The following is a 44,104-nucleotide window of genomic DNA, read 5'->3' on the forward strand; positions in this document are numbered from 1 at the left end:
TTGAGACGTCAGACATCTCGATCAACTGCCCGGGGGCCTCGCTCGTTGCGCTTCACGGACCGTCACCCGATCGGTGGCCCGCTCGAAGAAGCTCATTGTCATGGTGCTCGCGAGGTGTCGCCGGGCATGTGGGTGCCGCCGACCTTGGCGTAGCGCATCCGCATGGCCATGCGCCGGCCGAAGGAGGTGATGCCGGTCAGCAGTCTGCGGTGCCCCGCCGCGCCTGCGATGCCGCGAAGGCGAGTTCCTGCTGACCTGCCCCCGGCAGAACACCGGCCGCATCAAGGCGGCCAGCGCTGCCGGGTGCACGCGCACCGATGCCTGCCAAACGTGCATGGCCGGGTGTGTCTGATCTTTCAGGATGACATCGCTATGACTCAATGTCGGTGGAGGTCAGACATGCCAGAAGAATCACCGTCTGAGAGGTCGGGTAGGCGGACCAGTTCCAGGTGGAAGAAGAAGTCGATTGCCCTGGCCTCGGCCGGATTGGGCGTCATCGCCACAGCGGTGTTGACATACCTCGGGACCACAGGGGTGGAGAAAGTCTCGCGGGTAGTCGGAAACGCCTTTGAGATAGACGTAAAGACGGCTGGCCCCACACTCAATATCCAAGTGGCGCAGGGCAGCAAGGAATACTGCGGAGGGAGCGGATGGGTGTTCCCCTGGGACCCTTCAAGCAAGCTCGCGAACACACCACCTGGAAGGGGGGAGCGGCGAGATGGGAAGACCTGGGATCAGGACCCGGCAGCGTTTGGTGGCGTTCCGGCGGGACCGGTAGACCTCATCATCACTGTCAGCGCGGAATCCGAGAAAGCGATTGTGTTGCATGACCTGACGTTCCACGTTGAGGAAAAGCAGCCAGCGGTAACCGGTTTGTACATCCCTGAAGGCACATGTTATGCAGCCGTTCCCTATCGTGCCGCTGTCGTTAACCTGAACGCTGCGCCACCCAAGTGGCAACCCGTCGCCAGGCTCGTGGAAGGCACGCGAACCGATCCTTTGAAGTTCCCGTATACAGTGACGGCCTCCGACCCGGCGCTGCTCATGATCAGAGTGGATCCGAGAGAATGCCGCTGCAAATGGTGGGCCGAGTTGACCTGGGTGGCAGGAAGCGCCTCGGGGAGAGCTGTCATCAAAGAGCATGGACAACCATTTGAGGCTACCTCAGCCGTGTGGCTACCCGCTTTTACTTGGATTGGATCGAAACGCGAGGCGGTGCTGAACTGGACGGATCCGCAATAGTGCCCAGCCGCTGGGGTGACCGTGAGCCTTTTCCAACCTCAGCTGGGTGTGGCTCGGTTGGAGGAGATGGCCCACCAACGCATATCTGGCCTACGGCGGGAACGTATCGGAGGCGCTGGCTGCTCAGACCGCGTTTGAGATCTGTCGTGTCCCGTGGCGAAGGTGGTCGTCGCGCCAGCCGTGACCGGTACTGGGGGGTATCCGTCGGACCTGACCGATGAGCAGTGGACGCTGGTGGAGCCGCTGCTCCCGCCACCGCGGACGGGGCCGAAGGGCGGGCGACGCGAGAAGCATCCGCGACGACGGATCGTGGATGCGATCTTCTATGTGGTGCGGACAGGTTGCGCCTGGCGGCAGTTGCCGCGCGACTTCCCACCCTGGCAGACCGTGTACTGGTACTTCGTACGCTGGCACGACGGGGGCACCGTCGCCCGCGTCCACGACGCACTGCGTGCCCAGGTCCGCCGGGCCGAGGGTCGGAGTGCGGAGCCGAGCGCTGGGCTGATCGACTCGCAGTCGGTCCGCACCGCCGACACCGTCCCTGCGGTCACACGCGGCTTCGACGCCGGCAAGAAGGTCAAGGGCCGCAAGCGGTTCCTGGTCACCGACACCCTCGGCCTGCTGCTGGCTGTCCACGTCATGGCCGCGAGCGTCCAAGACCGTGACGGTGCCAGCGCCCGCTGCTGTGGGCACGCCTGGACCACCCGTCCGTGCGGAAGATCTGGGCCGATCAGGGCTTCGCCGGCCGCCTGGTCCTTTGGACCACCCAGATCCTCGGCCGCGAGCTGGAGATCGTCCGCAAGGACCCCGGACAGCGTGGCTTCCAGGTCCAGCCCAAGCGGCGGGCGATCGAGCGGACCTTTTCCTGGCTGACCGCCCACCGCCGCCTCGCCCGCGACTACGAGACCAGCCCCACCCACGCCGAGACCATGATCCGCTGGGCCATGATCGGCGTTATGGTCCGCCGGCTCGCCCGAGGATGCCCGGCCACGCGTCCAGGTCTTCGCCCCGTGCGCCGCACCGCTGCGGAGTAGAACTAGCCCCGTAGGCGATGATCGCTGCATGGAGCGTGTCGTAGACCTCGATGAAGCCGCTGCCGCTGTCGCGGACCGCCGGACTGCGTGGCAGGCGGCGGGGCTGGTCGCCGAGCCCGTAACCTGGCGCGACGGGGCGGCCCCGTGGCCCCAGCAGTTGAAGACAGAGCGCTCCCAGGTCAACGATCCCGACTCGGTCGGCATTCATCTGCACGATCTGAATGAGGCCGAACTCCTCGTTGTCCTCTACCGCGGCGGGTGGGCCGACATCGACTACGTCGTTGATACCGACGACGCCGGTGTTATCCCTGCTCCGACGGTGGTCTCCGCTCAGGCGTTCGCCTGCCTACTCGACGCCTGCATCACTCGGGTCTTCGGCATCAGATTTGACGTCGAGTAGCGAGCAGATCTCAAACGCGGTCTCAGTGGCTGAGCAGCCAGCCGATTCTGTCGTAGGCGAGGACCTGGTAGCCGACCATGATCGCAAGGAGCCAGCGGGCCGCGCGGCGCAGGTCGGCGAGGTAGAGCGCAGCCACCGCACCGAAGAAGACGGCGAGTTCGAGGAGTAGGCGCAATGGGCCGGGGGTGTGGATATCGCTCTCGCCCTTGGACGGGTCATCCGGCACGGTGAAGGAGCCCCACGCCCAGCCCACGGCGACGGGGAGTGCGACGACCATCAGCCAGTGCCACGGAGAGGGGACTTTGCGCCAGCTCCAGACGGCCAGGCAGAGCAGCGAGACCAGCTCAAGGAGGAAGCGGACCGCAAGCATGGCGCCGTTGTTGGCGAGAGCCAGCGTGACGTTCACCCGGCCGCCTCCGTACGTGCCTCAATCAGCATGTCATCGCCCCCTGTTGTTGCCGGCCCGTGCGTGCCGCCCAGTCGTGGATCAGGTCACCTCGGGTGGATTGACGCATCGTTCCCCATCCGGGAAGCCTCCACAAGGGCCGACGACCTGAACTCGGCGAGGTCTGACGGTCGGTCACAGATGCCGGTCGTATCCAGAGCCTCCGCGGCCTCAACCGGAGAGGGTGGACGCTCGACTTGGCAGACCGCCAGCTTCGCCCTCCCTCCAGAAGAGCCGCACCCACCTCAGCTCGTGCAGGTCAGGTGCATCGTGAGGACCGCTTGGACGAGGCTGGTGATGCGAGTGGTGGAGCATCGAAGCTTACGCAGGAGTCGCCAGGACTTGATGGTGGCCATGGCCTGTTCGACGAGGGCGCGGATCTTCGCGTGTGAGCGGTTGGCAGCCTGCTGACCGGTGGAGAGGGTCTGCCAGCGCCCCCTGTAAGGCACTCGTATGGTGCCGCCGGCGCCGCGGTAGCCCTTGTCCGCCCAGCACTCCACGCCTGCCTCCTGCAGGGCGTCGGTGACGCCGTGGGTGCGGGCGGCCTTGACGTCGTGGATCGCTCAGGGGAGTGCGGGCGATGCCCACAACAGCCGTCCTGCCGGGTCGGTGATCACCTGCACGTTCATGCCGTGCCTTTTGTGTTTCCCGGAGTAGAAGGGCCGGTCGGCGGCGATCCTGTCGATCGGCAGCAAGGTGCCGTCGAGGATGACGAATGCCTTGGTGGCCGCGGCCTTCATCGCCTCGGCGAGGGGTGGGGCGTGGGCGGCCAGAACCTCGACGGCCTCGGCGACGTAGCGGTAGGCGGTGGTCGTGCCGATGCCGAACCCGGCGGCAATCTGTGCACAGGTGTGCCCGCAGCGCAGGTGGGCCAGTGCGAGCAGGGCCTGACGGCCGGCGGTCAGTCGTCGCCAGCGGGTGCCGCGTTGCCGGCGATGATCCCGGAGCCGGGCGGACAGGAAGCGCAGGGCGGAGCTGGACACGTCGATCCCGGACGGGTAGACAAGCACGCGAAGCCTCTGGTGGAGACGGATCTCTTGGTCGAAACCCATCTAGTAGGGGCTTCACCCCGCTGTCAGCGCAACGCACCAACATCCGATGACCAAGTTGAAAAAGGCTCCGTGACGTTGTTCGCCGGCCCGACCTGGATGGCTTCAACCGGTCCCGGTTTGTAAGAGGTCGTTTCCTCCCGATGTTTCATCCCGGAATTGGTGTTTGATCCTGGTTTGTCGGGTCGCGCCAGGAGATGGTGGCTTCGCCGGTGAGACGGCGGGCCATCAGGTCGGTCATGGCGAGGTGGATCATGGCTTCGGAGCGGGCGGGCAGGGTCTCGTAGTCGCGAGCCAGGCGTCGGTGGAACATCAGCCATCTGTAGGTCCGCTCCACGGTCCAGCGCTTGGGCAGCGGGGTGAAGCCCCTGGTGCCGGGGTCGCGTTGGACGATTTCCATGTCGATACCGAGCCGGGCGGCGTGCTCGACGAGGTGCTGGCGGTAGCCGCCGTCCACCCAGACTTTGCGGACCGAGGGGTGGGCGGCCGCGACTTGGTCGACCAGGTGAGTGCCGGCGACGGAGTCCTGCACGCTCGCGGCCGTGACCAGCACCGCGAGCAGCAGTCCGAGGGTATCGGTGACGATGCTCCGCTTGCGGCCCACGATCTTCTTCGCCGCGTCGGTGCCCTGCCCGGCGGCCGGGACGCTGGTGGAGGTCTTCACGCTCTGCGGGTCGATCACGCATGCGGACGGCTCCGCCCGCTTGCCCTCCTTCTGCCGTAACAGGCTGCGCAGTACGCCGGTGAGCTGGGCGAACACGCCGTCCTTCTGCCACCTGGCGAAGTAGCCGTAGCAGGTCTGGAAGGGCGGGAAGTCGTGCGGCAGGTAGCGCCACTGCACGCCGGTGCGATCTACGTACAGGATCGCGTTCATGATCTCGCGCAGATCATGCTCGGGCGGACGCCCGATGTCCAGGGCATGCCGGCGGCGCTCGGCCCGCCATGCACTCAGCACCGGCTCGATCAACGCCCATCGGGCATCGGACAAATCACTGGGATACGGACGACGTTCGGCCATGACCTGGAGATACCGCCGACCAGGGGCGTGCGCCCAGGCGTGCACCGCAAGCAACGGGAGCACGGACACGCGACGGGCGTCTTGGGATGAGACAGGCGCAAGCCATCGTCCGCCCCAGCCGTCACCCCATAAGACGCATCCGCCGCACTCACTCCAACAGCTCCACCGGAGCAACGGTGTACGAGCTGACGGTTTCCTGGAGCCGGCGACCAGCCGTTGCAGCTCGCTGTTCTTTGGTGGATGGGCGGGGACGGCGGCGCTTTTCCTCCACGCCGTTGAGCTTCAGGGTGACCGTCCGGCCGGCAGAAAAAAGTTCTGTGGATCTTCGCGGCAACCTTTTCGGCCTCTCTGGCCACTCAGTGGTGTCCGGCCAAGTGGTCCGGTCAGATGCAACAGTTGAAAGAGAGCACAGGCATGTCCCTGGAACGAGAGCGCAGACATGTCCCCGGTCCACCCTCGTCATCGGTGGCGTCCCGCGTCGGCGGACACCGTGCCGACGGCGGTGGTGCGCGCGGGGGGCGTCCGAAGCATCGTGGTCGTCGGTTGCTCGCGCGTCGGGGTCTCTGGGGAGGGCTCGCCATGGTGGTCGTGGCCGGCTCGGCTGTCGTGGTCAGCCAGGCTTCGGCGGAGCAGAAAACCCTGGACCTGAAGAAGTGGTACGTGCTGGTCAACCGCAACAGCGGCAAGGTGCTGGACGACCGCGGCTCCGCCAGGAACGACGGCGCGGCGGTGGTGCAGTGGGCGCGCCACGGCGGGGCCAACCAGCAGTGGCGGTTCATCGACGCGGGTGACGGGTACTACCGGCTGAAGAACCGGACCTCCGGCAAGGTGCTGGACGACCTCGGCTGGTCGAAGACCGCCGGCTCCGCCATCGTGCAGTGGAAAGACCTGAACGGCACCAACCAGCAGTTCAAACTGGCCAAGTCGTCGAACGGCTACCTGCGTTTGGTCAATCGCTTCAGTGGCATGGCTGTCGGTGTCCGCAACGCCGCCAAGGCCGACGGGGGCGGCGTCGTCCAGAACCGCGACCGGGGCGGCGCCGATCAGCAGTGGCAACTCGTCCCGGCCGGGAGTGTCGGCGGCGCCGGTACGCCCACCGCGCCGGGCAGCGGCGTTCCCGCAAGTCCGACTCCGAGCGACACGCGACCGTCGTCCTCGCCCTCGTCCGCGTCTCCGTCGCCCGCGGGTGGTGGCGGCAGCTCGGCGAAGCGGTTCATGGGCAGTGACACGGTGCTCATCGGCGGCTCGATGTCCGACGCCTCGGCGACCGCCGCGCCGTTCGACGCGCGTTACGCCTATGTGCACAGCCAGCCCGCGCCCTCGTCGGACTACTACTCGGCAGCGCGCTGCCAGGACGCGTGGTCGAGCTGGTGGGGCTGCTGGAACGGCAGCACCACGGCGCCCGGCACTTACGTGACCTGGCGGGACGACGTGGCAGCCAAGGCTACGTACAAGGGCAGCCCGCGTCCGCAGAAGATGCTCTGGACCTGGTACTCGTTGCGCGACCTCGGGGATGCGGCAGGCGAGGGCGACGGTCCGGGCGAGGTCAAGGCCATCAACCGGCTCGACCTGCTCACCCGGTACCTGAACGACTACCGTTTCTTCCTCCAGAAGATCGGCACGTCGCGCGACGCGATCGACCTCGAGCCCGACTTCTGGGGCTACGTCCGGTCGCTCGGCGATCCGCACCAGGTTCCCGCACAGGTCTCGGGCGCGAATCCGAAGGATTGCGGATCGCAGGAGAACAGCGCCACCGGACTCGCCCAGTGCCTGATCTCGATGGCGCACAAGTACGCGCCGAACACCGCCGTGGGGATGCACCTTTCCTGCTTCGACTGGGAGACCACCACACAGGCTTGCGTCAAGGACTACGCGAGCCTCGGGGCGAAGAACGCCGACTTCCTGGTCAGCGATGTGTCGGACCGCGACGCGGGCTGGTACGCACAGCCGGCCCACGGCGGCCGTGACACTTTCTGGACCGGCCAGAAGGCCGCCGCCACGCTGAAGTTCTACAAGACGATGGCCGAGTCCGTGGGCAAGCCGGTGGTCCTGTGGCAGATCCCCGTGGGAAACATGGCGCAGAACAACACCCGCAACCACTACAAGGACGACAAGGTGGACTGGTTCTTCGCCCACATGGACCAGGTCGCGAACGCCCACATCGCCGGCCTGTTCTTCGGTCCGGGGCAGGACGAACAGACCACGGTCGAGTCCGACGGCCGAAACCTGATCAACAAGACGATCGCCTATCACAACTCGGGCGGTACAGCGCTCAAGTAGCGGTGCAGCACTCCAGTAGTGGTGCAGCACTCCAGTAGGTGAAAGTCGACGAAATGCGCCCCCATCTCTTCGATGGGGGCGCATTTCGTCGGCTTCGTCGGGCTGGGCCCTTCTCCGGGAGGCGGGTCAGCGCTTCAGGGTGAGGATGCCGGGCCGGTACGGCAGGTTGTCGTAGGAGGTGTTCGGCGGCGTGTTGGGCGACTTGCCCTGGTAGAGGAACTGCAGGTTGCAGGGGTCGATGGTCATGGTCTGGTCGGGGTTGCTGCGGACCAGGTCACCGTGGCTGATGTCGTTGGTCCAGGTGGCGCCGCTGTTGGCCTTGCCCGCGAAGGGGTTGGACTCGGTGGCGGCCTGCGGGGTCCACGGACCGTTCAGGCTGGTGGCGGTGAACGAGCGGAAGTAACGCTGCTCGCTCGCACCGCGAGCCTCGACGATCATGAGGTAATGGTTCTGGCCCTGGACCTTGTAGACCTGTGGTGCCTCGAACAGGTTCTTCTCCGTGTCGCTCATGACGGTCGTGTACGACGAGCCGAAGCTGCCGGGGAAGTTCCCGATCGGCATGGTCGCCTTGTAGATCTTGCCGTTGTCACCGGCGAAGAACAGGTGGATGTTCTTGTCGTCGGCGATCAGGGTCTGGTCGATCGGGCCGGTGGCGGAGTCGGTGCGGGGGATGCTGCCGGTGAACAGCGGCTGCGGCGCGGACCAGCCGTTGGGGTTGGTGGGGTCGCTGGAGGTGCGGTAGCTGAAGGGCGACGGACCCCACTGGTACGCCAGCACCCAGATGTTCTTGGGCGCGAAGTAGAACAGCGTGGGCGCCACCGCCTTCTGGTTCATGCCGGTCTGGCGGGCCGACGCCATGTCCGACCAGTTCGTGAAGGGGCTGAACGCCATCGAGCCGTAGGCCGATCCCGAGTAGTTCGACCCGTAGACCAGGTGCTTGCCGTTGTAGGTCACGGCGGTGAAGTCCTTCAGCGAGGACCACCCGTTCGCCGGCTGCGCCAGCGCGTCCGTCGAGGTCCAGCGGTAGGTCGACGGAAGAGCACACGTGTCGCTCTTCGGCGCCGCGGTCGGCTGGAAGGTCCAGCGTTGGTTGGCGCCGCCGCCGTTGGTGTCCCAGATCTGGACGGGAGTGCCGTTGGCGGTCCGACCGCCGGGGATCTCCAGCGCCCGGCCGCTGGCGACGTTGGTCAGCGTGTAGGAGCCGTCACTGTTCCGGTGGGCCTTCCAGTGCTGGTGGGCGCCGCCGTTGGCGTCCCAGACCGTCACCTTCGTCCCGTTGGCCGTCCGGTTGGCCGGCTCGTCCAGTACCCGGCCGCTGGCGACGTTGGTCAGCGTGTAGGAGCCGTCGCTGTTCCGGTTGGCCCGCCACTGCTGGTTGGAGGCGCCGCTGGCGTCCCACACCTGGAGCGGGGTGCCGTTGTCGTTCTGGCCCGCGGGCTCGTCGAGAACGCGTCCGGCGGCCGCGTTGGAGAGCGTGTAGACGGCGCCGGAGGTGATGTCCCCGGCCTGCGTGCCGCCGCTGCCGGTGCTGCCGGTGCTGCCGGTGCTGCCCAGGGCGGTGAGCACGGCGCTGTAGGCGGGCTTCTTGTTGCCGCCAGCGTCGAACAGCAGCGCGTTCTCACCGGTGCGCCAGGAGTCGCTGTCGCGGATGCCCCACACGGTGATGCCCGTGCAGCGAGCGACGTTCACGCAGGCCTTGACGGCGTTGGTGTAAGCGGTGGCGGACGCCTGGGCGATGTCGAGCTCGGTGATCTGCACGTCCACGCCGAGCGCGGCGAAGCTGGACAGGGTGGTCTGGAAGCTCGCCGGCGGGCCGCCGGTGCCGAAGTGGCTCTGGAAGCCGACGCAGTCGATGGGCACACCGCGGGACTTGAAGTCCTTGACCATCTTGTAGACGCCCTGGGTCTTGGCGTCGGACCAGTTCTCGATGTTGTAGTCGTTGTAGCAGAGCTTGGCGGCGGGGTCGGCGGTCCGGGCGGTGCGGAAGGCCTCCTCGATGAAGCCGTCGCCCAGCACGTCCTGGAACACGGAGCTGCGGTGCTGCCCGCTGCCGCCGTCGGCGAACGCCTCGTTGACCACGTCCCAGGCGTAGATCTTGCCCTTGTAGTGGGTCATCTCCTGGGTGATGTGGTTCTTGATCACCGAGCGCAGTGTGCTGGCGTCGGTGATGGACTTGACCCAGCCCGGCAGTTGGGAGTGCCACACCAGGGTGTGGCCGCGCAGGCGCTGGCCGTGCGCGGAGGCGTGGTCGACGATCCGGTCGGCGGCCCCGAAAGTGAAGGTGCCGCGGGAGGGCTCGATGGCGTCCCACTTCATCTCGTTCTCCGGGGTGATCATCTTGAATTCCCGGTCGAGAAGAGTGGAGTACGTGGAGTCGCCGAGCTTGCCCGCGGCCACTGCCGTGCCGAAGTAACGGCCGCTGCCGGCCGCCGCGTCGGCGGCGGTGGCCGGTGCGGCGGCCTCCGGCGTGCGTGCGGCCAGGGCGACCAGGGGTACGGCAGCACCCGCGGCGGCGAGGACCACGGAGGCGGCGATCACGCGGCGGGTCGCCGGACGGCGACGATGAGAGCGGTTCTGATCTGACAACGGCATGTCCTTCTGGCACAGCAGGGCTTGATCCGGCCCCGGATGCCTGTCAGTTGCCGCCACGCACACAAAGGTTGCCGCGATCAAGGGAAGCACTTTCGCGGCCGCCGCCGTCGCCCTGCCGCACAGCGGCGTTCACCGGGTCGGGACGAACCCTCCCCGGACCGACGCGGAGCCGCCCGAACCCTGTGCGTCGACGCGGTAGCCGTCGCCCGCGGCACTGCGCACGCCGGGGCCGTTGTTGAACTGCGCGGCGAACTCATGGCTCCCGGCCGGCACGGTCAGGCCCGGCTTGAGGACCCAGCGGTAGACCAGCGCGCCGCCGGCCTCCTGGACGGTGACGGTGAAGTCACCGTTCGGCAGGGTCTGCCAGGTGCCGGTGTTCTTCGCCCCGCCGGTCTGCACGATCCGGATCTCGACCGTGAGCGAGGTGAGCGGCTGGGTCGTCTTGAGGACGAGGTTGCTCTGCGTCCAGTAGACGGTGCTCTTCGGATCCAGCGAGCCGGCCGACCACAGCGGCCCGTTCTGGTTCTCGCCGCCGGTCGGCGAGGGACTGGTGGCCGACGGGGTCGGGCGCGAGCTGCCCGGGGTGGTGGCCGGGGGCGGCGCGACAGGGGTGGGGCGGGCCGATGTCGGGGGCGGGGAGCTGACGTTCGGGGACGGGGTGGCAGGCGTGGTCACGGTGGGCGTCGGCGACGGGGTCGCGACGATGGCGGCGACGGCGAGGCCGCCGGTCGTAAGGATGCCGCCGGCGGCGAGCCCGGCGAGGGCGACCCTGGTCCCGGACCTCGCGAACGGTCGCGCGCGGTGACGGACGGCGGGGCCGGCCATGCCGCGTTCCACCCGGGCCAGCATCCGCGCGCGGTCGGGCCGGTGGGCCTCGGCGGCCTCGCGCAGCCGACGGTCGATTTCCTCGTTCACCGGTTCCTCCTCCTCCCCGGCACCAGGTCCCCGGTCGCGTGTGCGCCCAGTAGCTTTTCCAGCTCGGCCATTCCCTTCGAGGTCTGGCTCTTCACGGTTCCGACCGATATGCCCAGCGCCGCCGCCGTGTCCTTCTCCGACAGGTCGAGGGCGTGCCGCAGCACCACACAGGCGCGCTTGCGGAACGGCAGCCGGGCGAGCGCCGCGCGGACGTCCAGCACGGCCGTCATGTCCGGCCCCTCCACCTTCTCGGGGCTGCGGGACCAGAACAGCGTGATCCGGCGTCGCTCCCGCACCGTGCTGCGGATCCGTCCCCGCGCCAGGTTGGCCACCACACCACGGGCGTAGGCGAGCGGGTGGTCGGCCTGCCGCAACCGGTCCCAGCGCTGCCACAGGGCGACCAGGGCATCCGCCGCGAGGTCGTCCGCCGCATCGGCCTCGCCGGTCAGGAGGTGTGCCAGACGGGCGAGCTCGGCATAGTGGCGTTCGAAGAATTCGTGGAACTCCGCGGACGCGTCATCGAGGACCATCCCCCGGTTGCCCTCTCCTTGCCATGATGTGCGCGTTAGTTGCGCGTTCAACAACGGGGAGCGCAGCCTAACAGTGCTCAGCCCTGGATTCGAACGGCGGTCGTGCTCGGTTGCGGGGCGGTGCAGGCCGGCCGGCGGGCTGGTCAAGGCCGGGCGAACCGGACGCCGGTCGGCTGCGCGACGTCCGGCTGCACGGCGGCGACGAGCAGCGCCAAGGGAATGCCCGTGACCATTCCGCGCCTGCGCCACGGTTGCGGCGCGGCGTGCTTCGTTGCCCTCATGCCCGTCCATCCGGTAGTTCGAGTCGGCCTTCCGGCTCCTAGTTGCCGCAGAGGACGAGAAGGTTGCCGCCGCGTACTCCTCCAACGGCCCCGGCGCCGGCGGACACGGACGTCGCTCGGTCATCCTCGCCCCCGAAACTCGACACCCCACCGCAGTACGATCGACCCACTCAGCCGTCAACCCCACCTACCGACGAGTTCAACGAACTACCGTTACGCACGCTTCGCTGCCGGGGCGGGAGACGGAGCCTCAAGCGGCTTGACGCCCAGTTGGGACAGTCGCTCCTGCTGCTCGGTGGACAACTGCGCCCAGGTGCTCGGATTCTTCTGCCGCTCCAGCCACCGCCCTATGTCATCACCGTCCATCAGCACCCCGGGCTGGATCTCGGGCAGGCTGCCATCGGCGTCGACCAGGTCGGCGAGGACGCGGTAGTGCCGCTGCCAGTCCAGCGGCCACGGGCAGTCCCAGTCCGGGTCGATAGCCGTCAACTGCTGCGCACGTTCCCGGGCCCGCTCGGGGTCCTTCCCGAGGCCGCCCTTGCGGCGGAGATTGGCCATGTGCTGCCCCACAGGCACCATCGCCTCGCCCTCGCCCTCGCCCCACACCTGATCCTGGCGCGGGGCGAGGTGACCGGTGGCCCGTCGGTACGAGCGGAGCGCGGCGAGCTTGTTCTCCCACGCCTCTTCGCCCGGCTCCCACACCATCCCGGCCTCCGGCGCGTCCAGCAGCTCCTTGCGCCGCTCCTCCAGCTCCCCGGCCCGCAACGCCTTCCTCTGCTGGTGCACCCACCTCCCCAGCGGAAAGGACTTCGTCGTGCCGACCTCGGTCTCCGTGTCGTAGGGCACGGCGTAGAGGCCGGTGATCTCGTTCTCCTTCCGCCAGCGGATGAGGGCCTGGTAGCCCTCCAGCCAGACGAGGCTGTCCGGCCGGTAGACGCGGGTGCGCAGGAACGCGGCGATCGTCGCGGCGTCCTTCGGAGTGGAGAAGTGGAGCAGGGCCGACTCGGCGGCGGCCTGCGTGTCGTCCTGCTCCTGGTCCTCGCCGGCACCCTCGCCGTCGGCGCCGACGATCCGGCCTTCCTCATCGCGCTGGACGTGCACCTTGCGCTTGCCATGGGTGAGGGCGCGGGAGGCGAGCTGCTGCAGGAAGACCGGCACGATGAATCAGCGGCCTTCGGGGCCCGGCGCTTATTGCCGCTCAGCGGCTTGACCAGGTCAGGCGGCTTGTGCGGCGTCGGGGGTGAGCAGCGTGTCGGTCTCGGTCAGATGCAGCACGCTCGCGGGCTGGGTCTGCAGGCCGGTGATGAGGAGATGGCCCCCTTCGGCCAGAAGGCGGTGGCGGAGCTTGAGCAGGAGGTTCAGGCCGACGGAGTCCATGAAGGACACCCCGGACATCTCCAGTTACTCCCTGCCTCTCAGGTGCTCGATGGCCGCGCGTGCAGTGGCGCCTATGACCGCGTCGGCGCGGGGCAGTCGGCGGTCGGCACGGGCGGCCTGGGTGAAGACGACGGCCGTGTACGTGCGGCCGTCGGGCAGTTCGACGACCCCGGCCTCGTGTCGCATGACGCCGAACGTCCCGGTCTTCCCGTACAGCGCCACCTCGTCGTAGGGGAAGCCCGCCGCGAGCCGGTGCTGCCAGGGCTGGAGGCCCATCGTCCGGCGGACGAAAGCACAGGCGTCGGGGGAGGCCGCCTCGTCCGTCCAGATGGCGCGCAGCAGACGAGCCATTTCCGCGGGGGTGGTCGAGGTCGCCCATGCGGGATCGTAGACGCTGGGCGGCACTGCCCGGTCGTTGTCGGCGATCCGCGCCATCGCCGCGTCCACCGACTCAGTGCCCGTCTCCGCCAGCAGTCGGGCCAGAGTGCCCGCGGCACCGTCGTTGAGCTGGGTGCGGAAGAGGCCGAGGGCCCGGCACGTGTCGTCGAATGCCGCAGCGCCGACGTGGTGGAGTACCGCGTCGGCTGCCGCGTTGTCGGAGATGCTCATCATCATGACGACCAGGTCGCGCAGGGACATCGACACCTCGTCGCGCAGTTGTGAGATGCCGGTAGGCCCAGGCAGCCGGTCCTGGGACGGCAGGGTGACCCGTTGCCGGGGGTCGAGCACGCCAGCGTCCACCTGGCGGCCGTAGGCCACTGCGAGCGGCATCTTGTAGACCGAGCCCATCAGCACGGCCTCGTCGGCATCGACCGTCACCGCCGCCGTGGGTCGGTGCAGTTCGGCCACATGGAGCCAGCCGCGCACGCCGGCATCGCCGAACATCCCACGCAGGGTGCGCTCGATGCCCCTGCGCGGGGCCGCCACGCTCATCGGTCCCTTTCCCTACCTGGGCGGTGTGCCGATGCCAGCGCGTCGACCAGCGCCTCGGCGGCTTCGTCCGCGTGCGCGGCGGCCAGCCGCCGGGCGTCCCATACCACCCGCAGCCGCAGCGGCAGCGCCGGGTCGGTGGTCGGCCGCCGGGCGACGCCGTCGGCCATGAGCGTCTCGTCGGCCGTGACGAGTACGGCCTGGCCGGCGGCAACAAGAGCCAGCCCGGCGCGCTCGTCCGAGACCACCACTGTCTCCACCCGCCGCCCTTGCCCCGCGAGCTTGTCCAGGAACAGGTCGTGCGCCGCGGGCGCTTCAGCGCGGGGCCGGACTGCGTACGGCAACAGCCGCCCCGCCCGCGTGCTCCCCGCACGCCGGGTCGATTCACTCATGGCCTCATGCGGGTTGCGCGGCGAGGCCCGTCCGGCTGCCGCCTTGCCTGGCGTGAGCCGCCCGGTCGGGGCATCACCCGTGGCATCAGTGCCACCCGTGTCGTCCGGTGTCAGCAGCCACATCGGGAGCAGCGTCACCGGGCCCGCGGCCAGACCGTGGAGTACGGCGGGGTGGCGGACGACGGCCAGGTCGAGCCGTCCGGCGGAGACGTCCGTCAGCAGCGTGGCCGTCGGTGCCGTCACCACCGAAACACGGCCCCGGACCCCGGCGCGAACGGGCGCGGCGGCGACGGACGCACCGAGCCGGGGCGGCAGTTCGGGCGGCAGGCCGAGCCGGAGGCGCTGCCCGTCCGCCCCCTCCCGGGCACCGGTTTCCCTCAGTTCGGCCAGCGCGGTGAGGGCCCGGCGGGCGTGCGGGAGCAGCAGAGCGCCCTCCTCAGTGAGGGAGACCCCGCGCTCCCGGTCGAACAGCCGCACCCCCAGCAGCGCCTCCAGCCGTCGCAGCCCTTGGGAGAGGGGCGGCTGGGTGATGCCCACACGCTGTGCGGCGTCCCCGAAGTGCCCTTCCTCCGCTATGGCGACGAAGATTTCCAGGTGTCGCTCCGTCAGCATGCGCCCCCCATGGTCTGCAGCGATATGCCGAACGAATCAGCGCGCGGCCGAAAGTGTATTCGACACAAGGTGGTTGCCGAGGTTTGACTCCACTTCCCAGGCCTGGGTCACAAGGAGCAGTTGAAGCCCACGAGCGAAGGAGTACCGCCATGTCCTCTCAGCAGCCCGCAGTCGCCCCGCACCGTCCGAGCCGCCGCAGCGTGCTGCGGACGAGTCTGGCCGCCGGGGCCGTCGGCATCACGGGAGCGTCCGAGACCGCCGCAGCGGCAGCTCCCGGCGGCCGGCCGGCCCAGGACACTGCCGGCCGGGCGAGCAGCGGCGTTTGGCTGCGCTGGCTCGGCGTCGCGGGCTGGGAGCTGGACTTCGACGGGCACCGGCTGCTGATCGACCCGTATCTCACTCGGCAGCCCTACGAGGGCCCCGACGGCAGAGTTGACATGGCGCGGGAGCTGGAGGTGAACCACCGGATCATCGACCGGGTGCTGGGCGAACACATCACCAAGGCACCCGAGTTCATCCTGCTGACCCACGGCCACTGGGACCACCTCGCCGACGTGCCGTACCTCCTGGACCACCCGGCCTGGCGGGACAAGGAGATCAACGTCCTGGGCACCGAGACACATCTGCACCTGCTGACCGCCATGGGTGTCCCTGGCAAGGGACGCAAGCACCGCCCGGTGGTGGTCTCAGGGGGTGAGGTGCTGCGCTATCCCCTGCAGTCGTCCCGCAAGCGGTCCCGCCCGGACTACACCGTCGAGGTGGTGCGCAGTCTGCACAGCCAGCTCGGCGGCTACGGCTTCGACCCGTACGGCACCCTGACCGCCTCCCCTTCCCGGCCCCGGACGCTGGGAGATCTGGTGGAGGGCGGCACGCTGGGCTACCAGGTGACTGTGGGCGACCGGCTGAGCGTCATGTTTCTCAGCGGTACGGCCAACTTCGCGGCCCGAGAAGTCACAGGCGCCACGCCGGACGTCCTGGTGCTGGGCGCCAGCGGGCATGCTGCCGTGCACGACTACTTCGAGCGCGCCGTCAGCACCCTCGGCCGGCCCCGCGTCGTCGTCCCGAGCCACCACGACGATATGGTCACGGCGCTGGACGACCCTGCGGTGCACGACACGGTGAACCGCGGCGTGGTCGACCAGCTTGAGCAGGTGGTCGGAGCCGACGGCCGTGTTATAGACCCCCGCCATCTGGAACCGTTCGAAATCTGAGCCCCCCCGGCACGCTCAGCAGGTGTCGCTGAGGCGCTGTCACGTTGGCTGACAGGGTGAGATGATCTCCTTCGGATCGTGGTGGAGGGGGATTGTCCTTGGCGAGCACGTCGCCGTCGTACAAGGGGCACCGGTACCCGGTCGAGGTGATCTCCCACTGTGTGTGGCTGTACTTCCGCTTCCCGCTGTCATTCCGGGAGGTGGAGGAGCTGATGCTCCAGCGCGGCGTGATCGTCTCCTATGAGACGGTCCGGCGGTGGTGCCGGAAGTTCGGGCAGGCCTACGCCGACGGACTGCGTCGCCGCCGACCCCAGCCCGGGGACAAATGGCATCTGGACGAGGTGTTCATCAAGGTCAACGGGGAGCGGAAGTACCTGTGGCGGGCAGTCGACCAGGACGGCAACGTGCTCGACATCCTCGTGCAGAACGGCCGGGACAAGGCCGCGGCCCGGCGCTTCTTCCGCCGTCTGATGAAGAAGACGAGCGCGGTGCCGAGGGTGATTGTCACGGACAAGCTCCGCTCCTACGGCGCCGCTCACCGTGAGGTCATGCCCTCGGTTGAGCACCGTTCCCATAAGGGCCTGAATACTCGGGCCGAGAACAGCCACCAGCCAACGCGGCAGCGTGAACGCGCTATGAAGGGCTTTCGCAGCACCGGTGGCGCCCAGTGAGCTTCTTCAGCGTTGCCGCTCCAGGGTGAGGATGGCTTTGGCGATTGACGTCATGCGGTTGGGACTGCATCGGGATCTGCGGAAGATGCGCCAGGTCTTCAGGCGCGCGACGCCGCGTTCGACCGGTGCCCGTGCTGCGGCCAGGGCCCAGTTGAGGGTCTTCTCGGTGAGGGTGAGTTCCTGCAGGGGCTTGCGCTTGATGCCGGTGCTCACCCAGGGGCCGCCGCCCTGGTAGGCGAGGTCGGCCAGGACGGGGACGCCCTGGCGCTCGCAGATGCGGATGATCCGGTGGGTGCGGGCGGCGGTCAGGTCGTGAGTGCGGCCCGGCAGGGCGGGTGAGAGCCACAGCAGCCGGCCGTCCGGATCGGTGATTACCTGCACGTTCACCCCGTGTCGGCGGTGCTTGTGGGAGTAGTCGGCCCGTCCGTCGCCGACCCGGTCGCACTCGGCGAGCGTGCCGTCCAGGAGGACGAAGTCCGGATCCTGCTCGCGTAGGACCTTCAGCAGGCCCGGTGCACGGTCGGCGAGGAGGTCGATGACCGCGCTGGTGTAGGCGTGGGCGGTGGACTCGCTGATCCCGAACCCGGCGGCGATCTTCGCGAGGGTGGTGTGTTCGCGCAGGTACACCAGTGCCACCATCGCGCGCTGGGACGGACGGAGCTTGCAGCGCCGGTCACCCTCACGGGTGACGACGAGCATGGTCACCCACTCCACGAGCGCATGCGGCAGGACAGATGACCAACGAGGCCCCCGAGCAGCGTGGTTGAGACGTCAGACATCTCGATCAACAGCTCGGGGGCCTCGCTCGTTGCGCTTCATGGACCGTCACCTGATCGGTGGCCAGCTCGAAGAAGCTCAGTGTGCGCGTTATGCTCATGGTCCGTCAGGTGATCGTGTTCGACGCGGCCGACCTGCATGTGGAGAGCGCATTCTGGGCCGGCATTCTCGGTGGGCACGTCTTCGAGGATGACGATTGGCACAGCGTCATCGATGCTGCCGGAGAGTGGCGGATCGGCGTGCAACTGGCGCCAAACCATGTCCCGCCCGACTGGCCGCACGGCACGACCCTCCAGCAAGTGCATCTCGACCTCCACGTCAACGACCCGCGAGCTGCGCACGAGGAGGCCGTCGCCCTGGGCGCCCGGCTCCTTCAACCAGCTCCTGATCTTGATGCCGCCGAGGGGCACCAGGTGTACGCGGACCCGGCCGGGCATCCGTTTTGCATCGGGTGGGGACAGCCGTCCCGAGGGCACTGTCAACTTTGACGTACCGTCAGATGATCATAAGGTGATTTGCAATCTTCACCTCTGATTCCGCGAATGAGGCGCCGAATCGACCTGCCGGAGGGAGGATCCGATTGGGGTTTTCCTTCTTGATCATCTGACGTCCAGTCAAAGTTGACAGTGCCCGCAGGAGAGATCCGAGGCGACACTCACCCGCCGTCGCCCCATCCGTTCGATGACCGGGCCGGTGACGAGTGCAGCGAGCACGGCGGGCAGCAGTGTGCAGAACGCGACGATCCCGGCCTTGGCGGCGCTGCCTGTGCTCTGCAGCACGAACCACGGCACGCCCATGTAGGTGAGGCAATTCCCTGCGATCGAAACGAGGTTGGCAGCAAGGACCATTGCCAGAGGACGGCGATCAACCGTCCCGAAGTCTAACGAAGCAGGTCAGCCGGTGGGCGAAGCGAAGTGGTCAGCGTGTGGCGCGCACAGCGAGGCGCACCGCGATGTGGTGTTCACAAGCAGCGCCTCCAACACTTCGCCGGGATGACCACCCGGCACCTCCACGCATTGTCCCCTCGGGCACCGGCCCTCCGCAACGGCGACCCTCTCGGACGCGCCGCTGCGCCGGCGGATGACCGCGGCGACCAACAAGGTCGAGTCGTTCAACCGGTTCTCCCAGTGGATCGGCTTCGGCAACCTCGGCGTCATCGCCGACAATGACCCCATCGAGCAGGAGAAGGCGATGAAGTTCAACGCGCTGCTCACGAACGCGGTGATCTCCCACAACGCCCTGGACATCGCGGAGATCGTGCGGCAGCTGCTGGAGGAGGGATGGGAGATCGACCCGGAAGACCTGGCGCACATCTCGCCGTACCTGACCGAGCACATCAACCGGTTCGGCGAGTACAGCACCCACGAACTCGGCATCCAGCCCGACGCGTACGACCCGAAACTCGACGTCGACTTCACACCGCTGCGCGAACAGGACCTGACCGCCGCCGGACTCGGTCAGGCCGCTTGACGACCGCGAGCCTCCTCGCGTGAGCACGGGGCCTGCAGTCGAAGTGGCGCCCGAAGCCACCTCTTATGGCTTCGGGCGCTGCTTCTCGTTGGTGCTGTGCGAGGTCAGGCGCCGGCGGCCAGGCTGAGCGTCTGTCCGGCCTGGCGCCGACGGTGCTCGTGGGCCTGGTCCAGGTTGGCGCGCAGCTGCTCGGCGACAGTGCCCGGGTTCGGTGTCGGGGACGGTCAGGACGGGGTGGCCTGCGTCGAGGATGCGCCGGTAGGTCCCGCGGTACTCGCCGTTGCCGTCCGGGATCAACGCGGCGGCTCCCGGGGACTTGGCCGCGGCGGTGGCGCACTCCTCGGCCCTGTTCTCGTACAGCTACGGCCAACGGACATGCGCTGTGTGACGGGGTGCCGGTAAGAACCGCGTCACCGATCCTGCTGGCTTATTCCGTGCCCAACGAGCCGTCAGCCCCGCTGGGCACGGAATAAGCCAGCAGGATCGTCACCAGCCGCAAACGACGGGTCTACTCCGTAGACTTCGCAAGCCGGGGCAGTTCGGGTGCGGACGTCGCCTCGGCGAGCTCGACCCGGCCCCCTTCAGTTCGGCACCGTCACCTCGATCGCGAAACTCCTCGACGTCAGCAGGAACACGATCTACAAGTACGTGCCGAAAACGGTGGGGTTCATTGAGCACGCCGACCTTTTGACACCGTTCCGCGCGCATGATCCGGCGCTGATCCGGCCAGCGACCGCCCGTCGGCACGGAGCCGGCGCCTCGAGGAGGACCGCTTGCCGCCGGACCCCGCCGGGGCGGATCCGCCCTTCGCCGCCCACAGCGCGGTGGCGATGTAGAGCAGTTGCTCGGGGATCCGGAACCACAGTGGCGTGGCCGGGTCGCCGTTGAGCGGGATGTCCTCGACGGCGGCGTAGATGTTGGCGGGAAAGACCAGAACGAAGAACACCGCCAGGCTGATCCCGGCTATCGGGCGGGTTGAGGCCCGGACGAGCCCGGCGGCGCCGAGGAGTTCCAGCACGCCGGTTCCGTAGACGACCGCGGTGGGGAACGGCACGAAGGGCGGGATCAGCCCCTCCAGTTCGTCGCGGCTGGGCATCGCGGTGACGCTGGGCGGGGCGAAGTGCGCGGCCGCGGTGAAGACGAGCAGCACCGCCATGCCGTGGGCGGCGCTGGCCCGCCACGTGACGAACCGGCCGACGCCCAGCGCGCCGAGCACCCGAAATCCAGCTGTCGGGACGGCGAGCAGCATCACGGTCTCGAACATGGGCGTCCTTTCAGTGCGCGCGAGTTGACGAAACTTACCACTGGGAAGATAGTCTTGCTCTGCGATGTTGTCAACGGTAAGATTTTGACCATGACCGATCGCCCCTACCATCACGGAGACCTGCGCCGGGCCGCACTGGCTGCGACAGTCGAGGCCATCAAGGAGGGCGGCAGCCCTGCCGCCCTCAGCCTGCGCGACGTCGCCCGCCGCGCCGGCGTCTCGCACGCGGCCTTCAAGCACCACTTCGGCGCGAAGCCCGGCCTGCTCACCGCACTGGCGGCGGAGGGCTACAACCTGCTCGCCGACGCCCTGACCGCGGCTGGTGACGACCTCGTCGAGGCCGGCGTGGCGTACGTACGGTTCGCGGCCGGGCACCCGGCGCACTTCGAGGTGATGTTCCAACCCGGCCTGTACCACGCCGACGACCCGCTCCTCTGCGCCGCGGAGGAGCGGGCCGGCCGGGCGCTCACGGCGGTGCTCTCGACCTCGGCCGGCGATGGCCATACCACCGAGCTGGCCGCCTGGTCAATCGTCCACGGCTTCGCCAGCCTGTGGCTGAGCGGTGCACTGCCTGCAGGCCTTGGCGACGACGCGGGAGACGCCGCACGGCCGGTCATCTCACTGCTGGCGCTCACCCCGTGAGTGCGGCCTGCGGCAGCGCCTGGCCTGCCCCGACTGCGACCCAAGCGCGGGCAGTCGCAGGTAGCCGACAGGAAACCAAGAATGCGCGGCCCGGAGTCATAAGAGGTAACTCCGGGCCGCCTTCGACTGTACGCGGGCTCACGCATGCTGGGCCGACTGCTGGTCGTCGGCGTCCGCCGGTGCCCGGGGCCCCGGCACGGTGATAGGGCTGGACCGGTGCCCCTTGCCACCCGCGCCGGAACATCTCACAGGTGGGGGAGTGGAAGAAAACCCGCGATAGGGAGCTTTGGAATGCCCTTGTTGGAGGAACAGGCAGGTCGGCGGCCCGCCTGGGCGGGGCGAGGCCTGTCACCAAAGGCGCTCTGCCCAGATGAAGGCGAGGCTGACGGCGCCGGTGCCGATGCCGTAGCACGCGCCGCGCAGGATGTGGGTGAGCGCGGTACGCCGGCGGCGGGCAGCCCAGGCCAGGGCGGCAGTGAGCTGTTTCGCGAACGAGCGGGACGGGCGGGGGCTAAGTGCTGTCCCGTAAATGATCTCCGAGTTGCCTCGGGCAGGGCTTGCCACGGTGCGGCTCGTTGGCCTATCCGGCGACGGCGAGGTTGTGCATGCGGGCGATGCCGAGCATGGCGTGGTGGACGCCTTCGCCCTTGAGGCGGCAGTCGCGGAGGATCTTCCACGTCTTCATGCGCGCGAAGACGTGCTCGACGCGGGCCCGGACCTGCTTGTGTGACTTGTTGTGGTCCTCTTTCCAGTCCGGGAGTGCGGTCTGGCCGCGCTCGCGGCGGTGCGGGATGACAAGTCCGGTGCCCGGGTAGCCACCGTCGGCGATGGTGAGGGTCTTGCCGACGGCGGCTTTGGCGCCGGATTCCTCCCACGCCTTGCAGTCGTTGCGGTTGCCAGCGAGCGGCCGGCCCACCACGACGACCAGGCGGGTGTCGGCGTCGATGACGACCTGGTGGTTGGTGGAGTAGCGGTAGTTTTTCGACTGCGCGGCGATGGTGTGGTCGCGGGTCGGCACCAGGGTGCCGTCCACGATGAGCACAGTGTCCTTGGCGAACCGCTTTCGGGGCTGGAGAGCGAGCATGGGCCCGAGGTGATCGATGATCCGGTCAGCCGCCGACTTGGAGACCCCGAACAACCGGGCGAGCTGGCGCATCGTCAGATTCGTGCGCCAGTACGCCACGACCAGCAGTGCCCGGTCCTCCAGCGGAAGGCTCCACGGCCGACCCTTGCGGGCAGCGTCCGCACCCTCGCGCCGGAGCACAGTCACCAGCTTGCCGAAGCGGCGGGGGCTCAGCCCAGTGAACGGCCTATCCAGGACGGCTCCGACGCCGTGATCACACCAGGCACTGCGAGATCATCTCACCCGTGACCAGCAGTTACGAGACAACCTTTAGCCCGCCTGCCGCACAGCGGCCCGGTAGCGCGACGGCGGGATCCCGTACCGCCCGGAGAATGCTTGCCGCAGCGCCTCCGCGCTGCCGAATCCGCAGCGGGCCGCCACGGCCGCCATCGGCAACGCGGTTGAGGCGAGCAGCTGCGCCGCAGCCTCCGTCCGGGCAAGCCGGACGTACCGACCCGGCGCCTGCCCCAGATGGTCCGCGAACAGCCGGGTGAGATGACGCGGCGTCACCCTTGCCCGTGCGGCCAGCGCCTTCGTGCTCAGATCGGCGTTCGGGTGCGCAGCGATGTGCTCGACGAGGCCCCTGACCAGTTCGTCACGCGGCGCCGGAGATGCCGTGAACAGGCTCATCTGCGCCTGGTTGCCAGGCCGTTGCAGATAGACGACCAGGTCCCGGGCCACTTGGCGCGCCAGTTCGGGGCCATGGTCCTCCTCGATGAACGCGAGCGTGAGGTCCAGGGCGCTGGTGACCCCCGCCGCCGTGTAGACGTTCCCGTCGCGGATGTAGATCGGCGCGGAGTCAATGGTGACCTCCGGGTGCTGGTCGGCAAGCCGGCGTGCGTATCGCCAGTGCGTGGTCGCCCGCCGCCCGTCGAGCAGCCCGGCGGCGGCCAGGACCCCCGCCCCCGTGCACACCGACGCCACCCGGCGGCTCTCCTTCGCGAGCCGCCGGACGTGCCCCACGAGCCGCGGATCGGCCGCCGCCCGCTCGAAACCCACCCCGCCCGACACGATCAGGGTGTCCAGCGGGCCGACGAGCCGTTCAAGCGGTTGATCGCTCCCCAGCGTGAGCCCTGTGCCGCAGACGAGCGGACCGCCTCCCGGCCCGACCACACGCACCCGGTACGGCACGGCCGGCACGCCGATCCCATTGGCCATGGCCAGGGGCGTGGTGACACACGCGATGTCCAGCAGTTCGGCCGCCTCGTACCCGACCACCACCATCAGCCGCTCCGCCATGCGGCGACCCTATGCCGGAAGGACGAGTACCCCAAGGGATCGGACATCGTTCCGGCAGGCCGTACCCCGGCGGTCCGTACCGGCCGGACCGTGGGGGCATAGCCGCACGCATCGTGAGAGGACCCCGATGACCGACTCCGTACGCGACGACGCCGCGGGCACCCGGCCGCGGCGACTGCCGCACCGCTGGCCCACGCTCGCCGCAGTCGCCCTGGTGGTCGTGACCTTCGTGGACGGTGTGCCGCCCGTGGGTCTGCTCGCCGGTCTCCTCGCCGTCATGCCTGTGTGCTACCTACTCTTCGGCGCGTTCCGCGGCGAACTGCGCGGCTCCCGCGTCCTGGCCGTTCAGCTCGCGGGCCTCGCTGGCTTCACGGCCATGGCCGCGCTCGCCCTAGCCGTCGACGAGAAGCTGGGCCTGCGCATGGTCGCCGTGGGCTGGCTGGCCCACGGGATCTGGGACATCCTCCACCACCGGTCAGGCAGGGTCGTCCCGAGGGCCTGGTCGGAGTGGTGCGCGGTCGTCGACGTGGGCGGCGCGCTCGCGATCCTGACCCTCGCCTAAGGGGTGTTCCGTGACCAGCAGTTACGGGACAGCCCTTAGCTTGATCTTTAACCTTCGGCGTCGAATGGTGTGTCGAACTTGATCACTCGGTCCGGTAACTGCGGTACGTAGAAGCGGCCTTCGTCTGAACATGTGCTCCGACCAAGGAACACACACGTCCAGCACGAAGGCCGTGATGATGAGTCTGCTGCATCGCGATGCCCGGCAGGAGGCGTTGGCAGAGCCGTCACGCTTCCGGGGAGCACTGTCAACTTTGACTGGACGTCAGATGATCAAGAAGGAAAACCCAATCGGATCCTCCCTCCGGCAGGTCGATTCGGCGCCTCATTCGCGGAATCAGAGGTGAAGATTGCAAATCACCTTTGTGATCATCTGACGGTACGTCAAAGTTGACAGTGCCCCTGACCGTGGAGACCGACGATCTGAACAAGCGCATAGCCGAGGGTGTCGAGGCCAGCGTTCCCGGCCTGCTCGACGTGGCCGGCGGCCCGGACAGCGCCGCCGCCCTCCTGATCTCGGCCGGCGACAACCCCGAGCGCCTCATCAACGAGGCGGCCTTCGCCGCCCTATGCGGCACCAGCCCTGTCGAGGCGTCCTCCGGCAAGACCCAGAGACGTCGCCTCAACCGCGGAGGCGATCGCCAGGCCAACGCCGCCCTCTACCGAATCGTCCTCAGCCGCCTGCGCTGGGACGACCGCTCCCAGGACTACCTACGGCGACGGCTGACCGAGGGCAAAACGCGCCGAGAGATCATCCGTTGCCTGAAGCGGTACGTCGCGCGCGAGATCTACCGGCTGATCATCCCCATCAGAACGGCTGTTGCCCACGGGGCCCGGCTGGAGCCGTGAGTTGACATCCATAGGGGCATCCACCTGGCGGGAGGCGGCCTGGCTCCCCAGCGGCCTGCTTCGCCGCCTCGGGCTCCTGCACACCGTCGCCGTCCCTCAGGTCGTCACCGGCCATGAGGCCCGGCTGGGGGAGTGGTGGATCCTGGAGCTGGACCACGATTCCGACATCGGGCTGCGCCGGGCCGAGCTGGTGCAGGCCCTCACCGACCCGGAGCACGGTCTGCCACTGGAACTGCAAGGGCACCGCGATCTGACGGCGGGAGCCTCGGCCTGGTCCTCCTGAAGTCCCCGGACCGCACCGCCACCCTCCAGCTGCGCTACGACCGAGTCGACCACCCGATCAGGGAAGACCGGGCCGAGATGTTCGCGGCGATCCGGCGGCGCACCAGGACCATGACGGGTGAGGCATCGTTGCCGGCGATGCCCGGCTGCTCGGCCACCGGCTGAGCCAAGTCACGAGGCGAAGGGGCCTTCGTCAAGGCCCCTTCACCGAAGGGATTGCCGCAATACGACGATGTCCCATGCCCCGCGCGCTTGCCGTACCGTTTTCGGACTGCGCCTGCCCAGGGGAGTGCGGCGGGCCGGACCGGGGAGAGGACGGCGTCGGAGTGGACGGGGACGATCAGGAGACCTGGGGCGAGCGAGCGATCTGCCGAACCGCAGATCCGGACGAGCTCTTCGTGGACGGCGCGGCCCAGAACAGGGCCAAGGCCCTCTGCACCGGCTGCCCGGTGCGCACCGAGTGCCTGGCTTATGCCCTCGACCATCGCATCGAACACGGAATCTGGGGCGGCATGACCGAGCGTGAACGGCGGGCTCTCCTGCGACGGCGCCCCCTGGTCACATCCTGGCGACGCCTGCTCGAAGCCGCCCGGTCGGAACACGAACGACTCGCCGCTCCGGACGAAGGACAGGCCTGGGACGCCGCAGGATGAAAGCTCACCTGTCCCGCCGTTTCCTCTCCCGACACCGGCGCCGCTGAGCCCGGGCCTACAGCAGGTCCACCTCCGCGTCGACGTACCCGAACTCGCGGGCCATGTGCACCAGCGCCTCCCGCAGCAGGCGCTGGCGTTCTGCGCGGCCCATGGCGGGCGCGGCGGTGATGGTGACGGCCATCCGCGACCTGGTGCCACCGTCGTTCCTGCCGAGGGGCGCCAGGTCGACGAGCGTGTCCAGGGGCGGCAGGACGCCGTTGTCGGCGGGCTGTTCGCACGTCATTCGCAGTTCGGTGGGCGGGGCGGCCCACGAAAGCCCGGCCGGGTCGCCGACGACGTTGGGCAGCAACGCCGCTCGCCCAGACGCACGTCGCTTGAGGTGAGCAGAAATACAAGGTTCGCGAGACGAGCGGGGCGGGCGGCCACCCGGACAGGTGGCCGCCCGCGCGCTGTCACAAGTTGAGGTAGAAGCGCACGGTCGTGCCGTCGTCGCCAGTGTGCACGCGCACCAGGTCGGCCACGTAGTGGACCAACATCAGGCCCCGGCCGCCCAACTGGCCGCGCTCCGGCGGGCGGCGGCCAGCCAGCGGATCGGTCAGCCGGCCCGCATCGCGGACCTCACACACCAGCTGCCCCTGCTCGGCCCAGATGGCGAGTGTCCCGCGGCCTCCGCCGTGGACCACGCTGTTGGTCGTCAGCTCCGCGACCGCCAGCTCCACATCCATCAGCCGCTCCCCGGTCATGCCCAGCCGCGCGGCCTGAACAAGAGCGAACTGGCGGACCGCCGGAAGGTCCTCACCACCGTAGGAGAAGGCCGCGGCGTCCGGTGCAGGCGCCAGCGCCTGGTTGTACCGGTCGACGACCGCCTGCCAGTCGTAGGCGTCGCTGACCGACTCACGTCCCTCCCCGCTGATGAGGGTCGGGTGGGTGACCTTCGCATCGGCGATCACCTCCGGGTCCAGCCGCACCTCGTCGTAGGGGCACAGGATCGTCACCGCCCGGCCCTCGAACGCGGCGTTGATCAGCGCCTCGTGCTGCGCGCACGCCGGGTACTCCACCGCGCTGCGTCCGGCCCAGATCGGCTCGCCGATGATCCGCACGCGCCCCTTCGGGTGGGCGTCGGCGAATCCGCGCAGCACCTTGGGGATGATCCGCCCCGGGTTGCGGCCGGCCTCGGTCATGTCCAGGAACAGGATGCCCTCGGCGTCCCCGCCCAGACCTGTCTTGATCAGTTCCAGGTTGGGGCCGGGCACCGCCACGGCCATCGGCTCGCCGTTGGCCAGGCCCTCGCGCAGGAAGGCCACCGTCTGCTGCGTGTACTCCTGCTCAGTGCGGTAGAAGAGGGCAGGGTGCACGAACGCCTCGTGGGTGGTCACCGTGCTCGTCACAGAGCCACCTCGATCCGGTCCAGGCCCGGCCAGAACATCTCCAGAACCCGCGGCAGCTGCGGCGGGGGATTCTCGACCACAACCCTCCCGTCGGGCAGGTTCATGGCGGTGACCGCCAGCGCGGTTACCCCGGCCACGTCGACGAACGCCACATCCGACAGCTCCACGTACGACACGCCCGCGTGCCGCCGGGCCAGCTCGGACAGGGCCTGCTCCCAAGAGGGGCGAGTGAGGGCGCTGATCTCACCGCGGGCTCGTATCCCGGAACGACCGGGCAACGGGCTCACCTCCAACGCGGCCCTCCCGGGCTCCGCCGGGGCGGGCCAGCCCACCGCATGTGGGGCATCCACGCTCGGACTCCTTCACATCAAGCCGCCTGCCGACAGTCCCGGCACGGGCAGAGGAAAAGCTCCGCCGACGGGGCAGTGTATCCAGGCGGCAGACACGCCTGGTTCTGCAAATGGGAGCGAGCAACCTGTAGTCGGCCGATATGCCTGTATGCGTCTCATGCCCGGTCAGGGGCGCCTCTCGCCCAAGACTCACGCAACAGTCAGACGCACCTTGGCGCGGTTCGGGCTCGCGGACTGGAAGGCCGCGTGGCGGCACGGGCATCGATGCCGCGGTCACTCACCCCAGCGCGCACCTACGCGCTCCCAGGGTTCGGCGTCTGCGCGGGAATGCCCTGCAAGCAGGTGGTGACTCGTCTGCAGTGGGGTTGGGAAGCAAGCCCCCGCGGGTGTCCTCCGGAACTACTGCCGGGGGACTCACGCGTAGTGACGCGCTGGAATCGGATGGATGCGGACTGGGAACCGGGGCAGGCGTGTGAGAGTGCCCCTGTCCGATGTCTTTCTCGGTGATTGCCTTGGCCTCATCCGTCCATCCCCGTCCACATCGGCGTCGGACGATGAGCTGGTGGAAGAGCTGGAACGGTTGCGGGGAGAACCGGCAGCTGCAGCAGGCCCTCGCCTCGCACGCCGTCGTCGACCAGGCCATCGGCGTCCTGACCGTCCTGGGACAGATGTCCCCGTGCGACGGCTTCACGGTGCTGCGGGAGGTCTCCCAGCACACCAACATCAAGCTGACCCAGGTCGCTGAACAGGTCCTCAACCACGGTCAGGGCGCGGCGCTGCCCAATGTCCTGCTCCGGGAACTGCACGCGGCTCTGGCCCGCCACGCCGCCTCACGCCCTGTCTGACTGGGGGCGGCCTGCGTCGTCTACAGGGGCCGGCGTCCGGCGATGGCGCCGCCGGGGTCGTCCAGGAGGGAGATGCGGGCGGTGATGCGTTTGCCGACTGGCTCCCGCTGCGCTTCGAAGCCCTGGGCGACGGCCATGACGATCTCCAGCCCGTGCTGGCCCACCCGTCCCGCGTCGGCGGCCCTCGCCACCGGCAGCACCGGATCGCAGTCCCACACCACCACCTCGACCGCGTCGCAGACGATGCGCAGGTCCATCAGCACCGGGCCCGGCGCGTACTTGCGGGCGTTGGTGACCAGTTCGCTGACCACCAGCTGGGTCAGGTCCATGGCACGCTGCGAAACGGGCAGGCCGTACTCGGCCTGCACATGGGTGAGGAAGCCGGCGGCGAGGTGGCGGGCGCGGGCGATGGACGGGCCGTCGCCTTCCAGGGCCACCGTGCTGTGTATGGCTTGCTCATCCGGTACCGCGCTGTCCTCACCCACAGGGGCTGGTTCCGTCGCGGCTCGCTTCTCCTGCCCCGTTCACACCCCCGCGCGTACCCGCGCATGCGTGGTACACGCTTTACGCCTTCGGCAGGAAGGCATTACCCGGGCTGTGCAGGGCAGCACTGCATGTGAAGGGCCTGGTGTGCCAGGATCACCGACATGGCTGAGGGAGAGATGGCGGACACCGGACAAGCTGAGCAGCCGGGTCAGCTGTCGGTCGTCTCCGCCGCCACCGACGGCATCCGCGTGCTGACCCTGGCGGGTGAGATCGACCATGACACCGGCCAGGCGCTCCGCCAGGCCCTGGACGCCTCCGGCGCTCCCCGCCCCCGCATCGTGGTCGATCTGAGCCGGGTCACCTTCATGGACTCCACCGGCATCAACATCTTCGTCGCCGCCCACCGCACCCTCACCGAGGCCGGCGGCTGGATACGTCTGGCCGCACCCGGCGAAGCCGTGATGCGCACTCTGCAGATTGTCGGCGTCGACGCAGTGATCGACTGCCGTGAAACCCTCCACCAAGCCCTCGGCAACTGACCGATCCCCCGTACCGGCCATGTGCTGACCGATCGGCTCAGTGCTGATGGTGGTCGCGTTTGGACAGGTAGAGGGGACTGAGCTGGCGCCAGTAGCCGTGCACGAGGTCTTCTGCCTCCTGCACCGCCCGCTGAGCGTGTGGCGCGTCCGTCGGCAGGTGTTGCTCGGCTTGGACCACGGTGGATCCCCTGCGCCGGATCTCCCTCAGTGCCGTCCAGCGCGAGGCCCGGCGGGCTACGGCAGCATTGCGCGGCCTGGCACTTCGGCCCGCCAGGCACCAGCGCGTGAGCAGTATCGCGGCCACCACTGACAATGCGCTGGCGGCATAGACCTCATGACCGGCCACTGGCTCCTCCTGCCGGACACCCGTACCAACCGTGCCCGGTTCATGTGCCCCGGTATCGCATCGTCAACGTCACAGCTGGGCTAAGAAACCCTCACATGCCATCACCGCGTGGTGGGGGGGCGGTACTCAGGCGGCCAGCCGCACGTTCGCCGGGCCTGCTCGACCCGGCCCGGCGCGGCCATGGCCGCTCAGGACGTCGTCCAGCTCCAGGCCCTCGGCGGGGTCGAACGAGTCTGTGACGAACTGGGCGGCAGCGTTGTTCAGCACGGTGCACGCCAGCTCGTACGCGGGGCCGGGAGCCGAGCCGGGCGGTCGGCGGAACCGACGGTGATCGGATTCATACTGGCAAGACAGCCGGCTCAGGCGCGCTTCCGTCCACGGCAGCACGGCGAACGGGGCGGCGTAGCCGGGCGGGCGGATCTCACACCTATGCCCGGCGGGTCCCACTGAGTCAGGTGTACTCGTCCACGATGTCGACGATCAGCTTGGCCGCTTCATCGCGTGGGATGAAACCTTGGCGTTCGGCATCCCGGACTCGGGCGATGCGATCCCGCGCTGGTTGCGGGAGCGTGGCCTCGGTGCGCCGGTGGACAGGTCCGCCGCCTGCGCCGGGCGGACGTTGCAGTGCGTTCCGCCACTCCCCAGTTCGCGCACTCCACAAGGGGTAGGTGACCCGAGTCTTGAGTTTCTGGTAGGCCTGCGTCACCTCAGCAAAGAGGCTCGGCAGGTTGTAACTGGGGGGCATCTGGGGGACGAATTCCCAGACGCCGGAGGACAATTGTTGAAACCTGTACTCGACGGGGGATTTGGTAGGACCAAGTCCTACGTCTTCCAGTGCCCAGTCCGAGATCGGGTAGGAGTACCACTTGCCAGTAGGCGGGTGCCATCTCCACCGTTCGGGAGTATCCAAGCCGCGCAAGTGGACCTCTAGCCCGGCGGTGAACCGCTCGTAGGCGGGGTCAGGCGGAGGGGCGAAGGGGGACTTAAACTGCGGAAAGTCGCTCATGTCTCCAAGCATGGGATGGTCCACTCGTGGGCGCAGCTCGTGCCGCCGGGCCCTACGGAGGCGCCGTCTGGGCCAGCCTCGGTGATTGCGCGGACGGCCCGGCCCGCTGGCACGACCGGCGATGAACGCCTGCCAGACGCTGATGGCCGCCCGCCACCACGGCGGCGAACACCGCGCTCAGCGCGATCCGCGGTGAGGAGTTGGTCGATCGTTTCGATGTAGCGGCCGGGTGCGTGGCTGAGGGTGTGCAGCGCGGTGTGGGCTCGTCGGTCGTAGATGGCCATGCGGTCGGGTGCGGCTGCTGTGAGGACGGCGAAGGCGAGGGCGTCGCCGGTGTGGAAGCCCGGTAGGGGGGCGAGTGCTGCTCGGCCGGCTTGTGCTGACGTGCTGCGGCTGAGGGAGGTGTCGCGGGCGGCGGTGGTGGCTGTGGCGGTTGTGCTGCGTACGTCGGCGTCCGGGAGGGCCATGAGTTCGGCGGCCCAGGGAGTGTCGGCTCTTCGTTTCCACATCAGCAGTGCTCCGATGTCGGCTTTGCCGGTGTCCCCGCTGTCGCGTGCGCGTGGGGTGAGGTCACGGCGGGGTCGAGTGTGTCCCAGCCGGTGCTGGTGGCGCTGCTGCTGGAGCTGGATGAGGCCGGGGCACTGACTCCGGCGCACGTGCGTGGGGGTGGCCAGGTCGGTGGGGTGACTGTGCAGACGGTGTGGCGTTGGCTGGAGGGCGGCGCGGTCGGAGGACCGGCTAGGAGCGGCGGCGGGCCCGGCTGGCGCTGTCGGAGCAGGGGTGGGAGGTGTTAGCGCAGGCGGGTGGGAATGCGGCGGTGCTGCGCCGGCATCTGAAGGGCGATGAGTTTTCCGTGCGGCCGCAGTCTTCTTCTCGCAGGTTGTCGGCAGACTCGAGAGGGCCACGGGCATGAAGTTCACGACGAGGATGTTCCAGACTGGCAATAATACTGGCGTGCCGGTTCCGGCTGAGGTGGTCGAGGCGCTGGGAGGCGGCAGGCGCCCGGCTGTCAGCGTCATGGTGAACGGCTATGCCTACCGCTCGACGATCGCCTCGATGGGCGGGCAGTTCCTGATCCCGTTCAGCGCCGATAAGCGGCGGGAGTCGGGTATCTCCGGTGGCGACAGCATCGAGGTTGAGCTGGCTCTGGACACCGCGCCGCGCACGGTGGAACCGCCTGCGGACCTCGCGGCCGCCCTGGCCGCAGTGCCGGGGGCGGAGGAGGCGTTCCGCGCGCTGTCCCCAACCCGCCAAAAGGCGCACGTCACGTCGATTGACGACGCGAAGACCGACGCGACGCGGCAGCGGCGCATCACTAAGGTGGTCGAGGAGCTCACGCGCTGCTAGGCCTGTGACTGCTCGGCTCATGTCCATTCGATACCCAGTTCCCGTGGCGCGTCCATGTACAGGAGCGATATTTCTGATCAAAGGCGGGTGTTCTGACCTGGGTTGATCAGTTTTGGGTGTGGCTGTGGCCAGGCGGCGGCGTTGGTGCCTCGGTGGCCGTGGCGAGCGTGGGCGCTGGTCCTGGGCTGGGGCCTGATCTGCAGGTTTGTCAGGTGGCGGGCCGTGGTGATCAGGTCGTGTCATCTGCACTGCGCGCGGTGCATTTCCGGTGATCGTTGGCATGCGGCGGTGCTCGACCCGCCCGCTTCTGGGGCCGGGGCATGTCCAGAGGGGCTTGGGGCTGGGGCACGCCGGTGTTCCGGTTCCGCCGGGGGAATGGGCTCCTCTTGTGACCTGACAGGGCCGCGGTTCGTTATGCCGAGGCGACGCGGCGTGGGCCTGGTGCGCGTACGGCGGGCAGGTCGTCTCTGTCTTGGTCGCCGGTGAGTGCGTCGGCTGGCAGGCGACGGTAGTGGTGCAGCAGGGCGGCTACCGGCACTGTCAACTTTGACTGGACGTCAGATGATCAAGAAGGAAAACCCCAATCGGATCCTCCCTCCGGCAGGTCGATTCGGCGCCTCATTCGCGGAATCAGAGGTGAAGATTGCAAATCACCTTTATGATCATCTGACGGTACGTCAAAGTTGACAGTGCCGGACGCTGCGATCAGGCGTCGCAGGGCGGTGTGAGCCGGTGGGCCCCAGGTGGCCTTACCCCCAGGGCGGCCGCGGAGGCCGGCCTCTCCGATGCAGATGCCGCTGAGTGCGCGCAGCACCGCCCAGCCGCGGGCGCGGCGCAGGGTAGCGGCGTCCGGGGCCAACTGGTAGGCGTCATAGAAGCGGTCGGCGGCGCCGTCCGGCAGCAGCAGCCAAGGGGCGGCGAGGTCGCAGGCCGGATCGCCGGCGCAGAGTTCGCCGAAGTCGATCACACCACAGAAGGTGCCATCCGTGGTGAGGACGTTGGCCGGATGCAGGTCGCCGTGAAGCCACAGTGCCGGGCCCGCCCACTCGGGCGCGGCAACGGCGTCCTCCCATATCGCTCGGACAGCGTCCGGATCGGGGAGTAGCCCCAGCTCGATGGCCGAGGCGAGGTGCTCGGCGAACTGCTCGGCTCGGTTGGCCAGTGCTCCCCGTCTGTCACGACCGGCGGGCGCCCCGTCGGGGGCAGGTCGGTGAAGAGCTGTGAGGAAGGCGGCCAAGGCGTCGGTGGCCTCCGCGGCGCGGGTGGCGGGAGCGTGGTCGGCGGGCGTGCCCGGCACCCAGGTGGTGACGATCCAGGGCCGCGGAAACCGCTCGGAGGGCTCGCCGAGGCGCTGCGGGACGGGGACCTGCAGTGGCAGGTGCGGGGCGAGTGCGGGCAGCCAGGCGTGCTCCTTGCGCAGCAGCGCGTCCGCATCCTGCGTCGCCCAGGGCATCCGGACGGCGAGGTCGTCGCCGAGCCGCCACAGTTGGTTGTCCCAGCCGCGCGCGCCGAGCCTCACAGGGCGATCGGCCAGGTCGGGGTGCTGGTCGCGCAGCAGATCCCGGACCAGCTCCGCCGTGATCTCGATCTCGGTGTGGGTCATGCGGAGCCACTGTAGTCAGGCAGCGGCCCGCCCCTCCTTCCTCCCCCGTGCTCGCTGTCATGTCTGGTCGGCGGCCTCCTTGTTGGACGACAAGGTGCTGTGGCTGCGGCCCTTGGCTGCGACCCCACATCCGAGGAGTCGAGCTGCCGCAGGATCGTGCAACGGGTTGCATAACAGGAAGGAAAAGTGCCGTCGGGAGTGTTGCCTCCCTGTTACGGCGGTCCTAAGGTCATCGCAACCGGGTCGTGCTACCGGTTGCACTGCAGGCGTTCGATCGTTGGGAGGGTGGTGCGTGGTCACTCTGGCTGACGTGGCTCGGATGAGCGGGACCTCACGGTCGACCGCGTCCCGGGCCCTGAAGAACGACCCGCGGATCAGTGCCGAGACCTCCGAGCGTGTACAGCTGGTGGCGAAAGCCCTGGACTACCGGCCCAACCTGGCCGCCCGCACCCTGGCGACCGGCCGGTCGGGCATCTACGGGCTGATCGTTCCGAGCCGTCTGATGGGCGACCTGTACGGGGCACAGTTGGTCAGCGCGGTCACCGACGCGGTGAGTGCGCACGACGGCGGTGTGATGCTGTGGCTTTCCCATGACCGTCCCAGCCGCGCCATCCGGGACACCATCAACCACGGCATTGTCGACGGGCTGATCGTGTCCATCCTGGTGCAGGACCACCCGTGGGTCGTCGAACTGCTCGACAGCGGCCTGCCGTGCGTGCTGATCGGCCGGCCCGAGGGCCTGGAGGAGGCGAGCTACGCGACCGCCGACAACATCACGTCGTCGTGGGCGCTGATGCGGCACCTGCGCGAGGAGGGCTACCGGCGTCTGGCCGCCATTCGCGGCCCGCTCGGCAACACCGACGCCGATGAACGGCACTCGGTGTTCGTCGAGGCGATGGGCGGAGTCGGCGAACTCGACGCCAACCTCGTCGCGGTGGGCGACTTCACCTACGAGAGCGGGTACGCCGCGGCGACGGCGCTGCTGCGGCACCGGCCCGACGGCATCGTCGCGGGCAACGACGAGATGGCCCGCGGCGCGATCGACGCCGTCCGTGCTGCGGGACTGCGGATCCCCGAGGACGTCGGAGTCTGCGGGTGGGACGCGGTGCGAAGCCCGAGCCACGGGGACATGGAGCTCACCACCGTGCGCCAGGACGTGGCAGCCGTGGGCCAGGAGGCCGTCCGCATCCTGCTCGAACTGCTGAAGGGCGAGCAGGGGCCGATCCAGCGAACGTTGCCGACACAACTCGTCGTCGGGCGGTCGACCGCCCGCAGTACCCGATCCGGGGAGGAGATGCCGACCTAGGCACGACAGCACAGGACCTGGACCAGGACCACAGAACCAAGCCGACACCACCGCACCACGCATTATCCGTGTGTCGGTCACGGGTGCCGACGGCGGGCAGGCCGCCGACACCCCCTTCCGGACGTGACGCACTGTCAAACCGTTTTCGAGGACGACTCCTCAGTAGCGTCAACCCTTCTCCGAAGGAGCACCATGCTAACAATCATTCCCGCCACGCCCGGCCGGACCGGAAGAACGCCGACGAAGCGGCGGGCCCGCCGCGCGCTCGCCCTGGGCGCGCTCGGCATGGCCATGGCGCTGGCCGCCACCGCATGCAGCGGTTCCGGCGGCAGCAACACCGGCAAGCGGGTCACCGTGACCTGGTTCGTCGGGGTCGGCACCGGCTCCGACCCAGGACAGCCGGAGCAGCAACAGAAGGTCGTCGACGCCTTCAACGCCAGCCAGAACGAGATCACACTCAAGATGAACGTGGTCCCCAACGCCGCCGCGGGGAACACGCTGGCCACGCAGCTCGCGGGCGACAACGCGCCGGACATCGTCGGGCCCGCGGGCATCGGCGGCGCGCAGGCGTTCGACGGGCAGTGGCTCGACCTGGCGCCGCTGGTCAAGAGCGAGAAGTTCGACACCTCCATATTCAGCAAGGCGCAGATGGACGCCGTGAAGGACCGCACCGGCAAGCAGACGGCGCTGCCGTTCGGCGTGTATCCGTCGTCCATCTACTACAACAAGGACCTTTTCGACGAGGCGAAGCTGCCCTACCCGCCGCAGAAGTTCGGCGCGAAGTACGCCGACGGCCGGACCTGGGACATGGACACCCTGCGCGACCTGGCGAAGAAGCTGACCGTCGACGAGAACGGAAACGACGCGACCAGCTCCAAGTTCGACCCGTCGAAGGTGGTGCAGTGGGGCTTCGATCCCCAGTACCTCGAGAAGACGCCGCAAGACAACGGCACCTTCTTCGGCGCGGGATCCTACGTGGCCAAGGACAACAAGACCGCGCAGATCCCCAAGCCGTGGCTGGCGGAGTGGAAGTGGTACTACGACATGATCTGGAAGGACCACTCCGCGCCCAACAGCAATCAACTGAACAGCGACACGCTCAACAAGGGCAACGCCTTCGCCACCGGCAAGATCGCCATGGCGTTCACCCACACCTGGTACCTGTCCAATCTGAAGGACAATGCGGGCAAGCCGCAGACGTTCTGGGACATCGCCGCCATCCCGTCATGGAACGGGAAGATCACAGCCAAGATGAGCTCGGACACCTTCCGCATCACCAAGGCGAGCAAGCACCCCAAGGAAGCCTTCAAGGCTCTCTCGTACTTGCTGACCACCGGGGCTCCCGACCTGGTGAAGACGTACAACGCGATGCCGGCGAACGAGAAGCTGCAGGCCGACTACGTCAAGAGCCTCGACGCCAACTGGCCCCAGGGCGTCAACTGGCAGGTCGCTCTTGACGCGCTGAAGTACCCCGACATCCCGAGTTCTGAGGGATGGAAGCCGAACTTCAACAAGAGCGTCGATGCGGCCAGCAAGTTCGGCACCAAGATGCTCAACACCCCGGGACTGGACATCGACGCCGAGGCCGCCAAGCTGCGGACCCAGTTGCAGGCACTGTTCGACAGCGCCTCCTGACCCCACCCCCATCACCTGACCACTGGAGGGTTGCATGCTGGACGTCCTCCAGTCCGGGACCTCGGCCGGAGCCACGGCTTCGGCCGGGGCGTCCGGGGGCGACAGGCGCAAGCGCGAACGCCGCAACGGCCTTCTCTTCGTCTCCCCTTGGCTCCTTGGACTGCTCCTTTTCTACATCGGCCCGATGATCGCCACGCTGGTGATGTCGTTCACCGACTACCACTACGCCACCGACGACGGTAACGGCACCCGCTTCGTGGGACTGGCCAACTGGTCCCGGCTGTTCAACGACCCGACCGTGGCACACAGCGCGATCGTCACACTGAAGTTCGGACTGCTGTTCGTGCCGGTCTCGATGCTGCTGCCGCTGGCCCTGGCCTACCTGATGACCGCGCGGGGCCTGTGGGCCCGAGGATTCTTCCGAGCGGCGTTCTTCCTGCCCTCGATCATCCCGGGTGTGTCGGCGCTGTTCGTCTGGAAGAGCTTCCTCAACGGCACCGACGGATGGCTGAACCGGATGCTGGGCGCGCTCGGTATCCCAGGCCCCGACTGGTTGAACGACACGACGTGGATCCTGCCGGGTTTCGCGCTCATCGGCATCTGGGGCGCGGGCAACGCGATGCTCATCTTCATCAGCGCCCTCAACGGTGTGCCGCGCGAGCTGTACGAGGCCGCGACCATCGACGGCGCCGGTCCGTGGTACCTGTTCCGCCACGTGACGCTGCCGATGATCTCACCGATGACGTTCTACAACCTGGTACTGACCCTGGTGGCGCTGGGCCAGTACTTCATCGTGCCGTTCGTGCTCACCAACGGCACCGGTGACCCGAACAATTCGGGTCTCTTCTACGCGATGTACTTCTACCAGCAGACCTTCAAGTACTTCGACGCCGGCTACGGGTCGGCGCTCGCCTGGCTGATGTTCGCCGCGATCATGGCCGTCACCGGGCTGCTGTTCTGGTCACAACGGTTCTGGGTGCACTACGAGTACGAGGTGAAGCGCTGATGGCCGTGACCTCGGTAAAGCTGAACGGCCAGGCCGTGGTGAGGGAACCGCAGCGCCGCTACTCCGCGGTTCCCAAGCGTCTGCGCAGGCTCACGGTGAGCGCTACCGTCACCCTGTTCGCGCTGATACTGCTGGGGGCGTTCCTGGCACCGATGGCGTACATGACGTCCACGGCGCTGAAGGATTCCACACAGATCAGCGACACCAACCAGCCCCTGCTGCCGGAAAGCCCACGCGAGGTGACCATCGGCGGTGAGCAGGTGCCCGTGATGCGCGTGCCCGTCGACGGACGCGTCCGCGAACTGGCCCTGGTCGAGAAGGGGCGCACCGAGAGCGTCTTCGCCGACCCGGAACACGCGGACGAGCGCATCACCTGGCAGGGATCATGGCGAGCGCTCAAGCCGGCGTACGAGTTCGCACCGCAATGGGGCAATTTCTCCGCGGTGTGGAAAGCCCTGGACGTCCCGCTCCTGTTGCGCAACACCCTCGCCATCGCGGTCATCGGCGCCGTCGGGACGGTCATCTCTTCCACGCTGGTCGCCTACGGGCTGTCGAGGTTCAGAGTGCCGTTCGCACCGTTCATCCTCGCCTCACTCGTGGCCGCGATCATCCTGCCGCGATTCCTCACCATCGTCCCGACCTACGCCGCGTGGCAGCAACTCGGTTTCGTCGGCACCTGGGTACCGCTGATCGCGCCGCACTTCTTCGCCACCGCCTTCAACGTGTTCCTGCTGCGGCAGTTCTTCCTGTCGATCCCCCGCGAACTGGACGACGCGGCCGCCATCGACGGTGCCGGCACCCTCAAGACCCTGTGGTACGTCATCATCCCGCAGGCACGCCCGGCCATCCTCACCGTCGCGATCATGCACTTCCTGTTCGCCTGGAACGACTTCTTCGAGCCGCTGGTCTTCCTCACCGGCAAGCCCGAACTCATGCCGTTCTCCGTGGGGCTCTACCAGTTCCTCGGGATGTACACGTCGCAGATTCCGCTGCTGCAGGCCGGAGCCCTGCTCGGCATGCTCCTGCCGATTCTGCTGTTCCTCTTCGGCCAGCGCATGTTCCTGCGCGGCCTGGACCTGTCCGGGAGTGGCAAGTAGCCCCGGGAAGCAGGTGCCCAGATGGTGCGCTCCCTGCCGACCGGCCCGACCGGCTTCGCACAGGGCCCGCTGTGGCGCCGCCTGTTGGTGGCGCCGCCCCGGCCGCACACCGCCCCCGCCCCCCCACCGACCCGCAGAGGTAACCCCCCCGTGACCCAGCCCCCAAACGCCGAGAACATCGCCGAACCCCCTCCCGCGGTCCCCGGGGCCGCCACCGTCACCTTGATCGACGGCACGACGTTCTGCGTCTGCGCGCCCGACGGGGACATCGTCCCCGGCGGCAACCTCGGCCTGTACTTCCGCGACACCCGAGTGCTCTCCCGATGGGAGCTGACCTTGGACGGCCGCCCCGTGCAGACCCTGTCGGTCCAGCCGGTGGAGTCGTACGCCGCCCGCTTCATCGCTCGCCGCACCAGCGCCGACGGATCGGACGACAACTCCCTGCTGCTGGTGCGGGAGCGACTCGTGGGCAACGGCCTACGCGAGACCGTCACCATCCAGAACCTCGCCCCGGAAACCACCCTGGTCGTCCTGACCATCCGCCCGGACGCCGACTTCGCCGAACTGTTCGGGATCGACGGAAAGCAACCCGCCACTCATGAACCCGGCCCCGCAACGGTTGCCGACGGGACACTGCTGCTCCGCCACCGTGGCGTAGCCTCCCGCGGTCTGAGCCTGACCACCGACTCCGAACCGGAGATCACCGCCGACGGCCTCACCTGGCAGATCCAGGTACCACCCCGGTCCACCTGGACCACGGAGATCACGGCGATACCGATCGTCGACGACAAGCCGGTGGAGCCGCGCTTCCAGCGCGGTGAGCCGATCAGCGACACCGCAACCGCCCGCTCCTTGAACTCATGGCGGGAGAACAACACCTCGCTGGCCGCCGACGACCCCCGCCTGGCCACCACCCTGAGCCGCACGCGGACCGACCTCGGCGCGCTGCGCATCGACGACCGTGTCCACGGCGGGACCGGGGCCTTCGTTGCCGCCGGAGCGCCCTGGTTCATGACCCTGTTCGGCCGGGACAGCCTGCTCACCAGCTGGATGGCCCTGCCACTCGACCCGGACCTCGCCCTCGGCACCTTGCAGGCCCTCGCCGCGGTGCAGGGCCGACGCGTCGATGCCTTCACCGAGGAAGAGCCGGGCCGAATCATGCACGAACTCAGGCTCGGCGCGCACAGCACCGCGATCGGCGGCCAGCGGTACTACGGCTCGGTCGACGCCACCCCACTGTTCGTGATGCTGCTGGCCGAGGCGTGGCGCTGGGGAGCCGACGAGACCGCCGTCCGGGCACTGCTGCCGGCAGCCGACGCCGCACTGCAGTGGCTGCGCGACTACGGCGACCGCGACGGCGACGGGTTCGTCGAGTACCAGCGCACCAGCGAGCGGGGACTGCCCCACCAGGGCTGGAAGGACATCGACGGCAGCATCAACAACGCCCGCGGCGAGCCCGGCCGGACGCCCATCGCCGTCGTCGAGGTCCAGGGATACGCCTATGCGGCGCTGCTGGCCCGCGCCGAACTCGCCACCGCCTTCGGTGACGAGACCACCGCCCGCGACTGCCGGGAGCGGGCCGCGACACTGCGGCAGCGGTTCAACGAGCAGTACTGGCTGCCGGACCGGGGCTGGTACGCGGTGGCCCTGGACAGCCGCAAGCAGCCGATGGACGCACTCGCCAGCAACCCCGGCCACTGCCTGTGGAGCGGCATCGTCGACGATGAGCACGCCGAGCAGCTCATCGCCTGCCTGGGCTCGCCCGAGATGGACAGCGGCTTCGGACTGCGCACACTGGCGACAACCATGGGCGCCTACAACCCGGTGAGCTACCACAACGGCTCGGTCTGGCCGCACGACACGGCCCTGTGCGTGGCCGGCCTGATGCGGTACGCCCACGTGCCCGGTGCCGTCGAGACCGCGCACCGGCTCGCCGACGGCCTCCTCGACGCTGCCGCGGCCTTCGGCGGCCGTCTGCCCGAACTCTTCTGCGGCTTCCCCCGCGAGCAGCTCACCCCCCCCCGTGCGCTACCCCGCCGGCTGCACACCCCAGGCATGGGCAAGCGGAGCACCCCTGCTGCTGGTCCGCGCCTTCCTCGGCCTCGACCCGCACATCCCCGAGGGCCGGCTCACGCTGAGCCCCTGCCTGCCCCCACGGTGGGGGACTGTGCACCTCGACGGCCTGCGGCTCGGCCCGGCACGCCTGCGGATGTCCGCCACCGGCGACACCGCCGAGGTCCATGGCACGCCCGCCGGCTGGACCGTCGACATCCGGCCCCGCCAGGCCGCTGGGTGAGCCCACGGTGCCGTCGGCGACCGTCCGTCCGCCGCATGGTCGCTCAGACACTTCCGCGACCACCCCGCCGTCGGCAATCAACTCTCTGACCTGTGACGACGATGAATTTGGAGATCATAGTGGGACAGCCGGTCCGCTCTGCCGTGTACCTGGATCCGGAAGCGTCCGTGGAAACGAGGATCGAGGACCTGCTGTCCCGGATGGAACTTCCGGAGAAGGTCGGGCAGTTGCTGATGCTCGACGCACAACACGGGGACCTGGACGACATCGTGTCGGCCAAGCTGGCCGGGTCGGTTCTGCATGTGGCTCCCGCGCTGATGCCGCAGGCCGTGGAACGGGCCCGGCGGACACGGCTCGGCATTCCCCTGCTGACAGCCGACGACGGCATCCACGGCCACTCGTTCTGGCCGGGCGCGACCATCTTCCCCACCCAACTGGCCATGGCCTGCAGCTGGGATCCCGCTTTGCTCCAGCGGGTCGCCCGGACGGCCGCCACCGAGATCGCGGCGACCGGAATCCACTGGACGTTCTCCCCGGTGCTGTGCATCACCCGGGACCTGCGCTGGGGCCGGATCAACGAGACGTTCGGCGAGGACCCGTTCCTGATCGGTGAGTTGGGCGCGGCGATGATCCGCGGCTACCAGGGCGAGGGCCTCAGCGACCCGACGGCCGTGCTGGCGTGCGCCAAGCACTTCGCGGGCTACTCCGAGACCCTGGGCGGGCGGGACGCGAGCGAGGCCGATCTCAGTCCGCGCAAGCTGCGCTCGTGGTTCCTGCCCCCGTTCGAGCGGGCGGCCCGGGCCGGCTGCCGTACCTTCATGCTCGGCTACCAGTCGATCGACGGCGTGCCCATCACCGCGCACCAGTGGCTGCTCAGCGACGTACTCAAGGGCGAGTGGGGCTTCACCGGCACGCTGGTGACCGACTGGGACAACGTCGGCCGGATGGTCTACGACCAGCGGATCTGCGCCGACCACGTCGAGGCGGCGGCACTCGCCATCAACTCCGGCAACGATCTCATCATGGCCACACCGGCGTTCTTCGAGGCCGCACAGGAGGCGGTCGCCCGTGGCCTGATCGAGGAGAAGCAGATCGACGACGCAGTACGGCGGGTGCTGCGGCTGAAGTTCGAACTCGGGCTGTTCGAGGACCCCCGTACCGGCGACCCGGAGCGGCAGGCGCAGGTGATCGGTTGCCGTGAACACGCCGACCTCAACCTGGAGACCGCTCGTCGATCCCTGGTGTTGCTGCGCAACGAGGGCGTACTGCCCCTCGACGGCGGGCTGACCGCGGACGGAACAGGCCGCGCCACAGGGCAGGGCACGCCGCGGACGATCGCGGTCATCGGCCCCAACGCCGACAGCCCGCAAGCCATGCTCGGCGACTGGGCGGGAGACTCCGGGCAGGTCCCGTGGATGCCCGAAGGACATCCACGGGAGTCCGTGGAGACGGTGCTCGACGGCCTGCGCGCCGTGGCACCCGCCGACTGGACCGTCACCCACACCCGCGGTGCCGACATCGGTAGTCTCGCCCCCGACCCCGAGGGGCCCGTCGGCCCTGACGGCCAGCCGCGGCCGCCCGTCTTCACCCCCGCACCGGTCGACCAGGCACAGCTCCGGGAGGCCGTCGCCGCCGCACAGGCCGCCGACTGCGCCGTCGTGGTCGTGGGGGACACCATCGCCCTCACGGGCGAGGGCAAGTCGACGGCCACGCTCGACCTCCAAGGAAGCCAGATCGCTCTGCTGGACGCGGTCGCCGCCACCGGCACGCCCATGATCGTGGTCCTGATCCAGTCCAAGCCGAGTACCCTCCCGGACTCGGCACTGAACGCGGCAGCCCTCATCGAGGCGTTCAACCCGGGCATGCGCGGTGGCCGCGCCGTCGCCGAACTCCTCCTCGGACTCATCGAACCCAGCGGCCGGCTCCCGGTGTCCTTCGCACGCCACGTCGGACAGCAACCGGTCTTCTACAACCAGGTGCGAGGCCAGCACGGCAACCGCTACGCGGATCTCACCCAGAACCCCCTGTTCGCGTTCGGCGAGGGCCTCACCTACACCGCCGTTACCTACTCCGACCTTGCCGTGCACGACCACGACGTCGCAGCTGACGGCACCGTCCACGCCACCGTACGAGTCACCAACAGCGGAAACCGCCCTGCTCTGGAGACGGTCCAGGCATACGTCAGCGACCTGACCACCAGCGTCACCTGGGCCGAGCAGGAGCTGAAGGCTTTCACCCAGGTCGAAATCCCTCCCGGGGAAAGCATGAACGTCACCATCAGCATCCCTGCCGAGCGCTGCTCACTCGTCACGGCCGACAACCGGCGAGTGGTCGAACCAGGTGAGTTCACACTCCGCGTCGGCCCCAGCTCACGGCGGGAGCAACAGCTGAGCGCAGGATTCCGCATCCGGGCCTGAAAGTCGCCAGAAGGCCACTTCAAGGCCACCGCCAGCCGACCCTCTCGGGCCGGCTGGGCGGACCCTCTCTGTGGCGTGGAGCCGACGGCTGTTTCTCCGGAAACGCTGTCTCCGACGGCAACTGACTCGTCTTCTACTCCGCGCTGGACCTGGCACAGGAGCGCGACAGTCTCGATCTGCCGCATCCATACCGGGGCGTCGTCGGCCCAGGCCGCTCGGGCACAACGTCAGCGCATCCTGCCCGAAGACTTGCGCGAGCCGCTCCCGCTTGGCCTTCGAGCGCGGTATCGTCCAGCTCTCCACGCGCGGCCCGTACCGCTCGGCGAACTCGGCGGCATCGATCACATCGGCCAGCCAGGCCGGGGCCGTGACCGCAAGGGACTCCAAAGCCGCCCGCACGCTCTCCCCGGCCAGCTCGGTCCGGTTCAGAAGCCGTATCTCAACCGAACGTGATCCCTTGATTCCTGCTGGTCAAGCATGGTTTCGCTCGGGTTGAGGCAGGCATCGCGACGTCTTGTGTCCGCTTCATGGTCGAGGGGTTCGCGGTGGCGTCGGTGCTGGGAATGCTGGAGGAGCGAGAGGCGGCTGCCCGGGTGCG

Annotated in this window: 40 protein-coding genes and 7 pseudogenes; 22 read left to right on the plus strand and 25 right to left on the minus strand. The window is 68.6% G+C overall.

Annotated features, from left to right (window positions below; translation table 11 throughout):
* Window positions 1-399 precede the first annotated feature (399 nt).
* The 3 genes from AC067M_RS44480 (at window position 400) to AC067M_RS44490 (ending at window position 2,676) form a co-directional block, all read left to right on the plus strand.
* Complete coding sequence (locus tag AC067M_RS44480; protein ID WP_478702710.1) at window positions 400-1,242, plus strand: hypothetical protein; 843 nt, start codon at window positions 400-402, stop codon at window positions 1,240-1,242.
* Between the two features lie 141 nt (window positions 1,243-1,383).
* Window positions 1,384-2,276, plus strand: a protein-coding gene (locus AC067M_RS44485; protein ID WP_478702741.1) for an IS5 family transposase whose coding sequence is annotated in 2 segments (ribosomal slippage) — window positions 1,384-1,921 and window positions 1,921-2,276 — 894 coding nt in all. Because the reading frame shifts where the segments join, the coding sequence is not laid out codon by codon here.
* A gap of 28 nt (window positions 2,277-2,304) precedes the next feature.
* Window positions 2,305-2,676: a hypothetical protein gene (locus AC067M_RS44490; protein ID WP_478702711.1), complete on the plus strand. Its 372-nt coding sequence runs from the start codon at window positions 2,305-2,307 to the stop codon at window positions 2,674-2,676.
* 22 nt (window positions 2,677-2,698) lie between these two features.
* On the opposite strand, the gene AC067M_RS44495 is transcribed toward AC067M_RS44490, so the two are convergent.
* The 3 genes and pseudogenes from AC067M_RS44495 to AC067M_RS44505 form a co-directional block, all read right to left on the minus strand.
* On the minus strand, window positions 2,699-3,082 hold the full coding sequence (locus tag AC067M_RS44495; RefSeq protein ID WP_478702712.1) for a YrdB family protein: 384 nt from the start codon (window positions 3,080-3,082) through the stop codon (window positions 2,699-2,701).
* A 284-nt stretch (window positions 3,083-3,366) separates the two neighbouring features.
* A pseudogene (locus tag AC067M_RS44500) lies at window positions 3,367-4,131 on the minus strand (IS5 family transposase).
* 187 nt (window positions 4,132-4,318) lie between these two features.
* On the minus strand, window positions 4,319-5,188 hold the full coding sequence (locus AC067M_RS44505; protein WP_478702713.1) for an IS5 family transposase: 870 nt from the start codon (window positions 5,186-5,188) through the stop codon (window positions 4,319-4,321).
* A 579-nt stretch (window positions 5,189-5,767) separates the two neighbouring features.
* Here AC067M_RS44505 and AC067M_RS44510 point away from each other — a divergent pair.
* Entirely contained in the window at window positions 5,768-7,468 is a 1,701-nt protein-coding gene (locus tag AC067M_RS44510; RefSeq protein WP_478702714.1) for an RICIN domain-containing protein, read from the plus strand.
* Between the two features lie 126 nt (window positions 7,469-7,594).
* Here the strand turns inward: AC067M_RS44510 and AC067M_RS44515 are convergent, their stop codons facing one another.
* From AC067M_RS44515 to AC067M_RS44550, 8 genes and pseudogenes are all read right to left on the minus strand, one after another.
* A complete protein-coding gene (locus AC067M_RS44515) occupies window positions 7,595-10,060 on the minus strand; it encodes a non-reducing end alpha-L-arabinofuranosidase family hydrolase (protein ID WP_478702715.1) in 2,466 nt (821 codons plus the stop codon).
* A gap of 129 nt (window positions 10,061-10,189) precedes the next feature.
* Window positions 10,190-10,975: a hypothetical protein gene (locus AC067M_RS44520; protein WP_478702716.1), complete on the minus strand. Its 786-nt coding sequence runs from the start codon at window positions 10,973-10,975 to the stop codon at window positions 10,190-10,192.
* Entirely contained in the window at window positions 10,972-11,505 is a 534-nt protein-coding gene (locus tag AC067M_RS44525) for a SigE family RNA polymerase sigma factor (RefSeq protein WP_478702717.1), read from the minus strand. The genes AC067M_RS44520 and AC067M_RS44525 overlap by 4 nt, the downstream gene beginning before the upstream one ends.
* A 143-nt stretch (window positions 11,506-11,648) precedes the next feature.
* A complete protein-coding gene (locus AC067M_RS44530; RefSeq protein WP_180360973.1) occupies window positions 11,649-11,786 on the minus strand; it encodes a hypothetical protein in 138 nt (45 codons plus the stop codon).
* A 216-nt stretch (window positions 11,787-12,002) separates the two neighbouring features.
* Window positions 12,003-12,932, minus strand: a pseudogene (locus AC067M_RS44535) (helicase associated domain-containing protein); the annotation flags it as partial.
* Window positions 12,933-13,001: 69 nt separating this feature from the next.
* A complete protein-coding gene (locus AC067M_RS44540) occupies window positions 13,002-13,181 on the minus strand; it encodes an STAS domain-containing protein (RefSeq protein ID WP_478702718.1) in 180 nt (59 codons plus the stop codon).
* Window positions 13,182-13,187: 6 nt separating this feature from the next.
* Window positions 13,188-14,096, minus strand: a complete 909-nt coding sequence (locus AC067M_RS44545; protein WP_478702719.1) for a serine hydrolase — start codon at window positions 14,094-14,096, stop codon at window positions 13,188-13,190.
* On the minus strand, window positions 14,093-15,097 hold the full coding sequence (locus tag AC067M_RS44550) for a LysR family transcriptional regulator (protein WP_478702720.1): 1,005 nt from the start codon (window positions 15,095-15,097) through the stop codon (window positions 14,093-14,095). The genes AC067M_RS44545 and AC067M_RS44550 overlap by 4 nt, the downstream gene beginning before the upstream one ends.
* 149 nt (window positions 15,098-15,246) lie before the next feature.
* Between AC067M_RS44550 and AC067M_RS44555 the strand changes: the two genes are divergently transcribed.
* Entirely contained in the window at window positions 15,247-16,308 is a 1,062-nt protein-coding gene (locus AC067M_RS44555; protein ID WP_478702721.1) for an MBL fold metallo-hydrolase, read from the plus strand.
* Between the two features lie 98 nt (window positions 16,309-16,406).
* Window positions 16,407-16,976: pseudogene (locus AC067M_RS44560) on the plus strand (IS6 family transposase); the annotation flags it as partial.
* 9 nt (window positions 16,977-16,985) lie between these two features.
* Here the strand turns inward: AC067M_RS44560 and AC067M_RS44565 are convergent.
* Window positions 16,986-17,678, minus strand: coding sequence for a transposase (locus tag AC067M_RS44565; protein ID WP_478702742.1), 693 nt, complete (start codon window positions 17,676-17,678; stop codon window positions 16,986-16,988).
* A gap of 137 nt (window positions 17,679-17,815) precedes the next feature.
* Here AC067M_RS44565 and AC067M_RS44570 point away from each other — a divergent pair, with 137 nt between their 5' ends.
* Window positions 17,816-18,244 (plus strand): VOC family protein, encoded by a 429-nt coding sequence (locus AC067M_RS44570; RefSeq protein WP_478702722.1) that lies wholly within the window; start codon window positions 17,816-17,818, stop codon window positions 18,242-18,244.
* 144 nt (window positions 18,245-18,388) lie between these two features.
* Here the strand turns inward: AC067M_RS44570 and AC067M_RS44575 are convergent.
* Window positions 18,389-18,604, minus strand: a pseudogene (locus AC067M_RS44575) (MFS transporter); the annotation flags it as partial.
* 217 nt (window positions 18,605-18,821) lie between these two features.
* Here AC067M_RS44575 and AC067M_RS44580 point away from each other — a divergent pair.
* Window positions 18,822-19,226 (plus strand): annotated as a pseudogene (locus AC067M_RS44580) (Tn3 family transposase); the annotation flags it as partial.
* A 667-nt stretch (window positions 19,227-19,893) separates the two neighbouring features.
* On the opposite strand, the gene AC067M_RS44585 reads toward AC067M_RS44580, so the two are convergent.
* Entirely contained in the window at window positions 19,894-20,490 is a 597-nt protein-coding gene (locus AC067M_RS44585; protein WP_478702723.1) for a DoxX family protein, read from the minus strand.
* 90 nt (window positions 20,491-20,580) lie between these two features.
* Here AC067M_RS44585 and AC067M_RS44590 point away from each other — a divergent pair, with 90 nt between their 5' ends.
* The gene (locus AC067M_RS44590) at window positions 20,581-21,132 is read left to right on the plus strand and encodes a TetR/AcrR family transcriptional regulator (RefSeq protein ID WP_478702724.1); all 552 of its coding nucleotides are present in this window, start codon (window positions 20,581-20,583) and stop codon (window positions 21,130-21,132) included.
* A 580-nt stretch (window positions 21,133-21,712) separates the two neighbouring features.
* On the opposite strand, the pseudogene AC067M_RS44595 reads toward AC067M_RS44590, so the two are convergent.
* Both AC067M_RS44595 and AC067M_RS44600 read right to left on the minus strand, forming a co-directional pair.
* A pseudogene (locus AC067M_RS44595) lies at window positions 21,713-22,482 on the minus strand (transposase).
* A gap of 43 nt (window positions 22,483-22,525) precedes the next feature.
* The gene (locus AC067M_RS44600) at window positions 22,526-23,494 is read right to left on the minus strand and encodes a GlxA family transcriptional regulator (protein ID WP_471614434.1); all 969 of its coding nucleotides are present in this window, start codon (window positions 23,492-23,494) and stop codon (window positions 22,526-22,528) included.
* Between the two features lie 127 nt (window positions 23,495-23,621).
* Here AC067M_RS44600 and AC067M_RS44605 point away from each other — a divergent pair, with 127 nt between their 5' ends.
* From AC067M_RS44605 to AC067M_RS44615, 3 genes and pseudogenes are all read left to right on the plus strand, one after another.
* Window positions 23,622-24,056, plus strand: coding sequence for a hypothetical protein (locus AC067M_RS44605; RefSeq protein ID WP_030238817.1), 435 nt, complete (start codon window positions 23,622-23,624; stop codon window positions 24,054-24,056).
* 401 nt (window positions 24,057-24,457) lie between these two features.
* Window positions 24,458-24,909: pseudogene (locus AC067M_RS44610) on the plus strand (transposase); the annotation flags it as partial.
* A complete protein-coding gene (locus AC067M_RS44615; protein ID WP_478702725.1) occupies window positions 24,906-25,187 on the plus strand; it encodes a hypothetical protein in 282 nt (93 codons plus the stop codon). The pseudogene AC067M_RS44610 and the gene AC067M_RS44615, both read left to right, overlap by 4 nt.
* A gap of 34 nt (window positions 25,188-25,221) precedes the next feature.
* On the opposite strand, the gene AC067M_RS44620 is transcribed toward AC067M_RS44615, so the two are convergent.
* A complete protein-coding gene (locus AC067M_RS44620; RefSeq protein WP_478702726.1) occupies window positions 25,222-25,356 on the minus strand; it encodes a hypothetical protein in 135 nt (44 codons plus the stop codon).
* A gap of 69 nt (window positions 25,357-25,425) precedes the next feature.
* Here AC067M_RS44620 and AC067M_RS44625 point away from each other — a divergent pair, with 69 nt between their 5' ends.
* Window positions 25,426-25,839, plus strand: a complete 414-nt coding sequence (locus tag AC067M_RS44625) for a WhiB family transcriptional regulator (protein WP_393628379.1) — start codon at window positions 25,426-25,428, stop codon at window positions 25,837-25,839.
* Window positions 25,840-25,894: 55 nt separating this feature from the next.
* Here the strand turns inward: AC067M_RS44625 and AC067M_RS44630 are convergent, their stop codons facing one another.
* The 3 genes from AC067M_RS44630 to AC067M_RS44640 all read right to left on the minus strand — a co-directional run bounded on the left by AC067M_RS44630 (window position 25,895) and on the right by AC067M_RS44640 (window position 27,577).
* On the minus strand, window positions 25,895-26,122 hold the full coding sequence (locus AC067M_RS44630) for a hypothetical protein (RefSeq protein WP_478702727.1): 228 nt from the start codon (window positions 26,120-26,122) through the stop codon (window positions 25,895-25,897).
* A 169-nt stretch (window positions 26,123-26,291) separates the two neighbouring features.
* Complete coding sequence (locus AC067M_RS44635; protein WP_478702728.1) at window positions 26,292-27,227, minus strand: anti-sigma factor RsbA family regulatory protein; 936 nt, start codon at window positions 27,225-27,227, stop codon at window positions 26,292-26,294.
* The gene (locus AC067M_RS44640; protein WP_478702729.1) at window positions 27,224-27,577 is read right to left on the minus strand and encodes an STAS domain-containing protein; all 354 of its coding nucleotides are present in this window, start codon (window positions 27,575-27,577) and stop codon (window positions 27,224-27,226) included. Before AC067M_RS44640 ends, AC067M_RS44635 begins: the two co-directional genes overlap by 4 nt.
* 554 nt (window positions 27,578-28,131) lie before the next feature.
* Here AC067M_RS44640 and AC067M_RS44645 point away from each other — a divergent pair.
* Window positions 28,132-28,422, plus strand: coding sequence for an ANTAR domain-containing protein (locus AC067M_RS44645; protein ID WP_478702730.1), 291 nt, complete (start codon window positions 28,132-28,134; stop codon window positions 28,420-28,422).
* Window positions 28,423-28,442: 20 nt separating this feature from the next.
* Here the strand turns inward: AC067M_RS44645 and AC067M_RS44650 are convergent, their stop codons facing one another.
* Complete coding sequence (locus AC067M_RS44650) at window positions 28,443-28,859, minus strand: ATP-binding protein (protein WP_478702731.1); 417 nt, start codon at window positions 28,857-28,859, stop codon at window positions 28,443-28,445.
* Between the two features lie 210 nt (window positions 28,860-29,069).
* Between AC067M_RS44650 and AC067M_RS44655 the strand changes: the two genes are divergently transcribed.
* The gene (locus AC067M_RS44655) at window positions 29,070-29,447 is read left to right on the plus strand and encodes an STAS domain-containing protein (RefSeq protein ID WP_478702732.1); all 378 of its coding nucleotides are present in this window, start codon (window positions 29,070-29,072) and stop codon (window positions 29,445-29,447) included.
* Between the two features lie 37 nt (window positions 29,448-29,484).
* On the opposite strand, the gene AC067M_RS44660 is transcribed toward AC067M_RS44655, so the two are convergent.
* The 3 genes from AC067M_RS44660 to AC067M_RS44670 all read right to left on the minus strand — a co-directional run bounded on the left by AC067M_RS44660 (window position 29,485) and on the right by AC067M_RS44670 (window position 30,799).
* Window positions 29,485-29,625, minus strand: coding sequence for a hypothetical protein (locus AC067M_RS44660; RefSeq protein WP_393628392.1), 141 nt, complete (start codon window positions 29,623-29,625; stop codon window positions 29,485-29,487).
* 294 nt (window positions 29,626-29,919) lie between these two features.
* The gene (locus tag AC067M_RS44665) at window positions 29,920-30,060 is read right to left on the minus strand and encodes a hypothetical protein (protein WP_478702733.1); all 141 of its coding nucleotides are present in this window, start codon (window positions 30,058-30,060) and stop codon (window positions 29,920-29,922) included.
* 184 nt (window positions 30,061-30,244) lie between these two features.
* Complete coding sequence (locus tag AC067M_RS44670) at window positions 30,245-30,799, minus strand: hypothetical protein (RefSeq protein ID WP_478702734.1); 555 nt, start codon at window positions 30,797-30,799, stop codon at window positions 30,245-30,247.
* Window positions 30,800-31,708: 909 nt separating this feature from the next.
* On the opposite strand from AC067M_RS44670, the gene AC067M_RS44675 reads away from it, so the two are divergent.
* Window positions 31,709-32,146 carry a YdeI/OmpD-associated family protein gene (locus AC067M_RS44675; RefSeq protein ID WP_478702735.1) on the plus strand — a complete coding sequence of 146 codons (438 nt, stop codon included), beginning with the start codon at window positions 31,709-31,711 and terminating at the stop codon, window positions 32,144-32,146.
* A gap of 565 nt (window positions 32,147-32,711) precedes the next feature.
* On the opposite strand, the gene AC067M_RS44680 is transcribed toward AC067M_RS44675, so the two are convergent.
* Window positions 32,712-33,749: an aminoglycoside phosphotransferase family protein gene (locus AC067M_RS44680; RefSeq protein WP_478702736.1), complete on the minus strand. Its 1,038-nt coding sequence runs from the start codon at window positions 33,747-33,749 to the stop codon at window positions 32,712-32,714.
* On the opposite strand from AC067M_RS44680, the gene AC067M_RS44685 reads away from it, so the two are divergent.
* The 6 genes from AC067M_RS44685 to AC067M_RS44710 all read left to right on the plus strand — a co-directional run bounded on the left by AC067M_RS44685 (window position 33,748) and on the right by AC067M_RS44710 (window position 43,506).
* Window positions 33,748-35,055: a LacI family DNA-binding transcriptional regulator gene (locus AC067M_RS44685; RefSeq protein ID WP_478702743.1), complete on the plus strand. Its 1,308-nt coding sequence runs from the start codon at window positions 33,748-33,750 to the stop codon at window positions 35,053-35,055. The genes AC067M_RS44680 and AC067M_RS44685 overlap by 2 nt on opposite strands.
* Before the next feature lie 192 nt (window positions 35,056-35,247).
* The gene (locus AC067M_RS44690) at window positions 35,248-36,690 is read left to right on the plus strand and encodes an ABC transporter substrate-binding protein (protein WP_478702737.1); all 1,443 of its coding nucleotides are present in this window, start codon (window positions 35,248-35,250) and stop codon (window positions 36,688-36,690) included.
* Window positions 36,691-36,724: 34 nt separating this feature from the next.
* Window positions 36,725-37,696, plus strand: coding sequence for a carbohydrate ABC transporter permease (locus AC067M_RS44695; RefSeq protein ID WP_478702738.1), 972 nt, complete (start codon window positions 36,725-36,727; stop codon window positions 37,694-37,696).
* Window positions 37,696-38,793, plus strand: coding sequence for a carbohydrate ABC transporter permease (locus tag AC067M_RS44700; RefSeq protein ID WP_478702739.1), 1,098 nt, complete (start codon window positions 37,696-37,698; stop codon window positions 38,791-38,793). The genes AC067M_RS44695 and AC067M_RS44700 overlap by 1 nt, the downstream gene beginning before the upstream one ends.
* A 150-nt stretch (window positions 38,794-38,943) precedes the next feature.
* Entirely contained in the window at window positions 38,944-41,178 is a 2,235-nt protein-coding gene (locus AC067M_RS44705) for an amylo-alpha-1,6-glucosidase (protein WP_478702740.1), read from the plus strand.
* A gap of 12 nt (window positions 41,179-41,190) precedes the next feature.
* Window positions 41,191-43,506 carry a glycoside hydrolase family 3 N-terminal domain-containing protein gene (locus AC067M_RS44710; protein WP_478702744.1) on the plus strand — a complete coding sequence of 772 codons (2,316 nt, stop codon included), beginning with the start codon at window positions 41,191-41,193 and terminating at the stop codon, window positions 43,504-43,506.
* The last annotated feature ends 598 nt before the right edge of the window (window positions 43,507-44,104 follow it).

The sequence above is a fragment of the Streptomyces sp. NPDC043427 genome (assembly GCF_056436655.1).

Excerpts from the sequence above, each read along its gene's own strand:
- AC067M_RS44550 (WP_478702720.1), bottom strand. The coding sequence starts at position 15,097 with ATGCTGACGGAGCGACACCTGGAAATCTTCGTCGCCATAGCGGAGGAA.
- AC067M_RS44700 (WP_478702739.1), top strand. The coding sequence starts at position 37,696 with ATGGCCGTGACCTCGGTAAAGCTGAACGGCCAGGCCGTGGTGAGGGAA.
- AC067M_RS44605 (WP_030238817.1), top strand. The coding sequence starts at position 23,622 with ATGACCGACTCCGTACGCGACGACGCCGCGGGCACCCGGCCGCGGCGA.
- AC067M_RS44645 (WP_478702730.1), top strand. The coding sequence starts at position 28,132 with ATGAGCTGGTGGAAGAGCTGGAACGGTTGCGGGGAGAACCGGCAGCTG.
- AC067M_RS44625 (WP_393628379.1), top strand. The coding sequence starts at position 25,426 with ATGCCCCGCGCGCTTGCCGTACCGTTTTCGGACTGCGCCTGCCCAGGG.
- AC067M_RS44505 (WP_478702713.1), bottom strand. The coding sequence starts at position 5,188 with ATGGCCGAACGTCGTCCGTATCCCAGTGATTTGTCCGATGCCCGATGG.
- AC067M_RS44675 (WP_478702735.1), top strand. The coding sequence starts at position 31,709 with ATGAAGTTCACGACGAGGATGTTCCAGACTGGCAATAATACTGGCGTG.
- AC067M_RS44685 (WP_478702743.1), top strand. The coding sequence starts at position 33,748 with ATGCGGAGCCACTGTAGTCAGGCAGCGGCCCGCCCCTCCTTCCTCCCC.
- AC067M_RS44670 (WP_478702734.1), bottom strand. The coding sequence starts at position 30,799 with ATGAGCGACTTTCCGCAGTTTAAGTCCCCCTTCGCCCCTCCGCCTGAC.
- AC067M_RS44555 (WP_478702721.1), top strand. The coding sequence starts at position 15,247 with ATGTCCTCTCAGCAGCCCGCAGTCGCCCCGCACCGTCCGAGCCGCCGC.
- AC067M_RS44680 (WP_478702736.1), bottom strand. The coding sequence starts at position 33,749 with ATGACCCACACCGAGATCGAGATCACGGCGGAGCTGGTCCGGGATCTG.
- AC067M_RS44585 (WP_478702723.1), bottom strand. The coding sequence starts at position 20,490 with ATGTTCGAGACCGTGATGCTGCTCGCCGTCCCGACAGCTGGATTTCGG.
- AC067M_RS44525 (WP_478702717.1), bottom strand. The coding sequence starts at position 11,505 with ATGGTCCTCGATGACGCGTCCGCGGAGTTCCACGAATTCTTCGAACGC.
- AC067M_RS44655 (WP_478702732.1), top strand. The coding sequence starts at position 29,070 with ATGGCTGAGGGAGAGATGGCGGACACCGGACAAGCTGAGCAGCCGGGT.
- AC067M_RS44530 (WP_180360973.1), bottom strand. The coding sequence starts at position 11,786 with ATGAGGGCAACGAAGCACGCCGCGCCGCAACCGTGGCGCAGGCGCGGA.
- AC067M_RS44515 (WP_478702715.1), bottom strand. The coding sequence starts at position 10,060 with ATGCCGTTGTCAGATCAGAACCGCTCTCATCGTCGCCGTCCGGCGACC.
- AC067M_RS44540 (WP_478702718.1), bottom strand. The coding sequence starts at position 13,181 with ATGTCCGGGGTGTCCTTCATGGACTCCGTCGGCCTGAACCTCCTGCTC.
- AC067M_RS44480 (WP_478702710.1), top strand. The coding sequence starts at position 400 with ATGCCAGAAGAATCACCGTCTGAGAGGTCGGGTAGGCGGACCAGTTCC.
- AC067M_RS44490 (WP_478702711.1), top strand. The coding sequence starts at position 2,305 with ATGGAGCGTGTCGTAGACCTCGATGAAGCCGCTGCCGCTGTCGCGGAC.
- AC067M_RS44600 (WP_471614434.1), bottom strand. The coding sequence starts at position 23,494 with ATGGCGGAGCGGCTGATGGTGGTGGTCGGGTACGAGGCGGCCGAACTG.
- AC067M_RS44545 (WP_478702719.1), bottom strand. The coding sequence starts at position 14,096 with ATGAGCGTGGCGGCCCCGCGCAGGGGCATCGAGCGCACCCTGCGTGGG.
- AC067M_RS44510 (WP_478702714.1), top strand. The coding sequence starts at position 5,768 with ATGGTGGTCGTGGCCGGCTCGGCTGTCGTGGTCAGCCAGGCTTCGGCG.
- AC067M_RS44710 (WP_478702744.1), top strand. The coding sequence starts at position 41,191 with ATGAATTTGGAGATCATAGTGGGACAGCCGGTCCGCTCTGCCGTGTAC.
- AC067M_RS44695 (WP_478702738.1), top strand. The coding sequence starts at position 36,725 with ATGCTGGACGTCCTCCAGTCCGGGACCTCGGCCGGAGCCACGGCTTCG.
- AC067M_RS44565 (WP_478702742.1), bottom strand. The coding sequence starts at position 17,678 with ATGCTCGTCGTCACCCGTGAGGGTGACCGGCGCTGCAAGCTCCGTCCG.
- AC067M_RS44690 (WP_478702737.1), top strand. The coding sequence starts at position 35,248 with ATGCTAACAATCATTCCCGCCACGCCCGGCCGGACCGGAAGAACGCCG.
- AC067M_RS44630 (WP_478702727.1), bottom strand. The coding sequence starts at position 26,122 with ATGACGTGCGAACAGCCCGCCGACAACGGCGTCCTGCCGCCCCTGGAC.
- AC067M_RS44590 (WP_478702724.1), top strand. The coding sequence starts at position 20,581 with ATGACCGATCGCCCCTACCATCACGGAGACCTGCGCCGGGCCGCACTG.